This window comes from Bianquea renquensis (assembly GCF_014384895.1).
GTDB classification, from domain to species: domain Bacteria; phylum Bacillota; class Clostridia; order Lachnospirales; family Bianqueaceae; genus Bianquea; species Bianquea renquensis.
In genome coordinates, this window is record NZ_JACRSQ010000001.1 from 288,358 (window position 1) to 338,913 (window position 50,556).

The window sequence follows — 50,556 nt, forward strand, 5'->3', positions numbered from 1 at the left end:
TCGCAACAGCCGTCCACACGCGTATTATGAAGACGATGCGGGACGTGCTGTGGGAGGATACGGTGGAACCCTACCTCCAGCCGACGGCGGCGCTTCATCTACAGGAGACGCGCAATCGTATGCGGAGAGCTCAGGTGTCGGATACAGGATTGCTGCCGCTGTCAGGGAGTGAATACGCGCTGTTTTCATGGCTTGGCACAAAAGCTCTCATGGCGCTGTCCTACGCCTTAAAACAGGCCGGGGTGGAGAACACAATCTATTTCCAAAAGTTTATCCCCGTCTGCCTACTGATTCACTGGCCCAAAGAAGAAAAAGCGTTAGCCGCCCTCATACGGGATATGAAAAGCAAACCCCTGGACAAGTTTTCCTTTCCGATTCCCCCGGAGGAGGCGCCGCCCGGTAAATTCAATGAGTTTATTCCGGCTTCGATGCTGCGCAGGCAATATATTGAGAATTACATTGATGTAGAGGATATGCAGGCCAATCTACTGTTTTGGAGACAATAGTGTTCACGGCAATTTGTGCCGGAGCGTCACAAATTGCTCTGGGGGCAGAATTCGCCCCGCCGCTAACGCTCCAGAATGGAGAGATGTATGAGAAAAACCCTTTGGATTGCGGACTTGGATGGAACCCTGCTGCGGTCGGACGCGACGCTGGGAGACGATTCCTTACAGATGCTCAATTCTTTGATCGATAGGGGGCTTGATTTTTCCATCGCAACAGCGAGGACGCCAGCGACAGTATTTCCCATATTGCGGGGACTGCATCTGCGGGCTCCCATGGTCATGATGGGAGGAGCGCTGGTCTATGATCCGGTGGTGCAGGAGTACAAACGGACATACGAGATCGATATCAATACGGCGCGGCGAATCTATGAGATTTTATATCAGCATGGAGTCAACGGATTCGTCTACACAATGGAAAAGGGATTCTTGACCGTATATTATGAGACTTTAGAGCCCTCCCAGATGTATCAATTTTATGAGGAACGGGTCCGGCTCTACAACAAGCCCTTTTCATTCATTGCGTCTTTTTCTCAGATTGGCCGAGGGCCGCTTTTGATCAGTATTCGGGACAAGAAGGAGAGACTGCGGCCTGTGCGCCATGCCGTTGAGGACCTTGCGGGGATCCAGATTTCTTTTTACGAGGATGTCTATCTGGATGGGTACTGGTATCTGGAGATATCCAGCGAGGAAGCATCAAAATGCAAGGGGATTCAGTATATTCGTGAGCAGTATGGGTATGCTCGCATCATCGGGTTTGGGGATACTATAAACGATCTATCTCTGTTTGAGGGCTGTGATGAGGGGTACGCTGTCCGGAATGGCAGGGATGAGTTGAAACAGGCGGCTACAGGGGTTATCGGTACGAACGACGAGGAGAGCGTTGCCAGATGGATATGGGATCACGCAGAGATGGAGGGATAGGCTTGCAAAAGCGATCCGTGCTGAAAGAGTATTTTGGGTATGACTCTTTTCGACCAGGGCAGGAGGAATTGATCGATAAATGCCTGCAAGGGCGGGATGTGCTTGGGATTATGCCGACGGGAGCTGGAAAGTCCATCTGTTATCAAGTGCCAGCCATGATGTTTGAGGGGATTTCGCTGGTCATATCCCCCCTGATCTCTCTGATGCAGGACCAGGTGGAGGCCTTGATTCAGGCCGGAATTCCTGCCGCCTATCTCAATAGCTCACTGAGTCCTTCACAATTCCGAAAGGCGTTGGCATTTGCCCGACAAGGCCGGTATAAACTGATCTATGTAGCTCCGGAACGGCTGCTCACCCCTGATTTTTTGGACTTTGCGTTGCACGCTGCCATTTCCATGGTGACCATCGATGAAGCACACTGTGTCTCCCAGTGGGGCCAGGACTTTCGGCCAAGCTATCTGAAGATTCCTCGGTTTATTGAAATGCTTTCCACCCGGCCTGTTGTATCGGCGTTCACGGCGACGGCGACGCAAAAGGTGAGGGAGGACATTATGGAGCGGCTGGAGCTCCAGTCGCCATTCCTTTTGACGGCAGGATTTGATCGAAGCAATCTTTATTTTGCTGTTGAAGCGCCGAAGGATAAATTGGAAGCCGTCAAAGCGTATCTTCGGAAGAATCCCGGCGGAAGTGGGATTGTGTACTGCATTACGAGGAAATTGGTGGAGGAGGTCACCCTCGCCCTCCAGAAAGCCGGCTATGCCGCCACCCGGTATCACGCTGGCTTGAGCGACGAGGAGCGAAAGCGGAACCAGGAGGACTTTCTGTATGATCGCGCTCGAATTATGGTTGCCACCAATGCCTTTGGCATGGGGATCGATAAGTCCAACGTCTCCTTTGTCATCCATTATAATATGCCCAAAAATATGGAGAGCTACTATCAGGAGGCGGGGCGAGCTGGACGGGATGGTTCAGACGCAGACTGCATTTTGCTCTACGGGGGACAGGATGTGGTCACCAACCAATTTCTCATCGACCGGGAGCGAAACAATGAAGAGCTTTCGGATGAAGAGAAGGAGACGATCCGCCAGAGGGAGCAGGAGCTGCTGAAGACTATGACTTTCTACTGTCATACGCGGGAGTGTCTGCGGCAATATATTCTGCGGTATTTTGGAGAGAAGACGGCGTCCTACTGCGGCAATTGCAGCAACTGTAAAGCGAATTTTGAGGAGGTCGATGTCACCAGAGCGGTCAAGCAGATTTTGCTGTGTGTGCATCAGACGCGAGAACGGTTTGGCGTTAAAATGGTGGTTGACGTTTTGCGGGGCAGCAAGGGGAAGCGTCTCCAAACTTTGTCGCTGGATGAGCTGTCCACCTACGGATCTCTGGCGGATGAGTCGGAGACAAGGATTCGGGAGATCATAACGCAGCTGGAATTGATGGGATGCCTGGAGGTGACGGCGGGAGAATACCCGATCCTTCGGCTGTTCCGGCAGAAGGCAAAGGAGGTGCTGCACAGCGAGGAACCGATACGGATGAAGATCGTCAAGGATGTGCCAATGGACAAAGGGGGACATGGGCGAGAGTCGGCCATGTCAGCGGCAGGAACGGCTACGAGCCGCCTGTTTGAGCGGCTGCGCCGGCTGCGAGCCTCCATCGCTGCATCATCCCATGTGCCATCCTATGTGGTATTTTCCGATGCCACGCTCCGGGATATGTGCAGTAAGATGCCGATTACAGAGGAAGAATTTCTGAAAGTGTCAGGCGTTGGACAGGCCAAACTGGAGAAATATGGCCCCTTGTTCTTGGATGAGATCAAAGCATTTTTGATGGAATCGGCTGGCGGCACACAGTAGTGGAGGGCACCGCAAAATCAAGTCATATCCTGAAAGAGCAGGAGATTTGATGCCGCGGCCGCCTCCTTTTTCAAAGAACAAAAGGTTCTTCCAAAGTTCGCGGAAGCGAACTTTTTTCGCGGAAGCGAACTTTTTTTCGCGGAAGCGAACTTTTTTTCGCGGAAGCGAACTTTTTTTCGCGGTTGGCATCCAGAATCCATGGATAATCTTGATAGAAGAGGAAACGATAAGGGAGATAGATCTGCATTATATGACAATCGATTGATATTTAACAAAACAAACAAAATAGGAAAAAAATGAGATGCTTGGGATAAAAAGCGGACAGATTGACAAAATATCAATATAAATCTATGAATTTATGGAGATAAAATAAAAAATTTTATAAAAATTTTATATCAACCGATTGACATATATCTGCGATTATGATAGACTAAAGTTAACACTAGGGATGATATGGGAGGCTTGTGAAGGGATGAAAAATGAAATCATGCTTATCACCTATGGAGACAGTATGGGGCGCAATCTAAAAGAACTAAAACAGGTGCTGGACCGGCACTTTGCCCGTGCGGTTGGAGGCGTGCATATTTTGCCATTTTTTCCTTCATCTGCAGACAGAGGCTTTGCGCCGATTCAGTATGACCAGGTGGATGAAAGGCTGGGAAGCTTTGATGACGTGAAGGCTATCAGCGAAGACTATCCGGTCATGTTCGATTTCATGGTGAATCATATATCGCGTAGTTCCTTATACTATCGGGACTTTCAGAAAAACAAGGACGAATCGCCATATCGCGATTTTTTCATACGGTATAAGGATTTCTGGGAAAAGGGGGAGCCAACTCCAGAACAGGTTGACCTCATATACAAGCGAAAGCCCAGAGCGCCGTATATTGAGGTGGATTTTGCCGATGGAACATCAGAGAAAATTTGGTGTACTTTCAGTGAAGAGCAGGTGGATCTCAATGTGGAGTCTCCGGTGACGAAAGCCTTTATCCAAGACACACTGCGCCATATGTGTCAGCGAGGCGCATCCATGATTCGTTTGGACGCTTTTGCCTATGCGGTCAAAAGGCCCAACACCAGCTGCTTTTTTGTGGAGCCTCAGGTTTGGGACCTGTTATATGAGATCGAGGAGATTGTAAAGCCGTACGGCGTGGAGATTCTGCCGGAGATCCATGAGCATTACTCCATTCAGCAGAAGATAGCGGAAAAGGGGTTTTGGGTGTACGACTTTGCACTGCCGATGCTCGTCCTCCACGCCTTATATACCGGCCGGGGCGACCGCCTTAAGCATTGGCTGGACATTTGCCCGAGAAAACAGTTTACGACGCTGGACACCCATGATGGGATCGGAGTTGTGGATGTAAAGGACCTGCTGTCCGACGAGGAGATCGAAGAGACGAAAGAATTGCTTTTTGCCAAAGGAGCCAACGTCAAAAAAATTTATAATACGGCGGCGTACAATAACCTAGATATCTACCAGATCAATTGCACCTATTACTCCGCTTTAGGAAACCGGGATCAGGACTATCTTTTGGCGAGGGCGATTCAATTTTTCGCCCCTGGAATTCCACAGGTATACTACGTAGGGCTTCTCGCCGGGGCCAATGACATTGCGCTGATGGAATCCAGCAGGCAGGGACGGGACATCAACCGGCATTATTATTCCATGGAGGAGATTGAGGAGACGGTAAAACGGCCTGTCGTACAGAAGCTCCGTGAACTCATGATCTTTCGGAATGAATTTCCGGCGTTTTCTGGAAGTATATCCACCACGCTGCCCGACGATCACAGCCTTCGTATTGTGAGAGAATCGGGCGGCTATACAGCGATTTTGCAGGCGGATTTGCGAACTCATGAATTTACCATTGAAACGGGCACTCCAGAGACAAACCACTTAGGATAAGGAGGAATGAACATGCGCAAAAAAGGACTTTGTATCGTATTGGCGGTGTGTATGATGGTGTTCTCATTGACTGCATGTGCCGGCACATCCGGCGAATCAGGCGGCGCATCAGTCACTCTCACCTTCCTGAATTCGAAAGGTGAGATTCAATCTGCCCTGGAGGATCTGGCAAAGCTCTATCGGGAGAAGACGGGAGTGGCCATTGAAATCATTGCCTGCCCGGCTGGCGGATCCCCTTTCGAAAAAATTTCAACCATGTACAACTCCGGTACACCGCCTACAATGGCGATGCTGGACACCACGGATATCGTCGCCCTGTACAGAGAGAGGGCGCTGGATCTGTCTGGCGAAAGATGGGTGGAGGACGGCGGTGGTCAGGTCTATCGCATTGAGGGAAGCGTATACAGCTTTCCTCTAGGGGTCGAGGCGAAGGGCCTAATCTATAACAAAACGATTATCGAAACCACATTGGGGAGACCCTTTGACCCAAAGGAAATCAATACACAGGATAAGCTTCGAAGCTTATTCGAAGAACTCCAACAGGCAGGAGTGCCGCCCATGTGCCTTTCGAAAGAGGATTGGTCTCTTGGCTCCCACGTCATCGGGTACTTCTATGAGTCCCAGTCGCAGGAGCTGGATGAGATCACGGAATTCACCAACTCCCTTCGAAGAGGCGAGGTGGACGTGGCGGAGGATCCGCGGTTTAATGGGCTGATGGATACCTTCGATATCCTGCGGGAGTATAATATTAGTAAGGACAATCCTCTGGCAGCAGATTATGCAGTTGATCCCTCCTATATCGCAGATGGAGAGGTGGCCTTTTGGTTCAACGGCAATTGGGCGTGGCCCAACATCGTCGATTTTATTGAGGGAGAACAGGAGCTAGGGCTCATGCCCATGCCGATCAGCAATGATCCGGAGGATTTTGCAAACCAGGTTCTGCTGGGGACAGGTTCGAAGCAGGTGATGATCGATAAAGTTAAGGCGTCAGAAGAAGAAGTACAGGCGGCAAAAGATTTCCTAAATTGGCTGGTGTATGATCCCGATGGGCAGAAAGGAATGGCGCAGGATCTGAACCTAGTTCCAGCATTCTCCAATATCCAACTCTCCCCGACGGATCCTCTCGGACAGACAATCCAAGCGTACGTCCGTGAGGGGGCGACTGTCTTCGGCCCTATCATCCCCTCGGATCACTGGTCCATCGTGGGGGCGTACATGCAGCAATATCTAGCGGGAAAATCAGACCGCGTGGAGCTAGCCAACAATATTGAGAAGTATTGGATGTCACTTGAATAAATCAGGAAGGGGAGCGCAATGCGATGAATGAAAATACAAAACGCGGGAAATTTCTACTATTCCTTATTTTCGTCGGCCCAGCTTTGCTCTGTTTTTTCGCTGTTGTGATCGTGCCATTTCTATACGGCATCTACTTAACCTTTACCAATTGGGATGGAATCAGCCCAAATCACGATTTTGTGGGCTTTACGAATTATGTTGCCGTGTTTCGGGATTCGGAATTTTGGAAAGCGCTGCTTTTGACATTACAGTATGTGGTCTTTTCGGTGCTGTTGATCAACGTGATCGCATTTATCCTCGCCTATCTCCTCACAAGTGGGGTGAAGGGGCAGAGTTTTCTGAGATCCGCATTCTTTACGCCAAACCTTATCGGTGGAATCATCCTGGGATTTATCTGGAGCTTTGTTTTTTCCAGAGCCCTTGTGTCCGTGGGACAGACACTTAACATTCCTCTATTTAGCCAATCTTGGCTGACGGATCCGACGAAGGCCTTCTGGGCTTTGGTCGTCGTCACAGTTTGGCAGTACTCTGGATATATGATGATTATCTATATTGCGGGATTTACCGGAGTCCCGAAGGATGTGCTGGAGGCGGCCAGTATCGACGGTTGTACCGGATTTCAGACAGTTCGCCATATTATTTTGCCATTGATGGTGCCCTCCTTCGTCATCTGCCTGTTTTTGTCGATCCAGCGCTGCTTTATGGTCTATGATTTGAACCTTTCCCTGACGGGAGGCGAACCCTATGGCAGTACGATCATGGCGGCTATGCATGTGTATCAGAAGGCGTTCCTGTCAAAGCAGTACGGGACGGGACAGGGGGAAGCATTTATCTTATTCCTGGTGGTGGCGGCAATTACCTTAACCCAAATCTATCTTGGCAAGCAGAAAGAGGTGGATGCGTGATGAAACAAAAAATCAACAACACAATCGGTGGGAAGAAGGCAAAAGCGTCCAGCGCCGTGAAGACGGTTATATTGTCTGCTCTGCTGCTGGTGTACATGCTGCCATTTTTGATCATCCTTGTAAATTCGTTTAAAGGGAAGCGCGCCATCGTTCGGACGCCATTGGTGCTCATCGATCCCCACGGGCCGACGGTCCAGAACTTTGTCAAGGCATTTGAGAAAATGGATTTCGTAAAGTCCTTTATGAATTCGACAGTGATTACGGTGGTGAGCGTGGCGCTGATCATACTGGTCGCCTCCATGACAGCGTATTTCTTCGTCCGAAAGAACTGGATGATTAATAAGGTGATCTTCGCCATGATGTTGACGGCTATGATCATTCCCTTTCAGGTCATTATGATTCCTTTAGTCTCGATCTATGGCGGTCAGCTTGGACTTTTGGATCACCGCGCCACGCTGATCTTTATGAATGTGGGATTTGGGGTCGCCATGGCGGTGTTCATCTACCACGGATTTATTAAGACAGGGGTTCCCGTTTCACTGGAAGAGGCGGCGACCATTGACGGTTGTAATCAGGTCCAAATCTTTTTTAAGATTGTATTTCCCCTTCTGAAGGCGACCACCGCCACCGTCACAGTGTTGGATGTCCTGTGGATCTGGAATGATTATCTATTGCCCTCCCTTGTGTTGACGAAAAAGAGCCTATTTACCCTGCCCTTATCCACGTACGCTTTCTACGGGACGTATACCATCGACTATGGGGCGATTATGGCAGCGCTGGTGCTGACGACGATTCCGGTCATCATCCTCTACATTTTTTTACAGAAGCAGATTATCAGCGGAGTGGTTGCGGGTGCTGTGAAAGCGTGATATAATACTTACATTGATTGGGGAAAGAGGAGGTGTGCCAGAATGGACAGGACAATTCAGATTATAAAGAAGTACCTGTGGTTTCCCATTTACACGGGAGCAAAACAGACCGTCATAGAACTGTGGAGTCAAGGTGAGAAGGTGGCTGAATTTAAGATTGGAGTTCCAGAGGATGGAATCCCGGAACCGGACTACTGGGCACCCTTTCTCGCAGAAAAATGGCGTGGCAGTGACCTTCACGCAAGGGGAGATGTGCCCGCTGCCCTGTGGGAGCAAATCCGTCAGGAGGATGCCCGCCCAAAGCGGGAGGGCGTCCATCCACAGCTGCATTTTACACCGGACGCGGGATGGATCAATGACCCCAATGGATTGGTCTTTCACGGGGGATGGTATCATCTTTATTTTCAATACAATCCCTATGATACTTCGTGGAATGATTGTCACTGGGGGCACGCCGTTAGCCGGGATCTGCTGCATTGGGAACAGAAGGATACGGTGTTATATCCAGATGGCGACGGGACTGTGTACTCCGGATGTGGGCTTGTGGACCGTCGCAATGAATGGGGGCTAGGGCAGGACGCGCTGCTATTCTTTTATACCTCTGCCGGCGGGGAAAATCGATGGTCCCAGGGAAAGCCCTATACACAGTGCATGGCCTACAGCGTTGATGGCGGCAATACCTTGCGGCGAGAACCGGCGATGCGCATCCCCAACTACGCCAAGGGAAACAGAGATCCAAAGGTTTTCTATCATGAGGACTCGAAAGCGTACTGCATGGCCTTGTACTTTGATGGCAATCGGTTCGGCATCTTTCGCTCACCGGATCTTCACACCTGGCAGTTGTCCCAGGAGATAACGCTGGAGACGGCCTGGGAGTGCCCGGATCTCTTTCCCCTGCCGGTCGAGGGGGAAGACGGGGAAAAATGGGTATTTTGGTCCGCGGATGGGTTTTACTTTGTCGGGGATTTTGACGGATATGGTTTCTATCCTCAGCAGGTTAAGAAGTCGGCCTATCTGGGGACGGTGCCTTACGCGGCGCAGACCTATTGGGGGACAGGAGAAAGGCGAATCAGCTTAGCCTGGCTGAGGACGCGACCACAGCAGAAGCGCTATACAGGGGCCATGTCCCTACCGCATGATCTGTGTCTGTGTAGACGAGATGGGGAATATCGTTTGCGGCTGATTCCATCGGAGGAGATTGAAGCGAGCTTGCAACCCGCTGAGACGTATGAGTTCACATCCTCCGGTGTCTTGTTGAGACAGGGGGAGGAACTCGCCTGGCAGATAAAGCTCCGGTGGAGGCCGGGCGCTGTGGGCGCCACGGAACTAAAAGTTGGCGAGGCCTTGATTCGTTTTGATGTAAATGAAAAAGAGGCGATGGTTGGCGAGGAAAGGTTTGCATTTTCAGAGCAAGAAGGGGTTCGGCTCATTGTGGATGGAAATATCTTAGAACTCTCGGCAGACCATGATTTGATCTATTTAGCCGCAGAGATTGCGCAGGATATGGAACCGGTGGGAGTCCGGATTCAGACAGACCCGGCTTGCCCGGTGAACATAGAGCTGCGCCGGAGTAAAACCCATGGAAAGGAAGATGGAATAGACAATGGCAACCCTTAAGGATGTAGCGGAGCGGGCAGGCATCACCGTGACAACGGTTTCCCGGGTCTTAAATGATCGTGGCTATATCAGCCAGCAGACGAGAGAAAAAGTGTATCAGGCCATGAAGGATTTGAATTATCAGCCCAACGAAGCAGCTCGTTCTCTGTCCAAAAAACGAATGCAGGTGATCGGCGTTATCGTGCCCTCTGTCATGCATCCTTTTTTCAGCAAAGTCGTCAACTATCTGGAGTACTATGCATCGCTGAATCGGTATAAGATCATGCTGTGCAATTCTTTCCATCAGCGCGATAAGGAGGCGGAGTACCTGGAGATGCTTCGCTCCAACAAGGTATCCGGCATTGTACTGTGTAGCAGGACAGAGGAGACGGAGGCCTTTTCTCAGCTGGACATGCCCTTGATCACCTTTGAACGGTCCATCGCGGGCGATATCCCCTTCGTTGGATGCGACAACTATCAGGGCGGCCAGCTGGCAACAGAACATCTGTATGGAAAGGGATGCCGGATTCTGGCCCATATCGGTGGAACCATCGAGGTGCCCATGCCAGCGGATGCCAGGCGGCAAGGATTTTTGGACACCTGTGCGCGGTACGGTTTGCAGGGGACGGTCTTTAACACCTATGAAGCGCAGTTCCAGGCAATGGAGTACCAAGAGTATATCGTCAAAATTTTGCGAGAGAATCCACAGTTCGATGGCATTTTTGCAAGTAGCGATGTTATCGCAGCCCAGGTTCTACAGGCCTGTTCTCTTTTAGGGATCCGAGTTCCCCAGGATCTAAAGCTAGTCGGATTTGACGATGTGGAGGTGGCTTCCCTTACAACGCCCAAGATCACCACTATCCGTCAGCCGGTGGAAGAGATGTGCCACTACGCGGTGTCCAATATTCTGCACAAGCTGGAGCAGAAAGTGATACCCAACAAGACAGTCCTGCCGGTCCAATTGATTGAACGGGAAACGACATAATGAGAGGAATGAGCAAGATGTTGGATTTAGTATCCCTAGGGGAGTTACTCATTGATTTTACGCCGGTAGGCATTTCGGAACACAACAACCCTATTTTTGAGCGCAATCCCGGCGGTGGACCAGCCAATATGCTCTGTGCGGCTTCCAAGTTGGGGCTTACGACTGGTTTTATCGGGCAGGTGGGCGATGATGCGTTTGGCCATGCCCTCAGGCGAACATTGCAGGAAAATAAGATTGACACAGCGAATCTTCTCTTATCGAAGCAGTACAAGACCACGCTGGCCTTTGTCCATCTGGATGAAGCGGGGGATCGATCGTTTAGCTTCTATCGAAAAAATGGAGCGGATACCATGCTCCGATTCGACGATGTGGATCTGGAGATGCTGGAGCGGACGCGCTGCTTTTTCTTTAGCTCCGTTCTGTTGTCCGAGGGGGATTCCCGGGAGACCAGCTATCGCCTGGCGGAGTACGCCAGGGAACAAGGGGCGCTGACGGTGTTTGATCCGAATCTGAGGGAGAATCTGTGGGAGAACCTGGACGATGCGAAAGCATGTATCCAAAAAGCGTTGCATCTGGCCGATATTGTCAAGGTCTCAGAAGAGGAACTTTATTTTCTGACGGATCACGCTGGGCTGCTGGATGGTGGGCGGATGCTTTTGGAGAGGTATGGGCTAAAAGCGCTGCTGATCACCATGGGAGCGGCGGGGTGCTGTGCAGTGCTGCCGGAATACAGCTTGACAGTTCCTGGATTCGACGTAAAGGCGGTGGACACCACCGCCGCAGGGGACTCTTTCACGGGAGGATTTCTCTATAAACTTCTCGCAGGCGGTTACGACATCGACAGGATTGAGAAGCGAGAGTTATTGCCGATTCTTCGCTTTGCGAATGCGGTGGGAGCGCTGACGACGACAAAAAAAGGCTCCATCCATGCGCTGCCGGATGGAGAGGAAGTGCTAACCTTTTTGCGCCGGCAGGAAGCAACGGAATTCTAAATGAATAGCGCACAGACAATATAGGAATTTCTGTACTGTCTGTGCGCTATTTCCCTATAGAAAAGTCCGCCGAGAGGCGGACATGATTCCGAAGAACCGAAGGTTCTTCCAAAGTTCGCGGAACGCGAACTTATTTCTCCCTATAGAAAAGTCCGCCGAGAGGCGGACCTGATTCGAAGACCCGAAGGTTCTATCCATATGAGAAAACAGAGAATGAGTGGAAGGGCTCTCCTATTTTAAGACTTGCTTTTTAGAAGAATTTGCCGTATAATGATTACGCATATGTTTAAAAAGTGTTTTTTCACTGTATACTAGAGGAAGATACAGGATTGCGCAAAATTGTGGAGGAGGAATCAACAAATGTTAGTTTCAGCAAAGGATATGCTGCAAAAGGCCAAGGCGGGCAAATATGCCGTCGGTCAATTTAATATCAACAATTTGGAGTGGACGAAGGCGGTCCTTTTGACGGCGCAAGAGAATCAGTCTCCGGTGATTCTCGGAGTGTCGGAGGGCGCCGGTAAATATATGACAGGTTTTAAGACGGTAGCCGCCATGGTCATAGCCATGCTTGAAGAGTTGAATATCACCGTGCCGGTGGCCCTACATTTGGACCACGGCGGATACGAAGGTGCGAAGAAAGCCATCGATGCTGGTTTTTCATCGGTTATGTTTGACGGATCGCACTATGACATTGAGGAGAATGTGGAGAAGACGAAGGAGATTATCAGCATCGCCCATGCAAGGGGAATCTCTGTTGAGGCGGAGGTTGGCTCCATCGGTGGCGAGGAGGACGGCGTCGTGGGTGCTGGAGAAGTTGCGGATCCCGATGAGTGTAAACGGATTGCAGATCTGGGCGTCGATATGCTGGCCGCCGGAATCGGCAATATTCACGGAAAATATCCGGCAAACTGGGCGGGCTTGAATTTCCAAGTGTTGGCGAAAATCCAGGAGAAGACGGGGACTATGCCCCTTGTGCTGCACGGCGGGACGGGAATTCCCGAGGATATGATCAAGACTGCGATTTCCCTGGGAGTATCCAAGATCAATGTCAATACAGAATGCCAGCTTTCTTTCGCGGATGCCACAAGGAAATATATTGAAGCGGGTAAAGATCTGGAGGGGAAGGGCTTTGATCCCAGAAAGTTGTTGAAACCTGGCACAGATGCCATTATGGCTACGGTGAAGGAGAAGATGGAACTGTTCGGTTCTGTTAATCAGGCATAATTTTGGATCGAATCGCACAGAAGTTTGCAAAAAATGCACGGGCGCGCCGTTTCTATGGAGGATGAACGCTTCGTGCATTTTTATATAGGGGAGGGACGGTAGATGGGTTGGATTGACTGGTTAGCGGGGTATTGTGCGCTGATGAGCCTTGTATCCTTCATTCAATTTGGCATGGATAAGCGCAGAGCGCAGAAGCATCAGTGGAGAATACCGGAGAAGATTCTGTTTCTGACGGCCATGGCCGGGGGATCACCGGGAGCGATACTGGGAATGGTCTTCTTTCGCCATAAAACGCTGCACAAGAGTTTTCGTGTCGGCCTTCCCATGATTCTGATTTTGCAGGTTAGCGCTCTTGTGGGGATTTATTGTCTACTCCAATAGTTTTGGACTATTTGGGCGCAGACGTCCATATACTGTCATTGTATATTGGACGGAAAGAGCGAGCTAACGATTCAAGAAATGCCGTGAATACGGCAGCATGGAGGAGATTATGGAGACGATTCTATTTTTGATAAAATCGGCTATTTTGGGCATTGTAGAGGGGATCACAGAGTTTTTGCCCATCTCATCGACTGGCCATCTGATCATCGCGGAAAAGCTATTGGCCTTTAGCGGTCCATCGCCCAATTACGTTGAGATGTTTACCTATGTCATTCAGCTGGGGGCAATTCTCGCCATCGTGTTGCTATATTGGAAAAAAATTAAGGACACGCTGATTCACTTTTTTCCAAAGAAGGTTGGATTTGAGCGGTCGGGATTCAAGTTCTGGCTTATGATTGGAATTGCGTGTATTCCAGGCGCCGTCATCGGGATCGCGCTGGATGACATCGCGGACCGCTATCTGTTCAATCCGTACACAGTTGCCATCACTTTGTTCGTAGGAGGGTTCCTGATGATCTGGGCGGAAAAGCGTTTTCGCAGCAATCGTGTGGGGGCGGACCTGTCTGTTTCTCCAAAGCAGGCGATCGTCATCGGTGCCTTTCAGTGCCTTGCCATCATACCTGGCATGTCCCGCTCTGCATCGACCATCATTGGAGGATGGGTGGCAGGCCTCTCGACAGTGGCAGCGGCAGAGTTTTCCTTCTTTCTGGCCATCCCTGTGATGATTGGTATGAGCGCCTTAAAATTGATTAAGATCGGCGGATTGACCAGTATGACATCCCTTGAGATGTACGGCTTGGGAATTGGATTTTTTGTCTCGTTTTTGGTGGCGCTGTTTGTTGTGGATCGTTTTATCGCATTTTTGAAAAAGCGGCCTATGAAGTATTTTGCCTTCTATCGAATCGGATTTGGGCTGCTGGTTCTATTGGCCGGTTATTTCGGGCTTTTTTAATCATATAGCAGGGGGAAGAGGAATGGGACTCTCTGAATTACGCCATTGTAGGCTCTGTCCGCGGCAGTGCGGAGCGGACAGGCTTGCGGGGAAGGCTGGCTTTTGCGGCGCGACGGGGGAGACTGTCCGAGTGGCAAGAGTGGCTCCACACATGTGGGAGGAACCGGTTTTATCCGGGGAGAAAGGTTCCGGCACGATCTTTTTTAGTTCATGTAGCCTGCGCTGTGTCTTTTGCCAAAATATTCAGATCAGCCGCGAAGCCGTTGGAGAAAATTTGTCCATTGAGCAGCTCGGCGACTGTATGTTGGAGCTGCAAGCGCAGGGAGTTCACAATATCAATTTCGTTACGCCGGGGCACTATATACTCCACATCCGGGAAGCGCTTCAAAAGATTCGAGGGCGGGACCTTACGATTCCAGTTGTGTATAACAGCTCAGGATATGAGAGGCCGGAGTCTCTCAGCTTGCTTAAAGGGCTGATCGATATTTATCTGCCGGATTTTAAGTATATGAGCCCAGCGCTCTCGGAGCGGTATTCTAACGCCAGAGACTATAGCCAAGTGGCCAAAACCGCCATTGCGGCTATGGTGGATCAGGTGGGGGCGCCAGTCCTGAGCCGGGAGGGCTATATGGTCCGGGGCGTCATGGTGCGCCATCTCGCCTTGCCAGGCCAGGAGATAGACTCGAAGCGGATTCTTAAGTATTTGTATGAATCCTATGGGGATGAAATCTATATCAGTCTGATGAGCCAGTACACGCCGATGAGCCAGGTCGCGTCCAAATTTCCGGAATTGAACCGCAAGCTCAGCCGCAGGCAGTACGCAAGACTGGTGGAGTATGCGCTTACCCTTGGATTTGATAATGGTTTTATTCAAGAAGGGGATGCAGCCCAGGAAAGTTTTATCCCTCCTTTTATGTAAGGGAGAGATTGTTTATTTCATGTAAAATGTGAACAAAATATGAATTTATTCTTGCGTAGTACCCCAACCTATGGTATACTTACTTTTAGTGAAGTTACATATTTTTATTAGAAAAGGGGTCATGTTATGGAACATTCTTGGAAACTGAATACCATAGCCCTCAGCGTGCTGGCCATTATTCTGGCATATATGGGCTATACGACTCTAGTTTTCCTAATTCTGGGATTTGCGGTCATCGCGCTGAAGGATGAGGAGCTGACTAAGAACATCCTGGACGTATTTTTACTTACTTTGGTCATTTCCATTATTACCAGCTTGCTGAGAACGATCTCCAACGGAATCTACAATTTCTTTGCAGGGATTGTCAGCGATGCCGCCCTTGATGCATGGTATTACGGCATGGCGCGGGCGTTTTACTCCTTTGGCTCTTTTATTCGCAAGGTCTTTAATTTTATTATCGGCCTGATCAATTTGGGAGAGCTGGTGCTCGTCATTCTGTTCCTGCTGGATGTTATCAAGCACAAAAATAAAGGCATTCCCTTTATTCGGAAGTTCACCAATAAATTCTTCATCGGAGTGCAGGAGAGTGTTGCGAAGGAAGAAAAGCAAGATCCGCCGGCATCCTCACAGCAGTAATCGAGATGTTTCTATAGGAAACGGCATTCTTCAACGAGAAGGATGCCGTTTCTAAGTCTGTAGATTATTCCCCTGTGATGGTGGATCGAAGCTGAAAAGACTTCAATGCTTCCTCCAGGGATTGTTTTCCGATGCCGGAAATCCCATTATGTTCTGCATCGGGGTCCAGATGCTCCTGCAATTCTTCCTCCTCGCGCTCCCTGCGCTGTTTCCAGCGGAGGTATCGTATGTAATCGTTGACCTGATTGCGCTGCTGGGCATTCATGGTTTTGACATAGCAGAAGCGGCTGGGGCAGGTGGCCTCTTGGCGCACCGGATTATCCAAAAGATAGTCCAGAGAGACTTGAAAGGCCTTCGCTAAGTCGAGGAGAATGGTTTGATTTTTAGGAAAGCGGTCATCGGCCTCATAGTAGCCAATGACACGGGCGGATACGTGTATTTTCTCTCCCAACTCCTCCTGAGTCCAGCCTGCTTCCTGGCGAAGCGTCTTCACTCGTTCTCCAAATGTCATGCTCGTACCTCCTTATCCCTTTTTTGTTCCGGTCTTTCTCACAGAGTAACCAAAATGTCCCAATTGCTGGCCCAGAGCATAATAGGTTCCGTGGGAGTAGGCGAGAAGATCCGCTTCCTCCAAGTGAAAACGTCCGGCGTCATCGAGGTAGCGATCATCCGCTGCGACACATAGGATGTCGGCCATAAACATATCATGGGAGCCAAGGGGAATAACCTGCCGGACACGACATTCCAGGCTCAGAGGGCTTTCCCCGACCAGAGGCGCGCCCACGGTGAAACCTGGAACCGCTGTGAGGCCCAAGGCATCAAATTTGTGAAGCTCCCTGCCGGATCGGACACCACAAAAATCTGCTGCTTTTGCTAAACGCCGCGTCGTCAGGTTGATGACAAATTCTTTTGTGCGAGAGATCAAAGCGTAGGAATGGCGTTCAGGGCGAATGGATACATAGGTCATGGGCGGATCGGAGCACAGAGTTCCAGTCCAGGCGGCTGTAAAAATATTATAATTATCAGGTTGATCTCCACAGGAGACCATGACGGCCGGCAGCGGGTAGAGCATGTTGCCGGGCTTCCACCTGAGCTTAGACATGATGTAACCTCCTCCATAGCGTAGAAGTCTAGGAAAATCTGTTCATTATTATACCACAAAACAAGTGAACATCAAAGAGATTGAAGGAAAATTTTTTGTTTTAGTTCTGCGTTTGCCAGTGATGGGACCTAGGGATAAAGGAAAGAGGCCAGAGAAATACTGTTGGAGCAGCGTTCTGTCCTACATCGAAATACAATTTTACATGCAAGAATTTGTAATCAAGTTTCTGAGGAGGAATACTATTGCCAAAATTAAAGAAAAGTAAAATAATTATGATTTTAGCGATGGCCTTTATTATGATTCTACTTCTATTTCCAATCAAATTAACATATAAAGATGGAGGAACTACGACATATAATGCAGTTCTTTATAAGGTTATTGTCTGGAATATATTAGATCAAAATGAGCCGGGAGGGTATCGAAGGGGAAGCGAAATTCATCTATTCCCGAATAACTTTCACGATTTGAAGTATTATGAGGAGATTACCTTTCCAAATCAGGAGCGTGATCAGGAGGACGAGAGCGAACATAAAAATAACAGCGATGAGGAAGGAAGTATTCCCTTTAAGATAGCATGAACATCATGCTATAGTGGCGACATACGTAGCTAAGGAATTCGGGGAGCCAAAGGCGTACAACCCACAAACACAGGGATAGGAATCTTAAAAAAAGGATTGAAAAACGAAAAACATTGTGGTATACTATACAGGATTAGCACGTATTTATTGGTCGGAAATCAATATCTACGAATATCCATGAAAGAGGTGAATGGCGTGAAAGAAGGAATTCATCCGAATTATCAGGAAGCTACGGTGAAATGCCACTGTGGAAATGAATTCAAGGTAGGATCCACCATGAAGGAGATTCGAGTTGAAGTCTGCTCCAAGTGTCATCCATTTTATACCGGCACGCAGAAGGCTGTTGCTGCTCGCGGACGTATTGACAAGTTCAATCGCAAATATGGCATTGGCAACACGGAACAAGAATAAGAGAGCAAATAACCGGCTGGAGCATGACTTCAGCCGGTTATTTATGAACGGCGAGGCTAGGAGGTTGTTATGGGAGAGAAGAATACATCATGCAGTACTAAGCTGCTCAGCATAGGCGGACAGGCCGTAATGGAGGGCGTGATGATGAAAGGGGATCATCACTATGCGGTGGCTGTGCGCAAGCCTGATGGAGAGATTCATGTGGATAGCTTTGACTCGGACTCGCTGACGGTTCGGCATAGGATACTGGGATGGCCTTTTATACGGGGCGTCATTCGCTTTGCGGAGTCCCTTGTGATCGGAATGCGAACACTGACATATTCCGCAGGCTTTATCCTGGAGGAAGAGGAGGAGGCTAAAACTCCGGAGACGAAATTTGGCAGGTGGAAACAGGAGCATGGAGACAGTGCGGTGATGGCCGGGACTGTCTTCGTGGCCGTTCTGTTTGCCTTAGCGCTCTTCATCGCCCTTCCAGTCTTCCTATCCCGGCTTCTCAGCAATGTGATCCCATACACTTGGGTCCTAAATATTTTTGAGGGCGTGATTCGCGTTTTACTATTTGTGCTCTACATTGTGGCAATCTCTCAGATGAAGGATATACAGAGAGTCTATGAGTACCACGGGGCGGAGCACAAGACAATCGCCTGCTATGAGGCCGGAGAGAAGCTGACGCCGGAGAATGTAAAACATCATTCCAGGCTGAACCGCCGCTGCGGAACCAGTTTTATCTTTCTGGTCATGGTGATTAGCATCGTAGTCTTCATGTTCATCCAGGTGTCCAATCCATTTCTCAGGATAGGCTATCGGATTTTGCTCATTCCAGTGGTGTCGGCAATATCCTACGAGATTCTGCGGCTGTCTGCAAGGTCAAAGTCAAAAGTATTGGGAGCGTTTGTATATCCTGGTCTTATGCTACAAAAACTAACCACAAGGGAGCCGGATTTGGAGGAAATCGAGGTGGCCATCGCCTCCACCATCCGTGTGCTGGAGACGGAGGACGCGCTGCCTGACAATTTGAAAGTGGAGACGGCGCCGGAAGGATGAGAAAGACTTTGCGGCAAGCCATGATGGACGGCGTACATTTTTTGCAGAGCCATCAGATTGAGGACGCCATATCCGATGGCCGGATCTTATTTGAGGCCGCCTTTTCCATAGATCGAACTCACTATCTGCTCAATGGGGATCAGGAGGCAGATCCAGACAGGGAAAGGGTATACCAGCAGTATTTACGGCAGCGGGTTCAAGGTAAACCAGTTCAATACATCATCGAGGGGCAGGAATTTATGGGACTGTCGTTTTATGTCGATCCGCGAGTTTTAATTCCACGGCAGGACACGGAGACCTTGGTGGAGGCAGTGTTGTCTGACATGGAGGAGCAGAAAATAACCCTTAAAGCAGCGGATATAGGGACTGGGTCTGGCTGCATTGCAGTCAGTATTGCGGCCTTTCGAAAAGAGGCAGTCCAGATGACAGCGACGGACTTATCCGCCGGCGCGCTCCAGGTGGCGGAAGTAAATGCGAGGCGCAATGATGTTTCCCTTCGGCTTCTACAGGGAAATCTATTGGAAGCTCTGCCAGAAGAAGAGAAAAGGACATGGCATTACATTATATCCAACCCACCGTATATTTCAGATCGTGATATGCAGAATTTAGAACGAAATGTTCGAGAATTTGAGCCGCGTTTAGCCTTGAGTGGAGGTGAGGATGGCTTGAAGTATTATCGAGAGTTGGGAGTCCAAGCGAAAGACCATCTCAGGCCAGGGGGACAGTTGTGGTTAGAAATCGGATGGGATCAGGGGAGTTCCGTTTCTCAGATACTGGCGCAGGAAGGATATCAGAATGTCCAAATTCGCAAGGATTTGGCCGGACATGACCGTGTCGTGAGCGCAAGCTATTTAGGGATTGAAAAAGATCGAGGTGAAAATCGTGTTTGAGAGGTTAGAAGGGTTAATCCATCGCTATGAAGAGCTGGGGCACCGCTTGAATGACCCTGCGGTCATCGGAGACCAGGCGCAATGGCAGAAGATTATGCGGGAGCATGCGTCTTTGACTCCCGTGATCGAGACATACCAGCAATATAAAGCGGTGAAAGCGAATATCGAGGATAGTTTGACAATTCTCGAGGAGGAAAGTGATGAAGAGCTGCGGCAGTTGGCGAAGGAAGAACTATCACAAAGCCGAGAGCAGTTGGAGAGGCTGGAACATGAGCTTAAAATATTGTTGCTGCCGAAAGATCCCAATGACGAAAAAAATGTATATGTAGAAATCCGGGCCGGCGCCGGCGGCGACGAGGCGGCCCTGTTTGCCGCTGAGCTTTTTCGCATGTATGGACGCTACGCAGAGCGGAATGGATGGCGGGTAGAGACTGTCAGCTCCAATGAGAATGGCATCGGAGGGTTGAAAGAGATCATTTTCATGGTTCAGGGACAGGGAGCTTTTTCCAAACTGAAATACGAGAGTGGAGTTCACCGTGTCCAGAGAGTACCCGCTACGGAATCAGGCGGAAGGATCCACACTTCGACAGTAACGGTGGCCGTCCTGCCGGAGGCGGAAGACGTGGACGTGGAAATCAATATGAATGACGTGCGCGTGGATGTGTTCCGCTCCTCAGGCAACGGAGGGCAGAGCGTCAACACCACCGATTCCGCCGTCCGCGTCACCCATATCCCCACGGGGATTGTCATCAGCTGTCAGGATGAAAAGTCACAGTTAAAAAATAAGGACAAAGCATTAAAGGTTCTCCGCGCACGGCTGTATGAGATTGAACTGCGAAAACAGCAGGAGGCAGTGAGCGCAGATCGAAAGAGTCAGGTGGGGACAGGAGACCGAAGTGAAAAGATTCGAACCTACAATTTTCCCCAAACGAGAGTCACGGATCACCGGGTCAAGCTGACAACCCACCGGCTGGAAGAGATTCTGGATGGGGATCTGAATGAATTGATTGAGTATATTATCACAGTTGATCAGGCGGAACGCCTGAAACATATGGAATAAAGAGGGAAGGGAATTTGACAATGAACACGGCAATGGGCAGTTTATTGTCTGTGATTGAATCACTAGGGGAAAATGGTTTTTTGGTGGAGATCGCGATTCTAATTATCGCGGCCTTTTTGGGAGGAAAGCTGGCCTCCTTAGTCCGGATGCCGGAAGTGCTGGGACAGATACTTGCCGGTATTCTTGTGGGCCCCACGGTGTTGGGCTGGATACCGGCACAGGATGAACTGATCTACACGTTTTCACAGATCGGCGTCATTTTTCTCATGTTTTTAGCTGGATTGGATACAGATTTAAAGCAACTTCGCGAGGCCGGGAAGCCGGCCACCGTCATCGCTTTGGGCGGTGTGGCAGTTCCCTTGCTGCTCGGCACGGTCATCCCACTGTTTGTATTTCGGGAGCAGGTATCGCATGAGGAGGTGTCGCCGTTCTATTCCGCCCTGTACATTGGAACAATTTTGACAGCCACCTCGGTCAGCATTAGCGTCTCCGTCCTGCGGGATATGGGGAAGCTGAGAACGAAGCAGGGCGTGTCGATTTTGGCGGCGGCGATTATCGACGATGTAGTCGGAATCATCCTCTTAGCCGTTGTGTCCGGGTTTGCCAATCCGTCGGGCACCTCAACCAATATCGGACTCCTGTTGATTAAAATCGTTGCTTTTTTTGCCATCGCATTGCTAGCCGGATTTCTGATTTCCAAATTCTTGACGAGAATTGCCGCCACAAGGCAATGGAGCGATAAGTACATCTCCATCGTCATCGTTTTTTGCTTTGTCATGGCCTTTATGTCGGAGCTATTCAGCGTCGCTGCCATCACGGGCGCGTACTTTGCCGGTGTGATTTTGTCGACGACGCCTTTCAAGAACAAGATAATCCGCCGGATTCAATATATCGCCTACGCGCTGTTTACTCCGATTTTCTTTGTCAGCATTGGAATCAAGGCCAATATCAGCGCGGATATTTTCACGCACCTAGGTTTTTCTTTGACTATCGTGCTCATCGCCATATTGGGGAAGATTGTTGGCTGCGGTTTGGGCGCCAAGGTGATGAAGTATAGTGGTAAAGAGTCGCTGCAAGTTGGAGTCGGGATGATCGCCCGTGCAGAGGTGGCTTTGATCGTCGCGACCCAGGGATTACAGCGCGGCATTATCAATGATGCCACCTTTACAAGCGTCGTTTTGCTAGTGGTTGTCTCTACCATCGTGACGCCGCCGCTATTGAAACTTCTTTTTAGCAGGGAAAAGCCGCCGCTCAGTGGAGAGGAAACTACAGCTGGTGTCAAATCATAGTGGAAAAGGAGGTTTTTGTATGTATGTCGTTTTCATTGTACTGAATCAACGGGAGAAGCTACCGGAGATATTAGAGGGAATGAGCCGTCTTGGGTCCCATGGCGCTACTGTCATCGATTCCATGGGATCGCGCGCCTTGGACAAAAAGGTTTATTCCATGCCGATGATCGGAGGCGTGTTGAAAGGATTGGACGGGGAAGTTGCATACAACAATACAATCTTTTCAGTCATTGAGCGGGAAGAACAGGTGGAACGGATTCTAGACTATGTAAAAGGTGTGCTGGCGGAACCTGGGGCCGGTATATCCTTTGCTCTACCTGTTACCCACATGTGCGGCGGAGAATTGGAACGGCATATCGAAAAGCGTGAGCGAAAACAGCGCAAAAAGAAAGAAGACTCGTCGATTTCAGGTTGACACATTGGAGGTGGTCGTATGCAGCAAGGAGTAATTCTGTTTTTCGTATTGAACGATACCAAAAAAACGAAAAGGGTATTACAGGTGTTACGAGAGCGGCGGATCGAGCAGTATACGGTCCTGAACACCTTTGGCTCCTATGGGCTATATCATCACGGATATGTGAACTATGCGCCGTCGGTCGCGGGCGGCATGAATAGCAGCAAGGAGCTGGACGAGCGGAGATATAATAAAACATTTCTAATTCCCGTTCCTTCGGAGGAAGAATCATTGGCGATTATGCAGCAGCTGGCGGAGATTACCAATATTCAGGAAGGGACCGGAAATGGCATTCTGTTTACCGTTCCCATGGTGAAGACGGACTGACAAAAGTCGGGATTTCTTCTGGAGCTGAATAAGAATGGCAAATCGTCTTATACTATCCTTGGAGGTGAAGGAAATGAGCCCTAAGGAATTATTGTATATCGAAGATGCGCTGGGACATGAGCAGTTTTTGAAAACCACCTGTCAGGAAACCGCGCAGAAGCTTCAGGATGAAGAGCTGCGCAGTTTCGTGAACCAGATGTATCAAAAGCACCAGGAGCTGTTTACACAGCTGTATCAATTAGTATAAGGAGGACGCCGGTAAATGGATGACAAATGTTTGATGGAAAATATCCTGATGGTCGAAAAGGGCGTGTGTGATCTATATCTTCACGGGACGATCGAGTCCAATACGCAGAACGTACACGCCGCCTTTGACAATGCCCTGGAACAGTCGCTGCAGATGCAGGATGCGATCTATAAAAAGATGGCGGCGAAAGGCTGGTATCCCACAGAGCAGGCCGATCAGCAGAAGATTCAAAAGGTGAAAGCGAAATATAGTCAGGGACAGATGAACTAAGATTCTGACAGATAAAAAGGTCCTTAAAGGGTGGAATGCCACATCTTTAAGGGCCTTTTTTGCGGAAGCGATTATGACTCAGATAGATCATCTTGATAATACTGGGTTAAGCTGCTATAGATTTTCTCATCGAGATCAAGGACACAGCCATGCCGCTTCGCATCGTAGTGAGCGCAGTCAAGACAGGAACCGGGGGATAGGTCAGAATCTTCGTGGGTCCTGTATGCGGCACAGTTCATCGCAATTTGTTTACAACGCCGTTCCACACTCATGGAAATCCCTCCTCTTGCTAAACATATCCTTAAATAGTATAGACGGGGAAGGAATTTTTTAATCAGAGGTCAGACGGGATATACCGTATTGTCCTCCGATAGAATGGTTAACACATTGTCGACAAAGCATTGACTTTCGATTTTGGCACTGAACAGATCCATATCTTCAAAATTGCCGCAGTCTTTAGGGGAAGCGCCAGGGATAACGCCCTCAAAGGAAGCCATGGCGCGAAATAAGCGGATCAACAGCTTCTGAATGTCCATCGGGGACAAATCTCCCTTGAGTATGGCATAAAAACCCGTCCGACACCCCATTGGCCCCCAATAGATCGTCTTATCGGCGTATTCCGGATCATTTCGCAAAAATGTAGCCCCCATGTGTTCGATGGCATGACAGGTACCAGTTGACATGACGATCTCTCGATTGGGCGCTTTCATGCGAATGTCAAATGTTGTAAGAACTTCATTCCCAACCGCATCTTTCCGTGAGACATAAACACCTGGATTTAATTTTAAATGATTGACAGTAAAACTGGGAATTTTTTGCATGAGGCTTCGTCCTTTCGAATGATAAATAGATTGCCGATTTGGGCCACAGCGCTTTCTTTTTATTATATCATAGTTTTAAAGAAGAGGTGATACATTCCTTAAAAAAATAATAAATATTTTTTTTTGAAAAAAAGGAAAAGTTTTGGGAAAGTCGAATAAGAAAATATAAGGCGTAGAGGGTAAGCATATGGTAATCTAGATGAAATATTCGATCGACGGTGAGAGCTGCCTGGACGACCATACAAACTTTGTGCGCGGAATCGACAATTTAATCCAAGATTGGAGGAATGTTTATGAAGGTCTATTCTTCAGACAAGATTCGCAACATTGTATTGCTCGGCCACGGTGGGGTTGGCAAGACGACCGTGGCAGAGGCAATGGCCTTTGCGTCGGGAGCCATAACCCGACGTGGAAGCGTGAATGATGGAAATACGATCAGCGACTTTGACGCAGAAGAAACAAAGCGGCACTTCTCAGTGAATACTTCCATCCTTCCCATTGAGTGGGAAGAGTATAAGATCAATATCTTGGATACACCCGGTTACTTTGATTTTGTTGGCGAGGTTGAGGAAGCGCTTCGTGCGGCGGAGGGCGCGGTTATCGTTGTCTCCGCCAAGAGTGGCGTTCAGGTTGGCACAGAGTTAGCGTGGGAGAAGGCGGAGGCGGCTGGCCTGCCAAGGTTTATCTTTGTCAATGGGATGGATGAAGAGGGCGCCAATCTGGTGAAGGTGCTGGAAGATTTGCAGAGTACATTTGGCAAGGCAATCGCTCCATTTCAAGTTCCGATCAAAGAGAATGGGAAATTTGTCGGTTTCGTAAACGTTGTGAAGATGGAGGGGCGTAAATTCGAAGGCGACCGCGTCGTTCCATGCGAGATACCGGATTCGATGGCGGATGAGATAGATCCTGTCCGGCAGATGATTTTAGAGGCAGTGGCGGAGACGGACGAGGAGTTGATGGAGCGCTATTTCGACGGGGATGAGTTCACGGTGGATGAGATTCAGGACGCTCTGAAGAGCGGTATCGTCTCCGGCGATATCGTGCCGGTTTTGTGTGGGTGTGCTATCAATGGGACCGGTATCGGTGTGCTGATGACGTCCATATGCCGTTATTTTCCTGTGGCTGAGATGGTTCATCCCACGCTGGACGCGGTGGACAAGGACGGGAAACCGGTCAAAGTGGAGTGCGGGGAGACGGCGCCTTTCTCAGCGTTCGTATTCAAGACGTCTGTGGACCCCTTCCTCGGCAAGATCACCTATTTCAAAATCAATTCCGGCATCCTCCGAAGGGATGATCCGGTGGTCAACGTGACCAAGGACGCTGTGGAGCGGATGAATCGATTGTATGTCATGCGGGGGAAGGAGCAGATTGAGGTCCCGGAGATCCATGCCGGGGATATAGGAGCCGTGACGAAGCTCTCCGTTACGACGACAGGCGACACGCTGTGTGGTAAGAGGATCGCGGTGAATTTCCCCCCGATCCAGTTCCCAGATGCGCTGATGTGTATGGCGGTTGAGCCGAAGAGCAAAGGGGATGAGGACAAGGTATCGGCCAGCTTACAGCGGCTGATGGAGGAGGATCCCACAATCCGTCTGGTCGTTGACCGTGAGATGAAACAGCAGCTGTTGTATGGTGTCGGGGACCAGCACCTGGATGTTATCGTGAGCAAGATGCTGAACAAGTTCAAAATCGGAATTGAATTGAAGAAGCCAAAAGTTCCCTACCGTGAGACAATCCGCAGCAAGGTGCAGGTACAGGGGAAGCATAAGAAGCAATCGGGAGGTCATGGACAGTACGGCGACGTACATATAATCTTTGAGCCATCCGGGGATCTGACACAGCCCTATGTTTTTGCGGAGGAGGTATTTGGCGGCGCGGTTCCCAAGAACTATTTCCCAGCCGTCGAGAAGGGAATTCAGGAGTGTGTCAAGAGCGGCGTTCTGGCGGGGTACCCCATGGTGGGAGTCAAAGCGACCTTAGTGGATGGCAGCTATCACCCGGTGGATTCCTCCGAGATGGCATTCAAGCTAGCCACAGCCCTGGCATTCAAGAATGGCATTCCCCAGGCAAAGCCTGTGATACTGGAACCTATAATGACCGTTCACATTACCGTGGATGAGGCTTACATGGGCGATATTATCGGGGATTTGAATAAACGCCGCGGCCGTGTTCTCGGCATGGAGCGAGTTGGTAAGAAACAGGTGATCGAGGCGGAGGTTCCCCAGGCGGAAATGTTTACCTATCCGGCGGACCTGCGCTCCATCACCCAGGGGCGCGGCATGTTTTCCATGGAATTTGCCCGGTACGAGGAGACGACCAAGGAAGTACAGGACAAGATCATCGCGGACAGCAAACTGCAAGACGAGGCGAAATCGTGAAGACGGGAATGGAATGTGGAACAGCGCGGTATGCGCTGTTCCTTTTTGAGAGCTTTCGCGAACTTTTTTTCAGCTATGGAAAAAAAGAACAGAGCCTGTATTTCTACAAACTCTGTTCTCGACAGTAGGTCCTTCAGTTTGGCACAGCCTAGGCGGTGAAGATGCTGCCGCATTCAAAACATTTGCAGCAGCGTCTGCATTTTTTGGCGTTCCTGAGGACTCAAGTTTTGCTGAAGCGCGTTCAGCAGCAGGGACGATTCTTCGGATGTGAGGGTTAGGCCATTATTTTTCATTCGAAAGCCGTAGGAGATCATAATCTGCATTTTTTCATTGGTCGACTTATTCTCCATCATGTCGACCATTTCCCGAATCAGTTTTGCTTTCGCGGGGGCCAATCTGCGAAAAGCAGTACTTTCATAGAAAGAATTTAATTCGCTACTCATTGGGAGCTCCTTTCGGTGGTGTGTTGTTCATAAAAGAGGACAAGTTGTCAAACATTTGCTGTTGTTCCGGCGTCAATCCCTCTTTCAGCTGTTCGGACAGCGAGGGATTGGAAATGGCTGAACTCTGTGGCGATGCTTTGAAGGGCTCTGGCCGCAGATAGGAGAGAGCGGATCCCAGATCCGGCTGCGGGTTCGAGGGGGGGCTGTCTTGTCTGGAAGCAGGGGCCGCCTCCTGGGGCTGAGCCGAGGGATCTGCGCCATGCTGAGTCATTTTCATGAATTCTTGCATTTGCAGCGTCTGGAGCGCCATATCGATGATATGCTGTTTGTCCTTCCCACAGACATCGCGGATGGATTTTAGCATTTCTCTTTGCTTTCTCGGAGAGAACTCATTTTTGGGTTTTGACGAAGCGGACCGCTGAAAGTCCGCCGTATCCTTTTTTTTCACTTCCTGTTCGTAGCAGGAGACTGTATTTTTTAACTCCATACATTTTAAAAGAATTCCCAGTTGCCCCTTTGCTGGACTTTCCATGAAGGGCATGACGGTTTTGAGAATTCGCATGGATTCTGGCGTGCGATCATCCGATTTTTCAGACTTGGGTGAAGGCGTTTCACGAGGTCCGGAGAAATTGGAGAACATATTGATCATCTGTCTCATCTGTTCAAAATTAATCGACTGGTCCATGAGAACGGCTCCTTTCTTTTGAGTCCTGCTATAGTATATGCATCATCGATGGGAATATTGCCCATCGATTTTATCAAAACGCCGGGCCTCCCCCTCCATCGTCTCAATACCGGCAGCCGAAGCCTCCACTCAGAATCAAGATCAAGACAAGCCAAAAAACGAGATCGTCGAAGTTAGCACAGCCGGCGCCCACCCCTGTTCCCTGGCAGCAGCTTAGAAGTAAAAGCAGAATCAGCAAGGAGTTATCCTTTCCACATCCCTGCATCATGTCGCTCATGTCAATCCCTCCCACATTCTAATACCTGGTTTCTACTGTATACATATGAGTCTCCCATTGTCCAATATGCATTGCGTCAGTTTATGCGGCGGCTTTTTTTCGCAAATGAGCCTTGTAATCTCACGGGAAATGCAGTATGATAAAAAGGCAGAAGTCTACTGCCTGGGACGGATCAAAGAACAATCATGAGTTGACAAAAAAGAGGGGAAGCGCAGATGGAATACTGTTATGTTGGAACGTATACGGAGAAGGGAAGTAGTGGGATCTACGGCTTGGCGGTTGAACAGGGAAAATTCACCGGCAAGCCTGAGCTCTTGGCGGAGCAGGTCAGTCCTTCCTATCTGTACTTAAACCGAGAGGGGACGATCCTATATGCGGCGTCGGAGCCGACGGACGGAAGTCGAGGGATGATCGTCGCCTATGATGTTGACCCGCGGACAAAGGCTTTGACGCCCCGCAACCGCGTAAAGGCACCGGGAGGGGGCATCTGTCATCTGGCGATGGATCCTTCCGAGAGATTTCTATTTGCTGTGGCGTATGAGGATGCCACCGTACAGTCCTACCCCATCGACGAGAAAGGAAACCTTACGCCTATGTTTTGTATGCGCCGCCATATCGGGGGCGGCCCGGATAAAAGCCGTCAGGAAAAGGCTCATGCACATAGTACCTGTATTACGCCCGACGGTCGGTATGCCATCGTCTGTGATCTGGGAATGGATCAGCTAGTGGTGTATGATGTTAACCCCGCTTCCGGCAAGCTTAAGCTAAAGTCGGAGATGTGCGTCCCTATGCCGCCCGGAAGCGGACCCAGACATATGGTGTTTCATCCCAATGGAAAGTATGCGTATGTCTTGACGGAGATGGGCTCATCCATTGTGGCGTTTGAGTATTCAGCGGAGGTCGGGTTGAGGGCGCGACAGGAGATCAGCAGTTTGGAAGCGGGATTTCGCGGGACAAGCTGTGCAGCGGCGATCCGAATTACAAAAGCTGGCGACCGGATTTACGTGTCAAATCGAGGTGAGGAGAGCATTGCATGCTTTTCTGTTGATGAGGATGGAAAACTGTGGAAGCAGCAATCGGTATCCACACATGGCAAGCATCCCCGCGATTGTAGCCTGACGCCCCAGGAAGATTTTCTGTTGGCGGCCAACCAAAATTCAGATCATATCGTCAGTTTTAAGAGGACAGAGGAAGGACTACAGGAAGTGGACATATGCCATGGAATCTCCATGCCAGCCTGCGTATTATTCTGGCAACAGAGAGTGGGGGAGCGAGCTTATGAAAAAGGCAAATAAAATTTGGATCGCGGTCCTTTTATTCCTTTTGGTGGTTTCGGCAGCTGCAGGCGGACTGTGGGTCGCATCTAGGAGGCTTCCCGCTGAAGGGGATGAATCCGAAGTCCGGCTTTTTTTGGCGGATGGGATGCGGTATACGCCAACTGAACGCTTGGAGGGGACGGCATCAGGATTTGCGATACCTTCGACGGAACTGTCGCCTTTGCTTGAGGAGGCCAAACGGGCGGTGGAAGAAAAAATGGCGGAGGAGCAGGCGAAATCACGCCTTGAGGGACTTGTGATCGGAATCGACCCAGGCCATCAGAACAGGGGAGATTCGACAAAAGAACCTAACGCACCTGGCTCAGCGGTGATGAAAGCGGCGGTTGCCAGCGGTACAACGGGCCGTTTTACGAAAGTGCCGGAACACCAGGTCACCTTGGCAGTTGGCCTGCTTCTGCGAGATATGCTGGAGGAGGCTGGCGCCACCGTGGTCATGACCCGCGAGACAGGGAATGTGAATATCAGCAATGTCCAGAGAGCGTTGCTGTTCAACGAGGCTGAGGTCGATCTGGCAGTCCGGATCCACTGTGACGGTGCGGAAAGCTCCGATGTTCACGGTGCCAGCATGTTGGTTCCCGCCGGCGATTCTGTGCGCGGAATCGAGGAAGCTAGCTATAAGGCGGGGCGTATTGTGATGGATTCTTTCGTTGCCATAACGGGAGCGAAAAATAGGGGGCTATCAAAGCGGGACGACCAGACGGGCTTTAATTGGTCAACGGTGCCCGTTATCACCATTGAAATGGGATTTATGTCCAATGAACAGGAGGATGTGAAGCTAGTATCAGAGGACTATCAAAGACTCTGTGCCCAGGGACTGTGTGAAGGAATCGCTCAGTGGTATGACCAGGTGCGCTAAGAGTATTTCGCTAAATAGGCATATTGGGGATGGGGGTCAGGGAATACGAGTTGCATATGTACATAATTTTTTGAAAAAACCAATCTTTTACAACAAATGAATTAATGCGTTTTATTTCCTTCGATTTACAGTGGATTGTGGAATGTTTCTCTGATATAATGCAATCATATGAAGTAAGCAATTCATTTTTTGAAGGGAGTAAAAGAATGAAAAAGATCATAGCAGTTTGTCTTTTGGTCATGATGACCATTACGGCGGCGGCGTGTTCCAATACAGGAACGGATTCCAGCGGATTGCCGAATGAAAATTCAACCCCACCAGCCTCGTCAGCGGCCTCGGGGCAGCTGATTGTCGGCTCTGTGACAGACTTGAATTCTGACTTTATGTCAGGTTGGACTAGCGGACGGGCTAACGCCGACGCTATGCGGCTCATCTATGGCTATTCGCCTGTTGTGTACTCAAAGGAGGGCACCTTTGTCGTAGATCCGACAGTTGTGAAAGATGGGGGCATCGAGGTTCAAGAGAACGAGGATGGATCGAAGACCTATACGATTTCCCTACAGGATTCATTGCAGTACAACGATGGGACGCCCATCACAGCAGTGGATTATGTGTTTTCGATTTTGCTTCAATCCTCGCCGGAATTTGCGGCGCTGGAGGCGGACGCCACGGCGGGCATGGACTATGTTGGATATAAAGAGTTTAACGCAGGGGAGACCAAAACCTTTGGCGGAGTCCGTCTCCTGGGTGACGACCAATTTTCCGTGACCGTAGCGGCGGAAAAGTTTCCGTATTATTATGAATTAGTCTGGTGTGACGTAAAGCCGCTGCCTATGCATGTTTTAGCGCCGGGGGCTTCAATAGAGGACACGGGAAATGGCGCAACGCTCTCCGATAATTTTACAGTGGATTTGATCCGGGAGCCGATTCTGAACTCAGAGTCCGGTTACCGCTATAAGCCCACCGTTACCTGCGGACCCTACCGGTTTGTTCAGTATGATCCGTCGACGAAGCAAGCGATTTTGGAGCGCAACGATCGCTACCTAGGCAATTACGAAGGACAGACGCCTTCCATCGGCAAGATTATTATGAAATCCGTCACCACGGCCACCATGATGGATGAATTGGCGGCGGGGGCAGTGGATTTGATCACCGGTGTTTCCGGTGGAGAATCCATTGAAGCGGGGCTGGATTTGGAGGAGGCTGGCAAGGTCAGCTATGTCCATTATCCTCGAGCTGGATATGGAAAGATCGCATTTTCCGCTGATTTTGGCCCAACCCAGTTTCAGGCGGTACGTCAGGCCATTGCCTACCTATTAGACCGGGATGAATTTGCCAGACAGTATTCCGGCGGTTACGCGAAGGTCGTGGACGGCTTTTACGGGCTATCCCAGTGGGAATACAGGGAGACGAAGGAACGCCTAGAGAAGGAGCTTCAGCACTACACTTTGAATCCTGAAAAGGCAAAAGAGCTTTTGATTGCGGACGGCTGGACTCTCAATGAGACAGGCGGCGAGTACGTGGAAGGCTCCGATTCCGTTCGCTACAAAAATGTTGACGGAGATCTGATGCCGCTGATCATTGAATGGGCCAATACTCCAAACAATCCTGTGTCTGACCTGCTGAGCACCATGTTGCCCAGTGAGATGCAGAAGGTCGGAATGAAATTAAACGCAACGACGGTCGAATTTGGCGTTCTGCAGAACCACATTAACCGTCAGGGGACCGACCAGCCAAAGTATCACATGTTCAACCTGGCGACGTCCTTTGCGGAGGCAAACTCGCCCTGGTATTATTACAGCACAGACCCGCAGTTTTTCGGACTCTACAACACCAACTTCATTCAAGACGCTGAGCTGGAGCAGCTGGCGCTGGCAATGAAGGCGACGGAGCCTGGTGACGAGGAGACATGGGTGGAAAACTGGTTGGCATTTCAGAAGCGGTGGAATGAGGTGCTTCCAGATATTCCGCTGTACTCCGATGATTATCACGATTTCTTTACAACGAAGCTTACGGGGTATGATGCGCAGGCGCTGTGGAACTGGACAAATGCTATTTTGTACGCCAGTTTAACTGCATAATTTCTATGCCGTTGTCGCATACTACAAAGTAAGAAGCATACAAGAGGTGCTTCAAATTCAGGGACTTCCTGAATTTTGAAACGCCTCTTTTTTGTCCTATATGCGGAGGAAAAGTTTGCGTTTCGCAAACTTTTCTAGTCAGTAAAGAAGGGGAACAGGAGCATGATTCGATATATCGCAAGGCGGTTATTGTATGTTGTCTTTGTATTTTTTATCGTCTCGATCCTCATGTTTGGAATCTATAAGATGGTGCCGGGGGACCCGGCGAGGATGATGTTGGACACATCCATCGCCAACACAGACCCGGAACAGTATAACAAACTATACCAGGAAGCGAGGGAACGTCTCGGACTGGATAAGCCCATCGTCGTACAGTATGTGAGCTGGATTGGCAATATGCTCCGGGGAGATTTTGGCTATTCTTCCCAATATCGGATGCCTGTCATCGATATGGTCAAAACTCCCATGAAAAATACGATTCTGCTTAATCTTGCCTCTCTTGTTTTGGTGTTTGGAATTACAATTCCCTTGGGGATTGTCACGGCTGTAAAACAATACAGCGTATTCGATACAGTGGTCCAGGTAGGGACCGTAGTCGGCTATAGCCTGCCTGCCTTTATCATCTCCCTCGTCTGTATTTTTTTCTTTGCCGTCAAGTTTCCCATCTTTCCCATCAGTGGAGTGAACACAGCCGGTTTCACGGGGACCGGATGGGCGAAAGTGCTGGACACAGCCAAACATATGGCACTGCCCCTGCTGGTTATGACCCTCAGCTCCCTTGGAGGTATTACCCGCTATGTACGGGCGGCGATGATTGACGTGCTGCGCATGGAGTATATTCGAACAGCACGGGCAAAGGGGCTTCGGGAAAAAGTTGTCATCTACTCTCATGCTTTCCGAAATGCCCTGATTCCGGTGGTGACTATTGTGACAGGTTGGTTTGTCGGTGTTTTTGGCGGTTCCGTCGTAATCGAATCCATCTTCATGTGGAATGGTATCGGGAATGTCCTTTTCACAGCACTCAAGCAGCAGGATTTTGCCGTTGTCCTGGCGATGCAGATGTTTTATGTTGTCCTGACGCTGGCAGGAAACCTGATCATGGATCTGGGATACTGCCTGGTGGATCCCCGCGTTAAACTGGAATAGGAGCAGACGTGAGAATTTGTGCCGAGCGTCACAAATTGCTCTGGTGGCAGAATTCGCCCCGTCGCCAGCGCTCCAGAATGGAGATGACTATGAGAAAAAAGAGAAATACCGGTTTTTTTCGAAATCTATTCCGAGGGTTATTTTTTGGACAAAACACAATGGATCCGCCCGTAATAGAGGAGGAGCCAGTCCGAAGCCCTATGCGGATGATTCTTATTCAGTACCGAGACAATAAGGTCGCGATGACGGGACTTGTGGTATTCGTTCTGATTTTTTTGGCCTGCTTTATCTTGCCTATATTGTATCCCTTAGACCCATCCTATCAGGATGTGACGCAACAAAATTTGCCACCTGGATTCTCCCAGCAGAAGGTTCCCAGAGCGCTGCGGCAAAATGCGAAACAGATTGACGCGGGGGCCGCCTTTAGTATCGGCATCGATCAAAATGGAACCGTATACCTGTGGGGCATACTGGATGACAAATTAAAAGCAGTTCCGGAGGACTTGAAACCCGTATCACAGGTATCTGCCGGATTGAGCCATGTATTGGCGCTACAGGAGGACGGAACTCTGCGCACATGGGGAAATAACCGATTTTCGCTGGATCAAGTACCGGAGTCCGTGCAGGGGCGAAGTGACATAAAGCAAATTGAAGCGGGATACCAGATCTCCATGGTTGTGACAGAGGGCGGAGAGCTATTCGTATGGGGAAATGAAAATCTCATCAGCATTGAGACAGGAAAGGTGCAGGGAAACGTTGAGAAGATCGTGTCCAACACGACGACGGCACTGGCTCTGACCAAGGACCGGCAGGTGGTGAGTCTTTCCGCAAAGGAGTCTACTTTTGACGCGGTGCCACAGGAGATTCAAGGCCGCGCGGTGGATTTGGCCGCGACGGATAAATCCGCAGCAGTGTTGACAGAGGACGGAAGAATTACCGTTTGGGGGAGCCAGGATTTCGGTGTTCAGGAGATTCCACAGAAAGTTCAGGGGGCTACCGTAGCGATTGAGGCTGGGCGAAGCCACTTTACGGTTCTGCTAAAAGACGGCCGGGTCGTTTCCTGGGGACGGAATAATTTCCACCAGACAGATGTTCCGGCAGAAGCTGAGACAGCGGCATCGATCCATGCCGGTTACTATCAAAACTATGTCATTCGGGAGGATGGCAGCGTTGCCTCCTGGGGATTGAAAGGATATCTCATGGGAACCGACGATTTTGGGCGCGATGTCTTCACCAGGCTTGTGTCCGGTGGCCGGCTGACGATGACCATCGGAGCCATTGCCGTTATCATTTCCACTTTGATTGGCGTCCTGATCGGAGGTTTCTCCGGATACTACGGGGGAAAGATTGACAATATTCTCATGCGATTTGCTGAAATCGTCGGGGCAATTCCCTTTCTGCCGTTGGCTATGATATTGTCCTCCATTGTCGGCAACAATGTCTCCGAACTTCGCAGGATTAGTCTGATTATGGTCATTCTTGGAGTTCTGAGCTGGCCGGGTTTGGCCCGTCTTGTCAGGGCGCAGATTCTGGCGGAGAGAGAAAAGGAGTTTGTCACGGCGGCAAAGGCTATGGGAATCCGGGAACTCTCCATTATTTTCCGGCATATTCTGCCCAATGTGGTGACGGTCATCATTGTCAACACGACACTGAACTTTGCCTCATGCCTGTTAACAGAATCTTCCCTATCTTTCTTGGGATTTGGTGTGGTAGAGCCAAATCCAACCTGGGGCAATATGCTGACCGGTTCACAAGCCTCCACGGTGATTGTAAATTTTTGGTGGCGCTGGGTCTTTCCAGCGCTGGCCTTAAGTCTTGCCACCATCAGCATCAACCTCATCGGGGACGGGCTTCGGGATGCCATTGATCCAAAATCCAATGAAAGGTAGGTGCGGCTATGTCCCTTTTAGAGCTAGTGGATCTGCACACGTATTTTCGAACAAAGCGGGGCGTCGTAAAGGCAGTCAATGGGGTATCCTATAGGGTGGAAGCGGGCAAGACATTGGGAGTAGTCGGGGAGAGCGGCAGCGGTAAAAGCGTATCGGCTATGAGCATATTGCGGCTATTGGACGGCAATGGCTATATCCATAGCGGAAAGATTCTCTTCGAGGGCAGGGATCTGACGAAAATTCCTATGAACGAGATGTATGCCATACGAGGAAATGAAATTTCTGTAATCTTTCAGGAGCCGATGACGAGCTTGAATCCGGTTTTCACAATTCAAAGACAGCTTCAAGAGGTATATCGGACCCATCAGAGGGTATCGAAGAAAGCGGCGGAGGAGAAGGCAGTACAAAGTTTGCAGGACGTCCGAATCCCCAATCCGGAGACGGTACTACGCCAATACCCGCATCAATTGTCCGGCGGAATGCGGCAGCGAATCATGATTGCCATGGCCTTGGCCTGTGAGCCTCGGGTTCTGATTGCAGACGAGCCAACCACAGCCTTAGACGTAACGATCCAGGCACAAATTCTCAACTTAATGCGGGATCTGCAAACCCAGAGGGGAACCGCGATTCTTTTCATCACTCACGACTTAGGTGTGATTCGCGAGATGGCAGATTCTGTGGCAGTCATGTACTGCGGGGAAGTGGTGGAGATGGCGCCGGTTGCTAAGATATTTGGGGATCGAGTCATCTCCCATCCCTATACGGAAGGTCTGCTGGAATCCATTCCAAGATTGGATACGGAACCAGGTGTCCGCCTGGAGGCCATCCCCGGCTCCGTTCCACACCCTCTAAACCTGCCAAAAGGCTGTAAGTTTGCACCTAGATGTAAGTTTGCGACACCCTTTTGCCGAGAGCAAGAGCCGGCGCTGGAAGAGGTGGCGCCAGCTCACTCTATCCGCTGTCTGTATCCAGATACAGAGAAAAGAAGGAAGGAGATCGAGACATGAGTGAAGGGTCCTCAGCCCTGCTTGCAGTTCGGAATCTGAAAAAATATTTTCCTTTGAAACGAACATCCCTTAGACAGAAGGAGCAGCTGTATGTGCGGGCCAATGATGGAATTTCCTTAGATATTAAGGAGGGAGAAACCTTTGGCCTTGTGGGCGAAAGCGGCTGTGGGAAATCCACTTTTGGCCGAGTTCTGCTCCAGCTGTACCCTCAGACGGAAGGAGAGACGATCTACTACGGCCGCCGGCCGGAGGAGTTTCAGCCGGAGTATCGCAAAAAAGCCCCATCCAATGAGCCAGGGATTGACCTCACACAATTGAAGCCCAAGGAAATGCGTTTGCTGCGGAGGGATTTGCAGCTAATTTTTCAGGATCCGTATTCCTCCCTGAATCCTAGAATGACGGTAGGACAGATCATCGGAGAGGGGGTGTTGGCTCATGGGATGTTCACGCGCAGAGACCCGGGTTTCTCTGAGTATATAGTTGCGATCATGGAGCAGTGTGGCCTTTCCCCCTATATGTTTCACCGGTATCCCCATCAGTTTTCCGGCGGTCAGCGGCAGCGGATCGGTATCGCCCGATCCTTGGCTGTCAAACCTAGATTCGTTGTGTGCGATGAAGCGGTATCGGCACTGGATGTATCAATTCAATCGCAGATTCTAAATCTTCTTATGGATTTAAAGCAGGAACAGAAGCTGACCTATCTCTTCATCTCCCATGATTTGAGCGTTGTTAAGTATATCAGCGATCGAATCGGCGTAATGTATTTAGGCAGCTTAGTGGAATTGGCGGCGTCAAAGGATCTATTTCAGGAGCCGCTACATCCCTATACGGAAGCGCTGCTGTCTGCAATCCCCACAACGGATCCACAGAACAACCGAAAGGTCATCCTGCTGGAGGGAGATATTCCGAGCCCTGTCAGACCGCCGTTGGGCTGTAAGTTTCACACGCGATGTCCCTATGCTACAGACATTTGTAAAACAGATCCCCCCGAATTTGTGGAAGCGAAGCCAGGCCATTACTCCGCCTGTCACCACATAGACCGGGTAGGGGAGAAGACAAGGAGAGTATCATGAAAAAAAGATGGAAGCCTTCTGTAAAGACGGAACAGGGGACGGAAAAGATTCAATTGGAAAAACACGATATTCCCGCACTGTTACTGGCGGCGGCGCTGGTGTTTATTCCGGCGCTAGCAGCGGTGGCTGGTTTTTTTGTGCTGTTGGCATACTGGGTGCTGTAGATATTGTGAAGTATTGTACACAAAAATTGTTCTACTTCTTTACAGTCAGAATCTGTTTTTTTCGCATATTGTCTTTCTCTATCAGATATCGAATGTAGCCCTTCTGTCCCAGCTTTTTCAGAGATAGGAACGCATCCCATACTCATTTGGAAAATAGCTGTACACATGACTGTAATAGAGCAACAGCACCGTCGATTCCAAATAAACCGCTATCAAGGCAGAGATTATAGCTATCGGCTTCACCCCATTGCTGATCGGTATAATAGTTATAATAAGAAGCCCGTTGTTTATCCGTATTTCGGATTCTTTTTTTGGCTTCATTCTCGCTAATACTATTTCTGGCTGCAACACGAGCGATTCTATGTTTCATGTCCGAATGTATAAAAACAGACAACACATTTTTTTGGTCTTGCAGCACATAGTCTGCGCAGCGGCCGACAATAACGGCTGCTCCAGCTTGTCCGATTCGATAAATCGCCTCAAACTGGGACAAAACAGATTTTAAGGGAACCGGCAGCTGCTTCACATCACCGGTAGTGCTGGCAAGCGACAGATTCATCCATTTATCTGCAAGACGTTCGTCATACCTTTCGACAATAGACTTTGACAAGCCACTTTCTTGTGCTGTCTTTTCTATTAGCAGGGTATCGTAATACGAATAGCCCAGAAGTTCCGCTAATTTTTCACCGATTTCGCGACCGCCACTGCCATATTGCCGTCCAATCGTAATAATCATCTTTTCCATTCAGTTATTCCTCCTTGATTATCTTTTTGAGCGTATTTTCTAGTAATACAATCTTTGCGTTAATATCCATTTTTTGTTTCCTTTCTTTGTTGTGACCACCGCTATCATAATTGCGGCCAGTCGTGATTATAAGCCGTTCAACTTAAGTTAAATATTTACTTCTCAGATTTTTTTCCAGTACATTTTCAGCATAACGAGCGCCATAATGAATGCCATAGTCTCTGCTAAGGGGCTTGCCCACAATGCACCCTCTACGCCTATGAACATTGGCAGCAAGATGGTAGGGATCACAAGAAACACAATCTGTCTTGCCAAAGACAAGAGTGTTGCTTGTCCAGCTTTTCCAATAGACTGGAATAGGATGCGCGTTACCATTTGCAAGCCGTTGATCGGTATGACTAAAAGATAGATCCTAAAGCATTTCACTGCAAATTCATTATACAGATCAGATTCAGAACCAAAGAGCCGAACGATGCTCATAGGAGCAAACTGGAATACAAGAAATGCCAAAATCAGGAATACAGTGGCAATCGTCAATACAAAACGGAAGGTTTTTTTCACTCTGTCTATTTGTCCACTTCCATAGTTGTACCCAAAAATTGGCTGTACACCAGTGGATAAGCCCATCACAAAAGCGGTCACAATCATATTGACCTTCATGACAATTCCCAGAGTTGTCAGCGGGATATCTGAACCGTAGATGGATTGAGCGCCATAGTATACCAGTACATTATTCGACACAGCCATAACGATAACGATTGAAATCTGAGTGATAAAACTGGAAGTTCCCATACTACATATTTTCCACAGTGTTTTGCCATGTAAGATAAAGTGGGATTTGTTCAGCTTGATGCTCTTAAATTTTCCGATATAGGCGACACATACAATAGCGTTTAATATTTGCCCGATCACGGTTGCCCAAGCGGCGCCTTTTACCCCCCAATGACAAACGAATATGAAGATAGGATCGAGGATAATGTTTGTGATACAGCCAACCAATAAACCAACCATGCTGTACTTCGGACTGCCGTCAGCACGAATAAGGCCTGACATGCCGGAGTCAATGGTGAAAAAGAGTATGCCGCAAGAAATAATTCTTCCATAATCGAGGGCATAGGGAAGATTGTCTGCGGTTGCTCCAAACAGCACACATAAGGGCCTCAAAAAAATATTGAACAGCACCGTTAAAACCACGCCAATGATAAGTAGCATTGTAATAGCATTTCCCACACCCTTTGCAGCTGATTCCTCATCTCTCTCTCCAAGTTTTAGACTCAAATATGACGCAGCGCCTTGGTCGATGAGTAGAGCTAGCGCCATTGCCAGAACGGTAAGCGGCATAATAACGCTGGTGGCGCCATTGCCAAGATAGCCAACACCTTGCCCGATAAATATCTGATCAACAATATTATATAGTGCGTTGACCACCTGTGATATCACGCTGGGTATGCCAAAGGCTACAATCAATTTTCCAATTTTTTCTGTTCCCAGGGGATTTCCTCCCTGGTTTACATTTGTTACTGCCATTCTAGACCTCCTTAATTTTTATATTCTTGAATATCATAAACCCTATTATAATAATAGAGTCAATAGACCAATCAAAAAAATACAGATCATATCATAATTCAACAATAAGGGGTTATCCACTGAAGTCGTGGGTTTACAAACAGCATGAACTCTGTTAGAATAACAGAGTATAATTGGTAAGGAGGACAAAATGAAACAGTATCTAACTATCAGTGAATTTGCCGGATTACGGAATGTAAATATAAACTCAATTCGCTATTATGAAAAGCAAAAATTCTTGATGCCTGCATGGATAGATCCGCAGACGAAATACCGTTACTATTTGCCAGAACAGCTGGGGATGCTGGATATGATTCTTCTTTGTATCAAACTCGGAATCCCCCTGAAAGAGTTGAAAGAATATATTGACCAGAGTGGAAAACTGGACGAAAAAATTTTTTTGGAAAACGGAAAAAGAATTATGCAAGAGCGAATTTCTGATATTCAGCTTGGATTGGAAATTACACAGTTCAATTTGAACAATATGGAGCAAAACTTAAAATATCGAGATCAATCTGGTCTTTATACTCGCGAAATTGAAGAACGTTTTTATATTGAAGTTCCATTTTGCGGAAACTGGAATGATCTTGTGCAGAAAGAGAAGACGGCCATGAAGCTCTTCCAGGATGCACAAGCACAAAATATGGCGCCTGTGTTTCCAGCTGGAATTTTAGTCCACTGTGATACGACGCCTGTATCGTATTCATTCTTTGTCCAGATTTTGCATCCCTCTAAAGAGAACAAACAAATTGTCCGGGTTCCCAAAATGTCATTTTATTGCATGCAGGTTGACCTGACAAGTGAAACTGATATCCAAAAAGTGCTAGAACAAAACTTTCCAATGCAAATCCAATGCACAGCTATCATATCCAATATGATTCTGGATAAATTTTATTTCAACAGTAGGCATAGCGAGATACAAGTTCCCCAATTTGCATTTTAGTAAGATTCTTCTGTTCCAATCTGTACATTGATTTCATAGGGAAAATCAGGTGAAGCGGATCATCTTCAAACTTCGCCCGAACACTTAAAAAGGTTTGGGAAGAAAAAGCCTTGAAGACAACGAAAGTGGAGAGAGCCAATCCCATGGTATCCGGGATCGGCTCTCTCCACTTTATGTATCGCTTTGCGGCAGCCGGTATTGTTTTGGGGAGTATGTGGTGTACTTTTTAAAAGTTCGATAGAAGTGCTGTAGATTATTGAATCCACAGGCAAAACAGATTTCACTGATGGAGAGGTGTGTATTCATTAGAAGTTTCTGCGCCTCAATGATTCTGCGGCAGTTAAGGTATTCGATAATGGGAACTCCGGTCTCCTTTTTAAAGATATGACATAAATAATATTTATTTACATAAAACGTCTCTTGTAGCAAGTCCAGGGTAAGCGGTTCTGAGTAGGACTGGTCCATATGCTGAATCACATTCTTGATCAGCAATGACGGTTTTGAGGTAGGAGTGGAAGATGGATATTGATTTAGCAGGCAATAGACTTCCCAAAAAAGAACAAGCAAATGAGATTGCTGCATAGCCGTGAGCTGTTTTTCTGAATAATTGCCAGGGTTCGACTTACACTTGTAGACAGCTAAGAAGAGTGCCAAAATCCGGCTATAGACATCTGGTGGAAGAGTTAACAGGCGCGTTTCCAATTGATCCAGTATAGAGTCCAGACCCTGTATCGCTAGATAAGGGCGAAGAATGTCAGCTGAAAAGTTGATGACGAATCGACTGTACTGAGAACCGGCTTTGTAATGTAATATGTGCATATCCCGCGGACAGATAAACAATAGGGAAAAATCCTGCAAAGGATATCGGGTATTTTTGATAAAGCAATCATTGTCGGATTTCACAAATAAATCTAGTTCAAATACGTTGTGATAATGGATTACGGGGGCATGCTTCTGTTCGATGATAGCATCGACATAGGTTATTTTGAATTCCGGCACCTCTACGTAATATTGATCCCATTCCATTTTCATATCCTCCGATGCGCAATATATGTGAATATCTTGATGAAAAACACAAGATACAAGTAGAAATGTATCCCTGAAAAAGATTATAATATAGGCCAAGGAATTAAGCAACCGAAGAGACACTTTTCTTGCTGAAATTCCTCGTCATTGGAACATACAATAATCGGATTGGAGGATATCACATGACGAACAGAGAACGCTTCCTCAGTGCACTTACCTTTCGCCCCATAGACCGCATCCCATTAGTGGAGTGGAACATACGAGGCAGCACCATGCGGGAATGGGTGAAGCAAGGGTATCCGGAAGGGGTCCCTCCTGCCATATTTTTTGATTTAGATCCATACAATGTAGGCGTACCGATTCATTTGGGAATGCACCCGGAATTTGAAGAAAGAATCATGGAAGATACGGGAGTCTACAAAATCTGGCGGGACAAACAAGGCGCTGTGCGCAAGGATTTTTCTAAGGATATGAATCCAGGATTTGTCACCCGGACATGGCTGTCCTTTCCGGTTCAGAGTCGGGACGATTTTCTCAAAATGAAAGAACGATACGACAGCAAGGATCCAGAGCGCATCCCGCAAAATTTTAAAGAGCGAGCCAAGATACTAAACCTTGGCGTCACAACGACGCACCTGAGCGTTCCCTTTCTTTTTTGGACCGCGCGGGATTGGATTGGATTTGAGAATCTCTGTATGATGTTTTATGATGATCCGTCTCTGGTCCATGAGATTTTTGCGTTTCTCACAGATTTTTGCATTGACGTTTTGCGGGATCGAATCCGACAGGTCGATATTGATGTGGTTGAGCTTAAGGAAGATATGGCCTATAAACACGCGCCAATGATCTCTCCCCACATGTTCCGCACCTTTATGTTTCCACATTACAGAAGGTTCATTGAATTCTTAAAGGGAAATGGCGTTAAACTTGTCTATGTGGACTGTGACGGTTATCCCGGAGGGCTCATTCCAGAATTTTTGGAGGCGGGCGTCGACGCCATCAGCCCGGTGGAAATCGCGGCGGGCAATGATGTGATCCAACTTCGGGAAGAGTATCCCCGCCTCGGAATGTTAGGGGGGATTGACAAGCGAGAACTTGCCAAAGACCGGAAAGCAATTTATCAGGAGGTAATCTCAAAGGTTCCGGTCATGTTGGAAAAAGGCGGATATATTCCCCACGTGGACCATGGAATTCCCCATGACGTCCCGCTGGTAAATTATCTTTATTATCGAGAGTTGTTGACGAACCTTGCCCTTGGCAAAAGCGTTCGGGAACCATAACGGTCGAAACGTATTATTCCGTATTTTAAAATATCAGAACAAGATGTGAAGGCCTGTTGCCATATCCGGACTCTTCTGTACCGATAGACAAAGGGGAGTAACACAGATGTTCAGTGGCGTTTATATTGTCTCTCACGTGATTTTCTTTTCCCGAGCAACGGGGGAATCATGATGAGCCCTGTGAGGCTGAGGAACATTAGTACAAACCACAAGATGAGGTTGCTATTGTCGCCGGTCTGGGGGGACGTGGGATTGCCCGGATTATCCGGCTTGCCGGATTCGCCGGGCGTATCCGGGTCAACGGGCTTGCTCGGATGGTAGGTATTCATTAAATCATATCCGTGAATGGCCTTATCATAGCCAGGCACCGCCGCTTCATTAACGGTATAGACAATCTTGTGGCCGTCCTCTGCATACTGGGGCATTTCAAAGGCATACTGCCAACCGTCGCCTGCTGTCACCAGCCGTTGGGCGGCAAGCTGGCCGTCCGCGTAAACTTCCACGATGATGGAATCGGGCCACTTATCTTCCGGGTTGTCCCCGTGATTCCATGTCTTGGTGCCTGTAATCTTCACCGTCTCCGGCTCTGTGATCTTCTCGCGGTAGCGGTTGGTAAACAGCGCGATATCCGCCGATTCCTCGTCTCGCATCAGGGCATAGGAACCATGGAGTGTGCCGTCCTCCAGCGTGACGGTGTAAGTGAGGGTGTAAACGGTATTGTCGTACTCCCAGCCCTCCGCGCCGGTGTTCAGTTCCGAGAGGGTATAGGTATAGACGCCGACATTCTCAAACGTGAACCAGCCCAATTCGGCTTTGCCACTGCCGGTAAGGGTGACGATTTTCGTATTGCCCCTGCTGCCCTCCGGCATAGGCGCGGTGTTGCTTTCGCCTTTCAGCAGGAAGGCGAACGGTGTTGCAGGCTCGTTCTCGCCTTCCACTGCCTTTTCAATGATAGGCGAGGCGATTTCTATGGGAGGAATGTAGGTGTTGAGAATATTGAAGCCGTCATAGCTGGGGACAAAGCCTTCAATGGGCAGTTCCTCCACGGTGTAGGCAATTTCCTCTCCGTCCGCTCCGTATTTGAGCGCGGTAAAGGTGTAATGCCACTCGCCCTTTTCATCCGGGGTAACGGAGATTTCCTCCACCAGCAAAGCCCCATTTTTAAGCCGGATGGTGATAGATTCGGGCAACACGCTCTCGTCATATCCGCCCAGCGCCCACGTCTTTTCACCCTTGATTTCCCTCTGCACTTCGCCCACAAAAATGTTGGTGGCGGTGACAGTTATCGTCTGACCGGAAAGGGGAGTGCCGTATCCGTTTCCCATAGTCAAGGCGTACCCGTCCGTGAAGTAGTCGTCCTCCCACACTTCGTAGGAGGTGCCCGCCGGGATCTCAAATTCCTTTGTTTCGCTGGGCTTGAGGGTAAACGCGGTTTCCACACCATCCACAAGCAAAGTAAAGTGAAATTCTTTGTTTTCGTCCGCTTTCGGGTATTCGCCCGCAAGCTGCTTGGTAACAGAGAGGGTAATCGGTTCCTCCGGTTCGTTCGGCGCCCGATTCTTGAATAGGATAAGGGGGTTTTGACCGCTTGCAATAGCGCCGGAGATTTCCTCAACCGTAGCGAGATACCCAGCCGCGTTGGTTTCTTTCACGGTGTAGGTTACGCCATTTGGGATATTTTCAAATACTTTTTGTTCTCCGGTTTTCAAAGTAAAGCTCTGCGGAGAAGCAGGCGCATCCTCGCCGGTAAAGGTGATTTCAAAGGTAAATTCTTTGGCCGGGTCGGGGCTCTCGCCCACAACTTCTTTTTGCACCGTCAGGCTGCCCGGTTCCTCGGCTGGTCCATACACATTGACAAAGGGCAGGAGAAGATTTTCCTCGCCAGTGATGGCTCCGGTATAGGATTTTGCCGTGGCGGTATATCCCTCCGCCGTGTAATCGGTTTCGGTGATGACGTATTGTGTCCCCACCGGCAGATTGGAAAAGGTTTTGCTCTCGCCGTGCTTTAATGCAAAGGTTTCCGTCTGCCCGTCGATCACGGCGGTAAAGGCAAATTCCTTCTGCAAATCCGCGCCGGTGCCCTTGACCTCCTTGGAAACAGTCAGGCTTCCCGTCTGGCCGGGGATGTAAGTGTTGGTAAACAGCGCCGCACAGCCTGCTTCGGTGATGGTTCCCGTATGGCCGGTGGAGGATATGATATAGCCGGGGACAGGCTGCTCCGTGACAGTATAGAGCACCCCCATGGGGATTTGTTCAAACAGGGCGGTCTGGTTGTGCTTCAATTGGAGCGTGCCGCCACTTGTAAGCTCCTGCGGTTCACCGCCGTCCACCGTGTATTCATAGGTGCCGCCGCCGGAAAAAGCGACGGTAAAAACAAACTCCTGTTGTTGCTGCGCATCGGTGAGGGGCGAACCGTCCGCATTTCGGACAGTCTTTTCTATGGTGAGCGCCCCTTGCAGCCGGACGTTGTAGGCGGTGACGGTGACAGGCTCCGTTTCCTCTCTGGTGACGGTAAAGGAGTAGCGGGTAAACTGTTGGCCCTGTTCGTCTTTATCAAAGGTGAAGCCGGGGGCTGGTGCGGATTCTTCAAAGTAGTATTCACCCGGCTCCAAGGAAACGGAAACTTTCCCGTCGCTGTCGGTAACATACCGCCCGCCGAGCTGGGTTCCGTCCTGGGTAAACAGGTAAAACGCCGCGCCGGGGACGGAATTTTCTGTTTCGGTCCCGTCCGGCAGCTTTTCCAGCTTCAAAAGCTCTACGTCGATATTGGCGGAAACTTCGCTTTGTGCCTCGTTCTTTGCCTGCTGGCCAAGGCTTTGCCAGCCCAGCGTGCCGGTGATAAGGCTGGAGAGAAGGAACAAAGCCGTCAGGAGCATACTTACCGACCGATATATCCCTGCTCGCATGGCAAAGCCCTCCTTCCGTTTCAAAGTTCTTTTCGTTTATCTTTCTGCTCTCTGCCACGCGCTCTCCGGAAAAGGGAAAGCGCATGGCAGGGAGCAGGGGCGGCGGACGCCGCCCTGTTCCCTTTATGGCAATGCTCGTGCTGTATCTCGTACAAATGCAATCCGCGTGCCGTTGGTTCTAAAACTTAACCGGCCAGATTCACCCACAAAGCGGGACGCACGCCACGGCCACCATAGACGACGTAGTAATAGCCAAAAGTGGACTCACCATTGGACGCACCCCCCAGCGCCACATTGCCGGAATCGGCGCGCGGCGAACGCAGCCAATAATACTTGCCGACTGTAGTATCGCACTTCTTCATGTTCACATCCGTTACCAACCGGCTTGTTCCGTAGGTGTAATCTCTCGCGTCGCTGGTTGCCGTACCGTCAAAGGTTCCGAACAAGTCGGCCTCGGAAAGCAGGAACACCTTGTCCTGGGTTGTAATCCATGTCGTCGCATTGTACTCGCTGCGGGTGGTGATTGCGGTTTGTACGGCATGACTCTGGAGAGTGCTTAAGCCGGTCAAATAGGTTCCGTTCAGCCATTCTCTCGCACTGCTGGTATCCCATACGTTATCGCCGGAACCATAGACACCTGCTTCACCGTCAAACACGCCGATGCCGTCTGTTCTAAAGGTCGGCTCCATTTCTTTTGCCCAAAGCAGCGCCTTGTTGCCGTCCCTCGCCAGCAAATACCAGTCTCTTCCGTCAATCGTCACCGTTTCCAGTGTGCCCGGCGTCATACTGCCGAAACCCGTTGTATCCCAGCTTGACAGCACCGTTACGCTGTAGGTTGCAAAGGTGGTATTATCCACAGTGGAAAGCGCGCGCACCGTCAAGGTTCCGCCCACGTATTCATCCGCGCCTACGGTCAGAACGCCGTCTCCGGTGATTCTGGTGCTGACAGACGTACCGCCGGATACGCTCCATGTTACCTTCTGGTTCGGATGCACCGCTTCGCCTGCCGATACCGCTGCCGTAAAGGTTGCGCTTTCCCCCAGCTTCACTTCATCTGCGGAGGCCGTTACCTTCACCGTCAGTTCGCGTCCCGCCGCCTGATTTAACAGGAACAGCGCGTCCGCTGTGGGAGCCGGGCCGTCATTCTCGCCAAAGAAGCCGTCACTGCCTTCCGCCGTGCCCCAGTCGCCCATGGTGGCGAACTGGCCCACTACATTAATGCCGTAATACCAGTTGTCTCCCGGCTCTTTCTGGAGGCTGATTCCGTCCAGCAGAAGGCCCGTGGCGGTGCCGGGTTCTATAGCCTGTGCCCAGTATGCCCAGCCGTCCACGTCATACACCCAGTATGCGCCAGGCTTCGAACCGGCGGCCTTCCACTCCGCCATGGTCATCACCGTGCCGTCTATGGTGCTGGTGGCCGTGTGGGTTTCTTCCACCGTCGTGATGTTTGTCCCCTCTACCGCAGCGTCGCCTTCGTCAATCTCGTTTTCGTCCGCGTCATACACCGCGTTGGCTGTTTTCTGTTCCCCATTGGCATAGGGCACATAGTCGTCGTAGTGGATATCGTCCGCCGCGTCTGTGCCGTCGTATGTACCGTTGACATCCGCCACGAGGCTGTCCTTGTTTTTGTTGAAGGTGGGCATATACGTCGTCTGTCCACCCAGCGTCCAGCTCCAGTAATCGTCGTGGAACACATCGGTTTCATCGTCCGGGATATGGGTTTTCCATGTAGAGACATCGTTGATGTCCGCTCCGGCTACCAGAGAAACGGCTTCCTTGCTGTCATAATCCGCATCGCCGGTTTTTAGCCCTGCGCCCAAGCCGATTTCCATGTACTCGTCCAGCCGGACGCGGGCGTAAATCGCCACGCCGCCTTCGGCTGCGCTCATGAAGTTTTCCACGTACACGTCCTTGTTGGTGCCGTCAAAGTCGTCGTGCAGCCGGGCACCGGGGTTCACTGTTCCCGTTTTCTCGTTGAGAGCCGTCTGGCTAATGCTCTGCCACGCGAAGGTGCCGGTTAGCAGAATGGCCGCCGAGACTGCGACTGCCGCCACCGCCGAGATGACTTTTCGCTTTCGGGTTGTTGCCGTCATTTTTCTCATCCTTTCACTTGAATTTCATATTATGTATAAAGGAGGAAAAGTGCCTCCCATACACCGTGAGGAGTTTCAATGTTCCGCCGGTTTCTTCGGCGGGCTCTTGAAGATGCGCCCCAGCACATAGAGCAGCCCAAACGCCACCGCCAAAATAAACAGCAGAAGCGGCCAGTATTGCCCGATAAAGCTAGCGACGGTTCCCAGAACTTCGCTGTGGAACACCACCTTGCCCACCACGTTGATGGCGGGAACCGTCTGCTTGTCCGGCTCGCGGTTCATGATCCCCTGCGTCTGGAAAGCGCGCTGGCCCGTGTTCTCGTAGTTTTCCGTGATGCCTACAATCCGGTGGGTGACGGAGGTGGTCTGGTTCGCCATGTAGGTGATGTCGTCCCCGATTTGCAGACTTTGGGGGTCTACGGTTTTCGTGATCACCAATGACCCTTTGGGTATCTCACTCTGCATGGATTCGGTCAGCACAATCATGCCGGTGAAGCCTGCAAAGCTGCGAGGCGAGCCGTCGCTCGTAGTGCGGACGAATACGGCGCTCAAAATTAACAGAAGTAACAGACTATAAAAAACACACTCCCCAATGATTTTTCCTGCCCGGACTTTTTTCGGCCCGGCGTTGGCGCTGTGCTGTGGTTTCGATTCCTGTCTCACAGGTTTTTCCTTCGCCTCCGGCTTGTCCGGCATGGGCGCGCTCAAGGCGAGTGGGGGAGCGTTGCCCTCAACTCTTGCGATATTCTTCCTCAGCTCTTGCTGCCGGGCCAGTTCTGTTTCCAGCTCTTGGATTTGCTCCTGCAACAGATCCACTTTCACCGCCAAATTGCGATAGGCCCCAATCAATACATCGATTCGGGGATCCTCCCGCGGCGGGGGCGTCTTTTCTTTTATGCTCTGTTCCTGTTCGTCCCTCATACTCATTTCCTTTAGTGCTATGGCTTGCCCCCTTTACAGCAGAAGAACCCTTCTGTTGTATTTTTTCCATCAGGAAACCGGAAGAGACCTCTAGAATTCCGTATCAGGTGTTTTCAGGGCGCACTAAAGCAACCTTTTCCAATCATTCTGTTGAAAAGGTTTGTTTGCTATGCTCAAATTGTCACAGTCTTGACTTTTTTGCCCCAATATGATATAAATGTATATAGGTCAGTATGTAACTATATCTCCCGTTTACAACAGAAGGGTTCTTCCGTGATCACCCATAGACCGGCGTTTCAGGCGCTGGTTTTTTTGTCCCTTTTTCAGATGACGAGTCGCATGGTCTCCATCTTCCTCCGGTGTTCCGCTCCCGTGGTGATGATGTATATCCGGGTCGTATTGATGTTCGAGTGGCCTAAAAGGTCCGCCAGCTTTGCCACGTCGTGGTCGATGCTGTAAAACGTCCGGGCGAACAGGTGGCGTAAGCTATGGGGAAACACCTTGCTTGGCGCAACCTGCGCCCGTTCGCATAAAGCCTTCATCTCCCGCCAGATGTTGGAGCGGTTCATAGGCTTGCCCGTGCGGGTAATAAACACCGGACCGCTTTGGATTTTCTGGCGTTGCATATACCGCCGCAGCTTCTTTTGCAGGGCGGCGGGCAAAAAGACCGTCCTTGTTTTTCCCTTGCAGTGAACCACCGCCTCGCCACGGGCGACGGCCTCCACTGTGATATACGGCAGTTCGCTCACCCGGATTCCCGTGGCACAGATGCTTTCCAGCAGCAGGGCCAACCGCTCGCTGCTTTTTTCTTTGGCCGCCTTTACCAGCCGGATGTATTCCTCCCGGCTTAATTCCCTTTCTTCCGGGCAGTAGAGTTTTTTCTGCACCTTAAAAGGCTTGACGCCGCAGCTTTCAAAGCCCCAAAAGCGGAGAAAGCCGTTGACCGCCGCCAGCGCAGCGTTGGCGCTGGAGGGGGCGTAGAGTTTCTCCAGCCTCGTCTTGTATTCCAGCATCAAAGCCTTGTCAATTTTCCGGCCCGCATCGTGGGCGACAAACTGCCGGACATGGCGCAGATATTTTTCAATTGTGGCTGCGCTTTTCTCCGCTTCCCGCAAGGCTGTTTCATATGGCGGTATCATGCTTTCCTGTAGCTTTTGTCGTTTCATTTTTTGTCCCTCCTGTACTTAGTAGGTAGTGTCAAAAACTACCTGTTTTTTTGTTGCAAAATCTAATAAAAACCTTGATTTTAAGGGAAATTTGCTATAAAAAGAGCATTGACCTCCCTTTTCTGGTATAATGTCTATCGCCA

The 50,556-nt window shown here is 49.6% G+C and carries 50 protein-coding genes (1 of these 50 only partly in view); 36 read left to right on the plus strand and 14 right to left on the minus strand.

Going from position 1 to position 50,556, the window contains the following annotated elements; all coding sequences use genetic code 11:
- The 15 genes from H8730_RS01235 to H8730_RS01305 all read left to right on the plus strand — a co-directional run.
- A protein-coding gene (locus H8730_RS01235) for a DEAD/DEAH box helicase (RefSeq protein WP_249289188.1) crosses the window boundary here: on the plus strand, positions 1–506 show its 3' portion. 1,669 nt of this gene lie to the left of the window's left edge; only the last 506 of its 2,175 coding nucleotides appear in the window; the start codon falls outside the window, past its left edge; it ends in the stop codon at positions 504–506.
- 87 nt (positions 507–593) lie between these two features.
- Positions 594–1,427, plus strand: coding sequence for an HAD family hydrolase (locus H8730_RS01240; protein WP_177715393.1), 834 nt, complete (start codon positions 594–596; stop codon positions 1,425–1,427).
- Positions 1,394–3,280 (plus strand): DNA helicase RecQ, encoded by a 1,887-nt coding sequence (gene recQ, locus H8730_RS01245; RefSeq protein ID WP_430385365.1) that lies wholly within the window; start codon positions 1,394–1,396, stop codon positions 3,278–3,280. Before H8730_RS01240 ends, recQ begins: the two co-directional genes overlap by 34 nt.
- Positions 3,281–3,752: 472 nt before the next feature.
- Positions 3,753–5,183: a sucrose phosphorylase gene (gene gtfA, locus H8730_RS01250; protein WP_249289192.1), complete on the plus strand. Its 1,431-nt coding sequence runs from the start codon at positions 3,753–3,755 to the stop codon at positions 5,181–5,183.
- A 12-nt stretch (positions 5,184–5,195) separates the two neighbouring features.
- On the plus strand, positions 5,196–6,479 hold the full coding sequence (locus H8730_RS01255) for a sugar ABC transporter substrate-binding protein (RefSeq protein WP_177715397.1): 1,284 nt from the start codon (positions 5,196–5,198) through the stop codon (positions 6,477–6,479).
- A 23-nt stretch (positions 6,480–6,502) separates the two neighbouring features.
- Entirely contained in the window at positions 6,503–7,384 is an 882-nt protein-coding gene (locus tag H8730_RS01260) for a carbohydrate ABC transporter permease (protein ID WP_177715399.1), read from the plus strand.
- Entirely contained in the window at positions 7,384–8,253 is an 870-nt protein-coding gene (locus H8730_RS01265) for a carbohydrate ABC transporter permease (RefSeq protein ID WP_177715401.1), read from the plus strand. The genes H8730_RS01260 and H8730_RS01265 overlap by 1 nt, the downstream gene beginning before the upstream one ends.
- A 42-nt stretch (positions 8,254–8,295) precedes the next feature.
- Positions 8,296–9,870 (plus strand): glycoside hydrolase family 32 protein, encoded by a 1,575-nt coding sequence (locus H8730_RS01270; RefSeq protein ID WP_177715403.1) that lies wholly within the window; start codon positions 8,296–8,298, stop codon positions 9,868–9,870.
- Complete coding sequence (locus tag H8730_RS01275) at positions 9,857–10,834, plus strand: LacI family DNA-binding transcriptional regulator (protein ID WP_177715405.1); 978 nt, start codon at positions 9,857–9,859, stop codon at positions 10,832–10,834. The genes H8730_RS01270 and H8730_RS01275 overlap by 14 nt, the downstream gene beginning before the upstream one ends.
- Before the next feature lie 17 nt (positions 10,835–10,851).
- Positions 10,852–11,826 carry a carbohydrate kinase family protein gene (locus tag H8730_RS01280; protein WP_177715409.1) on the plus strand — a complete coding sequence of 325 codons (975 nt, stop codon included), beginning with the start codon at positions 10,852–10,854 and terminating at the stop codon, positions 11,824–11,826.
- Positions 11,827–12,186: 360 nt separating this feature from the next.
- The gene (fba, locus tag H8730_RS01285) at positions 12,187–13,050 is read left to right on the plus strand and encodes a class II fructose-1,6-bisphosphate aldolase (RefSeq protein WP_177716794.1); all 864 of its coding nucleotides are present in this window, start codon (positions 12,187–12,189) and stop codon (positions 13,048–13,050) included.
- A 102-nt stretch (positions 13,051–13,152) separates the two neighbouring features.
- Positions 13,153–13,431, plus strand: coding sequence for a DUF1294 domain-containing protein (locus H8730_RS01290; RefSeq protein WP_177716796.1), 279 nt, complete (start codon positions 13,153–13,155; stop codon positions 13,429–13,431).
- A gap of 109 nt (positions 13,432–13,540) precedes the next feature.
- Entirely contained in the window at positions 13,541–14,383 is an 843-nt protein-coding gene (locus H8730_RS01295; RefSeq protein WP_177716798.1) for an undecaprenyl-diphosphate phosphatase, read from the plus strand.
- Positions 14,384–14,405: 22 nt separating this feature from the next.
- Entirely contained in the window at positions 14,406–15,302 is an 897-nt protein-coding gene (locus H8730_RS01300; RefSeq protein WP_177716800.1) for a radical SAM protein, read from the plus strand.
- A 126-nt stretch (positions 15,303–15,428) separates the two neighbouring features.
- Entirely contained in the window at positions 15,429–15,938 is a 510-nt protein-coding gene (locus H8730_RS01305; RefSeq protein WP_177716802.1) for a hypothetical protein, read from the plus strand.
- 64 nt (positions 15,939–16,002) lie between these two features.
- On the opposite strand, the gene H8730_RS01310 is transcribed toward H8730_RS01305, so the two are convergent.
- Positions 16,003–16,449 (minus strand): helix-turn-helix domain-containing protein, encoded by a 447-nt coding sequence (locus H8730_RS01310; protein WP_177716804.1) that lies wholly within the window; start codon positions 16,447–16,449, stop codon positions 16,003–16,005.
- Between the two features lie 12 nt (positions 16,450–16,461).
- Positions 16,462–17,040, minus strand: a complete 579-nt coding sequence (locus H8730_RS01315) for a flavin reductase family protein (RefSeq protein WP_177716806.1) — start codon at positions 17,038–17,040, stop codon at positions 16,462–16,464.
- Positions 17,041–17,282: 242 nt separating this feature from the next.
- Between H8730_RS01315 and H8730_RS01320 the strand changes: the two genes are divergently transcribed.
- The 10 genes from H8730_RS01320 (at position 17,283) to H8730_RS01365 (ending at position 23,610) form a co-directional block, all read left to right on the plus strand.
- Positions 17,283–17,618: a hypothetical protein gene (locus H8730_RS01320; RefSeq protein ID WP_177716808.1), complete on the plus strand. Its 336-nt coding sequence runs from the start codon at positions 17,283–17,285 to the stop codon at positions 17,616–17,618.
- A gap of 195 nt (positions 17,619–17,813) precedes the next feature.
- On the plus strand, positions 17,814–18,029 hold the full coding sequence (gene rpmE / locus H8730_RS01325; RefSeq protein ID WP_177716810.1) for a 50S ribosomal protein L31: 216 nt from the start codon (positions 17,814–17,816) through the stop codon (positions 18,027–18,029).
- 69 nt (positions 18,030–18,098) lie between these two features.
- Positions 18,099–19,073, plus strand: a complete 975-nt coding sequence (locus H8730_RS01330; RefSeq protein ID WP_177716812.1) for a DUF1385 domain-containing protein — start codon at positions 18,099–18,101, stop codon at positions 19,071–19,073.
- Positions 19,070–19,963, plus strand: coding sequence for a peptide chain release factor N(5)-glutamine methyltransferase (gene prmC, locus H8730_RS01335; protein WP_177716814.1), 894 nt, complete (start codon positions 19,070–19,072; stop codon positions 19,961–19,963). The genes H8730_RS01330 and prmC overlap by 4 nt, the downstream gene beginning before the upstream one ends.
- Complete coding sequence (gene prfA, locus H8730_RS01340) at positions 19,956–21,023, plus strand: peptide chain release factor 1 (RefSeq protein WP_249289194.1); 1,068 nt, start codon at positions 19,956–19,958, stop codon at positions 21,021–21,023. Before prmC ends, prfA begins: the two co-directional genes overlap by 8 nt.
- Before the next feature lie 20 nt (positions 21,024–21,043).
- Positions 21,044–22,312, plus strand: coding sequence for a cation:proton antiporter (locus tag H8730_RS01345; RefSeq protein WP_249289196.1), 1,269 nt, complete (start codon positions 21,044–21,046; stop codon positions 22,310–22,312).
- A gap of 19 nt (positions 22,313–22,331) precedes the next feature.
- Positions 22,332–22,727 (plus strand): hypothetical protein, encoded by a 396-nt coding sequence (locus tag H8730_RS01350; protein WP_177718298.1) that lies wholly within the window; start codon positions 22,332–22,334, stop codon positions 22,725–22,727.
- A gap of 18 nt (positions 22,728–22,745) precedes the next feature.
- Positions 22,746–23,093, plus strand: a complete 348-nt coding sequence (locus tag H8730_RS01355) for a hypothetical protein (protein WP_249289199.1) — start codon at positions 22,746–22,748, stop codon at positions 23,091–23,093.
- 73 nt (positions 23,094–23,166) lie between these two features.
- Positions 23,167–23,340, plus strand: a complete 174-nt coding sequence (locus tag H8730_RS01360; protein WP_177718294.1) for a hypothetical protein — start codon at positions 23,167–23,169, stop codon at positions 23,338–23,340.
- Positions 23,341–23,355: 15 nt separating this feature from the next.
- The gene (locus H8730_RS01365; protein WP_177718292.1) at positions 23,356–23,610 is read left to right on the plus strand and encodes a spore coat protein; all 255 of its coding nucleotides are present in this window, start codon (positions 23,356–23,358) and stop codon (positions 23,608–23,610) included.
- Between the two features lie 71 nt (positions 23,611–23,681).
- On the opposite strand, the gene H8730_RS01370 is transcribed toward H8730_RS01365, so the two are convergent.
- Together H8730_RS01370 and H8730_RS01375 are read right to left on the minus strand one after the other, a co-directional pair.
- On the minus strand, positions 23,682–23,882 hold the full coding sequence (locus H8730_RS01370; protein ID WP_177718290.1) for a hypothetical protein: 201 nt from the start codon (positions 23,880–23,882) through the stop codon (positions 23,682–23,684).
- 69 nt (positions 23,883–23,951) lie between these two features.
- Positions 23,952–24,431, minus strand: coding sequence for an S-ribosylhomocysteine lyase (locus H8730_RS01375; RefSeq protein ID WP_177718288.1), 480 nt, complete (start codon positions 24,429–24,431; stop codon positions 23,952–23,954).
- A 293-nt stretch (positions 24,432–24,724) separates the two neighbouring features.
- Between H8730_RS01375 and fusA the strand changes: the two genes are divergently transcribed.
- Positions 24,725–26,809, plus strand: coding sequence for an elongation factor G (fusA, locus tag H8730_RS01380; RefSeq protein WP_177718286.1), 2,085 nt, complete (start codon positions 24,725–24,727; stop codon positions 26,807–26,809).
- Positions 26,810–26,982: 173 nt separating this feature from the next.
- Here fusA and H8730_RS01385 read toward each other — a convergent pair whose 3' ends face one another.
- From H8730_RS01385 to H8730_RS01395, 3 genes are all read right to left on the minus strand, one after another.
- Entirely contained in the window at positions 26,983–27,252 is a 270-nt protein-coding gene (locus H8730_RS01385; protein WP_177718284.1) for a hypothetical protein, read from the minus strand.
- Positions 27,245–27,937, minus strand: a complete 693-nt coding sequence (locus H8730_RS01390; RefSeq protein WP_177718282.1) for a hypothetical protein — start codon at positions 27,935–27,937, stop codon at positions 27,245–27,247. Before H8730_RS01390 ends, H8730_RS01385 begins: the two co-directional genes overlap by 8 nt.
- 103 nt (positions 27,938–28,040) lie before the next feature.
- On the minus strand, positions 28,041–28,214 hold the full coding sequence (locus H8730_RS01395) for a hypothetical protein (protein WP_177718280.1): 174 nt from the start codon (positions 28,212–28,214) through the stop codon (positions 28,041–28,043).
- Between the two features lie 215 nt (positions 28,215–28,429).
- On the opposite strand from H8730_RS01395, the gene H8730_RS01400 reads away from it, so the two are divergent.
- The 8 genes from H8730_RS01400 (at position 28,430) to H8730_RS01435 (ending at position 37,767) form a co-directional block, all read left to right on the plus strand.
- Positions 28,430–29,509 carry a lactonase family protein gene (locus H8730_RS01400; protein WP_177718278.1) on the plus strand — a complete coding sequence of 360 codons (1,080 nt, stop codon included), beginning with the start codon at positions 28,430–28,432 and terminating at the stop codon, positions 29,507–29,509.
- The gene (locus H8730_RS01405; RefSeq protein WP_177718276.1) at positions 29,493–30,407 is read left to right on the plus strand and encodes an N-acetylmuramoyl-L-alanine amidase family protein; all 915 of its coding nucleotides are present in this window, start codon (positions 29,493–29,495) and stop codon (positions 30,405–30,407) included. Before H8730_RS01400 ends, H8730_RS01405 begins: the two co-directional genes overlap by 17 nt.
- Before the next feature lie 206 nt (positions 30,408–30,613).
- Positions 30,614–32,488, plus strand: coding sequence for an ABC transporter substrate-binding protein (locus tag H8730_RS01410; protein WP_249289200.1), 1,875 nt, complete (start codon positions 30,614–30,616; stop codon positions 32,486–32,488).
- A 162-nt stretch (positions 32,489–32,650) separates the two neighbouring features.
- A complete protein-coding gene (locus tag H8730_RS01415) occupies positions 32,651–33,634 on the plus strand; it encodes an ABC transporter permease (protein WP_177718272.1) in 984 nt (327 codons plus the stop codon).
- An 89-nt stretch (positions 33,635–33,723) separates the two neighbouring features.
- A complete protein-coding gene (locus tag H8730_RS01420) occupies positions 33,724–35,523 on the plus strand; it encodes an ABC transporter permease subunit (protein WP_249289202.1) in 1,800 nt (599 codons plus the stop codon).
- 8 nt (positions 35,524–35,531) lie between these two features.
- Entirely contained in the window at positions 35,532–36,530 is a 999-nt protein-coding gene (locus tag H8730_RS01425; RefSeq protein ID WP_177718270.1) for an ABC transporter ATP-binding protein, read from the plus strand.
- Positions 36,527–37,603 (plus strand): ABC transporter ATP-binding protein, encoded by a 1,077-nt coding sequence (locus tag H8730_RS01430; RefSeq protein ID WP_177718268.1) that lies wholly within the window; start codon positions 36,527–36,529, stop codon positions 37,601–37,603. Before H8730_RS01425 ends, H8730_RS01430 begins: the two co-directional genes overlap by 4 nt.
- Positions 37,600–37,767: a hypothetical protein gene (locus H8730_RS01435; RefSeq protein ID WP_177718266.1), complete on the plus strand. Its 168-nt coding sequence runs from the start codon at positions 37,600–37,602 to the stop codon at positions 37,765–37,767. The genes H8730_RS01430 and H8730_RS01435 overlap by 4 nt, the downstream gene beginning before the upstream one ends.
- Positions 37,768–37,909: 142 nt before the next feature.
- Here the strand turns inward: H8730_RS01435 and H8730_RS01440 are convergent, their stop codons facing one another.
- Positions 37,910–38,512 (minus strand): cytidylate kinase-like family protein, encoded by a 603-nt coding sequence (locus tag H8730_RS01440; RefSeq protein ID WP_177718264.1) that lies wholly within the window; start codon positions 38,510–38,512, stop codon positions 37,910–37,912.
- Positions 38,513–38,674: 162 nt separating this feature from the next.
- Complete coding sequence (locus H8730_RS01445) at positions 38,675–40,039, minus strand: MATE family efflux transporter (protein WP_177718262.1); 1,365 nt, start codon at positions 40,037–40,039, stop codon at positions 38,675–38,677.
- A 190-nt stretch (positions 40,040–40,229) separates the two neighbouring features.
- On the opposite strand from H8730_RS01445, the gene H8730_RS01450 reads away from it, so the two are divergent.
- Positions 40,230–41,021: a MerR family transcriptional regulator gene (locus H8730_RS01450; protein ID WP_177718260.1), complete on the plus strand. Its 792-nt coding sequence runs from the start codon at positions 40,230–40,232 to the stop codon at positions 41,019–41,021.
- A 171-nt stretch (positions 41,022–41,192) separates the two neighbouring features.
- Here H8730_RS01450 and H8730_RS01455 read toward each other — a convergent pair whose 3' ends face one another.
- A complete protein-coding gene (locus H8730_RS01455) occupies positions 41,193–42,047 on the minus strand; it encodes a helix-turn-helix transcriptional regulator (RefSeq protein ID WP_177718258.1) in 855 nt (284 codons plus the stop codon).
- Positions 42,048–42,229: 182 nt separating this feature from the next.
- Here H8730_RS01455 and H8730_RS01460 point away from each other — a divergent pair, with 182 nt between their 5' ends.
- A complete protein-coding gene (locus H8730_RS01460; protein ID WP_177718256.1) occupies positions 42,230–43,327 on the plus strand; it encodes a uroporphyrinogen decarboxylase family protein in 1,098 nt (365 codons plus the stop codon).
- A 110-nt stretch (positions 43,328–43,437) separates the two neighbouring features.
- On the opposite strand, the gene H8730_RS17505 is transcribed toward H8730_RS01460, so the two are convergent.
- From H8730_RS17505 to H8730_RS01490, 4 genes are all read right to left on the minus strand, one after another.
- Entirely contained in the window at positions 43,438–46,233 is a 2,796-nt protein-coding gene (locus H8730_RS17505; RefSeq protein ID WP_283243813.1) for a DUF7601 domain-containing protein, read from the minus strand.
- A 185-nt stretch (positions 46,234–46,418) separates the two neighbouring features.
- On the minus strand, positions 46,419–48,326 hold the full coding sequence (locus tag H8730_RS01480; RefSeq protein WP_249289204.1) for a DUF6273 domain-containing protein: 1,908 nt from the start codon (positions 48,324–48,326) through the stop codon (positions 46,419–46,421).
- Positions 48,327–48,401: 75 nt separating this feature from the next.
- Entirely contained in the window at positions 48,402–49,247 is an 846-nt protein-coding gene (locus H8730_RS01485) for a signal peptidase I (RefSeq protein ID WP_249289206.1), read from the minus strand.
- A 323-nt stretch (positions 49,248–49,570) separates the two neighbouring features.
- On the minus strand, positions 49,571–50,413 hold the full coding sequence (locus tag H8730_RS01490; protein ID WP_249289208.1) for a tyrosine-type recombinase/integrase: 843 nt from the start codon (positions 50,411–50,413) through the stop codon (positions 49,571–49,573).
- Positions 50,414–50,556: the final 143 nt, after the last annotated feature.

Excerpts from the sequence above, each read along its gene's own strand:
- H8730_RS01405 (WP_177718276.1), top strand. The coding sequence starts at position 29,493 with ATGAAAAAGGCAAATAAAATTTGGATCGCGGTCCTTTTATTCCTTTTG.
- H8730_RS01350 (WP_177718298.1), top strand. The coding sequence starts at position 22,332 with ATGTATGTCGTTTTCATTGTACTGAATCAACGGGAGAAGCTACCGGAG.
- H8730_RS01355 (WP_249289199.1), top strand. The coding sequence starts at position 22,746 with ATGCAGCAAGGAGTAATTCTGTTTTTCGTATTGAACGATACCAAAAAA.
- H8730_RS01440 (WP_177718264.1), bottom strand. The coding sequence starts at position 38,512 with ATGGAAAAGATGATTATTACGATTGGACGGCAATATGGCAGTGGCGGT.
- H8730_RS01485 (WP_249289206.1), bottom strand. The coding sequence starts at position 49,247 with ATGAGGGACGAACAGGAACAGAGCATAAAAGAAAAGACGCCCCCGCCG.
- H8730_RS01360 (WP_177718294.1), top strand. The coding sequence starts at position 23,167 with ATGAGCCCTAAGGAATTATTGTATATCGAAGATGCGCTGGGACATGAG.
- H8730_RS01400 (WP_177718278.1), top strand. The coding sequence starts at position 28,430 with ATGGAATACTGTTATGTTGGAACGTATACGGAGAAGGGAAGTAGTGGG.
- H8730_RS01310 (WP_177716804.1), bottom strand. The coding sequence starts at position 16,449 with ATGACATTTGGAGAACGAGTGAAGACGCTTCGCCAGGAAGCAGGCTGG.
- H8730_RS01420 (WP_249289202.1), top strand. The coding sequence starts at position 33,724 with ATGAGAAAAAAGAGAAATACCGGTTTTTTTCGAAATCTATTCCGAGGG.
- H8730_RS01365 (WP_177718292.1), top strand. The coding sequence starts at position 23,356 with ATGGATGACAAATGTTTGATGGAAAATATCCTGATGGTCGAAAAGGGC.
- H8730_RS01460 (WP_177718256.1), top strand. The coding sequence starts at position 42,230 with ATGACGAACAGAGAACGCTTCCTCAGTGCACTTACCTTTCGCCCCATA.
- H8730_RS01315 (WP_177716806.1), bottom strand. The coding sequence starts at position 17,040 with ATGTCTAAGCTCAGGTGGAAGCCCGGCAACATGCTCTACCCGCTGCCG.
- H8730_RS01455 (WP_177718258.1), bottom strand. The coding sequence starts at position 42,047 with ATGGAATGGGATCAATATTACGTAGAGGTGCCGGAATTCAAAATAACC.
- H8730_RS01275 (WP_177715405.1), top strand. The coding sequence starts at position 9,857 with ATGGCAACCCTTAAGGATGTAGCGGAGCGGGCAGGCATCACCGTGACA.
- H8730_RS01415 (WP_177718272.1), top strand. The coding sequence starts at position 32,651 with ATGATTCGATATATCGCAAGGCGGTTATTGTATGTTGTCTTTGTATTT.
- H8730_RS01290 (WP_177716796.1), top strand. The coding sequence starts at position 13,153 with ATGGGTTGGATTGACTGGTTAGCGGGGTATTGTGCGCTGATGAGCCTT.
- H8730_RS01300 (WP_177716800.1), top strand. The coding sequence starts at position 14,406 with ATGGGACTCTCTGAATTACGCCATTGTAGGCTCTGTCCGCGGCAGTGC.
- H8730_RS01430 (WP_177718268.1), top strand. The coding sequence starts at position 36,527 with ATGAGTGAAGGGTCCTCAGCCCTGCTTGCAGTTCGGAATCTGAAAAAA.
- H8730_RS01255 (WP_177715397.1), top strand. The coding sequence starts at position 5,196 with ATGCGCAAAAAAGGACTTTGTATCGTATTGGCGGTGTGTATGATGGTG.
- H8730_RS01330 (WP_177716812.1), top strand. The coding sequence starts at position 18,099 with ATGGGAGAGAAGAATACATCATGCAGTACTAAGCTGCTCAGCATAGGC.
- H8730_RS01370 (WP_177718290.1), bottom strand. The coding sequence starts at position 23,882 with ATGAGTGTGGAACGGCGTTGTAAACAAATTGCGATGAACTGTGCCGCA.
- recQ (WP_430385365.1), top strand. The coding sequence starts at position 1,394 with ATGGATATGGGATCACGCAGAGATGGAGGGATAGGCTTGCAAAAGCGA.
- gtfA (WP_249289192.1), top strand. The coding sequence starts at position 3,753 with ATGAAAAATGAAATCATGCTTATCACCTATGGAGACAGTATGGGGCGC.
- H8730_RS01435 (WP_177718266.1), top strand. The coding sequence starts at position 37,600 with ATGAAAAAAAGATGGAAGCCTTCTGTAAAGACGGAACAGGGGACGGAA.
- H8730_RS01450 (WP_177718260.1), top strand. The coding sequence starts at position 40,230 with ATGAAACAGTATCTAACTATCAGTGAATTTGCCGGATTACGGAATGTA.
- fusA (WP_177718286.1), top strand. The coding sequence starts at position 24,725 with ATGAAGGTCTATTCTTCAGACAAGATTCGCAACATTGTATTGCTCGGC.
- H8730_RS01395 (WP_177718280.1), bottom strand. The coding sequence starts at position 28,214 with ATGAGCGACATGATGCAGGGATGTGGAAAGGATAACTCCTTGCTGATT.
- H8730_RS01410 (WP_249289200.1), top strand. The coding sequence starts at position 30,614 with ATGAAAAAGATCATAGCAGTTTGTCTTTTGGTCATGATGACCATTACG.
- H8730_RS01345 (WP_249289196.1), top strand. The coding sequence starts at position 21,044 with ATGAACACGGCAATGGGCAGTTTATTGTCTGTGATTGAATCACTAGGG.
- prmC (WP_177716814.1), top strand. The coding sequence starts at position 19,070 with ATGAGAAAGACTTTGCGGCAAGCCATGATGGACGGCGTACATTTTTTG.
- H8730_RS01240 (WP_177715393.1), top strand. The coding sequence starts at position 594 with ATGAGAAAAACCCTTTGGATTGCGGACTTGGATGGAACCCTGCTGCGG.
- fba (WP_177716794.1), top strand. The coding sequence starts at position 12,187 with ATGTTAGTTTCAGCAAAGGATATGCTGCAAAAGGCCAAGGCGGGCAAA.
- H8730_RS17505 (WP_283243813.1), bottom strand. The coding sequence starts at position 46,233 with ATGCGAGCAGGGATATATCGGTCGGTAAGTATGCTCCTGACGGCTTTG.
- H8730_RS01425 (WP_177718270.1), top strand. The coding sequence starts at position 35,532 with ATGTCCCTTTTAGAGCTAGTGGATCTGCACACGTATTTTCGAACAAAG.
- H8730_RS01390 (WP_177718282.1), bottom strand. The coding sequence starts at position 27,937 with ATGGACCAGTCGATTAATTTTGAACAGATGAGACAGATGATCAATATG.
- H8730_RS01270 (WP_177715403.1), top strand. The coding sequence starts at position 8,296 with ATGGACAGGACAATTCAGATTATAAAGAAGTACCTGTGGTTTCCCATT.
- H8730_RS01375 (WP_177718288.1), bottom strand. The coding sequence starts at position 24,431 with ATGCAAAAAATTCCCAGTTTTACTGTCAATCATTTAAAATTAAATCCA.
- H8730_RS01295 (WP_177716798.1), top strand. The coding sequence starts at position 13,541 with ATGGAGACGATTCTATTTTTGATAAAATCGGCTATTTTGGGCATTGTA.
- H8730_RS01260 (WP_177715399.1), top strand. The coding sequence starts at position 6,503 with ATGAATGAAAATACAAAACGCGGGAAATTTCTACTATTCCTTATTTTC.
- H8730_RS01280 (WP_177715409.1), top strand. The coding sequence starts at position 10,852 with ATGTTGGATTTAGTATCCCTAGGGGAGTTACTCATTGATTTTACGCCG.
- H8730_RS01480 (WP_249289204.1), bottom strand. The coding sequence starts at position 48,326 with ATGACGGCAACAACCCGAAAGCGAAAAGTCATCTCGGCGGTGGCGGCA.
- H8730_RS01265 (WP_177715401.1), top strand. The coding sequence starts at position 7,384 with ATGAAACAAAAAATCAACAACACAATCGGTGGGAAGAAGGCAAAAGCG.
- H8730_RS01445 (WP_177718262.1), bottom strand. The coding sequence starts at position 40,039 with ATGGCAGTAACAAATGTAAACCAGGGAGGAAATCCCCTGGGAACAGAA.
- H8730_RS01305 (WP_177716802.1), top strand. The coding sequence starts at position 15,429 with ATGGAACATTCTTGGAAACTGAATACCATAGCCCTCAGCGTGCTGGCC.
- H8730_RS01490 (WP_249289208.1), bottom strand. The coding sequence starts at position 50,413 with ATGAAACGACAAAAGCTACAGGAAAGCATGATACCGCCATATGAAACA.
- H8730_RS01385 (WP_177718284.1), bottom strand. The coding sequence starts at position 27,252 with ATGAGTAGCGAATTAAATTCTTTCTATGAAAGTACTGCTTTTCGCAGA.